The following is a 56,441-nucleotide window of genomic DNA, read 5'->3' on the forward strand; positions in this document are numbered from 1 at the left end:
ATCCAGAACTTCTACCTCGCCACCATAGGTTGGAACGAACTGACCCGCGGACGGGTCGCCCGCGCGCACGCCACTGCAGACAAGATGATTGCGCTGGGCAAAAAGACCAACGACCCAAGGGCTTTGGGCTATGGCACAGCGATGAAAGCCCTGATCGCCATGGTCGCCGATGACCACGAAAAGGCGCTGGCCATCGCGGAAGAGGCGCACAAGGCTTCAAAAGTCGAGTTCGAACGCGCCATCGCCGAGGCCGCCCGCGTATCCGCCATGGTGCCTACGGAAACACCCGGCGCGATCGAAATCATTGAGGCCCATATTGCCAATTGCAATGAACACGGCTGGACCCTGTTCACCATGGGCCCGGCAACGATGCTCGGGGTAGCCTACGCTCTGAAGGGACGCATCGCTGACGGGCTACGGCAGATCGAGCGTGCCGTTCAAAAACGCACGGACGAAGGCACTAAAGTGTCGGCCGATTGGGCGCGTCTGTTCCTATGCGAAATGTATCTTGCCATCCTGACCGGTGAGGGTGGTGCGTCAGCTGGCGTCTTTCTTCGGAACTTCCGCTCAATCCTTTGGGTGCTGTTCTTTGGCGAAAAGAAACTGGTTGCGATGCTGGACGAGGTCCGCAGCAACCCTCAATTCGACGACAAAGGACACTATATCGCCCGCTGTGACATGATCCTTGGGTTGCTCTACAAAGCCCGCAAGAAGAAGCAACTGGCCGTACAACACTTGAGCAAAGCCCGCGTCATCGTTGAAACCGCGGGCCAATCCCCGATGCTGTCCCGGATCGACACGGCACTGGCCGAACTGGCCTAACCGTCTATTTCTAAATCTAAAAACTTGAGACAATGGTGGAGATGGAGTCTGCCAATCGGAAAAGAACAAGGAGACATGCCAGATGGCGCCAGGAAACAACATTTTCGCGATTGATTTTGATGCAGTCCTTTCAGCGGTAAAGGAGTCCAATGGTGATTTAATTGACAGGCATAAAGCGTTGATTGAAGCCAAAGATCGGATGCCTGAAAACCTTTCGTCAAAATATGATTTTCAAAAGGCCAAACGATTTGCTGAACATCTGAAAAGCCACGCGGCTCAATGCCGATCAACGCGCCTAAGCGATACGAAGCCATTGAGAGATCTTCTGAAACTGGTTGAAAGTTTCTTCAAGGATATGGAGACCGACGCAAACTCGACGCAACAGTCGGTCAGCAAAGCACTCGGTGAAGCTGCCCACAATTTTGGGCAATCGGAAAAGCCTGCACAAACTCAAGAGCGGCAAACGAAGTCGTTTCTCATCGACTCCAACACAGGCGAGATACTTGGAAGCGCCAGTCCGGCCTCTCAACATGACTCATATTATCTCGAAGAGATTGATTTAAAATGGGAAATCGACAAAGTTGACCCGACCACTTTGGACTTAGAGGCGCTCCGAGAGCATTTTTCAACGGCGGCTCTTTTGACTGCCGCGCGCAAACACTTGAAAGCAAACGGCCCGAATTCTCTGACTGGCGTAACCTACAAAAAGGTCGTGGTGATTTAGACGAAAGACCTCCCGTGGAACGCTGTCGCTGATTCTGGCAAAACCCATCGATCATGAACTTAGACAGTGTATTTACTTCGATATTACTTGCACCTCCATGTTCCGTCGACTTGCGTTGGCCATTCACCTTGCGTTCCATGGTATCCAAGAGTTGCTTCCAGAATACCACGGTCTTCTGCTCTTCCATAGGTATTGAGTCGGTTGTTTGGGCCAACATATACAGTTGGCAAATTCGATTTCGGCAAATCGGCAGAGGTTTCTCCTGCAAGCTACACTAGTTCAACCCCGCACTGCGCTTTAGAGAAGCTATAGAGTGCCGCAAACAATCCAGGAGCTAACGGCCTCAATGAGCTTGCGGAAAATCACATATTTTTCAATGTATTGCGTTTGTTTTTCTTACGCGTGGTGGCGGACGCGAAGTCAGTACAACTATACCCGCAAACTCCTGTTAAGAATAAAATAAATTTAGTTATAGAGAAAAGGGGGCACTATTCATCCCACACAAAGCTCAATATCGAGCAAGGCATAGCATAAGGTGTCATGTTACAGTACGTTGGTTAAACACTATGGCAGACACGCACGTGGATTGCAGCAAACGACTACTTAGATCCCAATGCAGTCACCTGACAAAACAGTGACCCTTTAGTTGGTTGGTAGTCGTAAATTTCCTTGTTGGTAACTGCTTGCGATCAAAATAAAGCGAGAGATCGCCTCTGAATTTCTTCTTTGATTTTGGGCGGCGAAATACCAGAAAAACTACGCACAAGCTCGCACCTCGACCTAAGTTTCCCTTGCTTACTCAAGCTTATCCAAAAATTTGTAGTCTGTTGGCGGATCGTCGCAAATACCTGGCCCGCACTCCAATAGAGCTGAGCCTGCGTTGGCGGCTCCCAAAGCTAAGATCAACATGAACGCGGTTTTGGCCAACTTGCTTCCACCGAACCGTTCCGATGCCCTAACGTCCGCGGCTAGATCATATTGCTTTTCAAAGACAAGCATCACCGCGGTCCCGAGTATTATCAATCCGAAGGCTATGCCGGCCCAAGTGTAAAAATGCAGACCAAGAACCGGAGACCCATAGTGCCCGGTGCCAGGCACTATGTGCAGTAGGATTTGGCGGATCGAAACGCTGATACCGAATATTGCTGCCACAAGGACGATTCCGTAGTTTCTTGCACGCGTGCCCCATAACAGATTTAGCCCTAGCCCAAACCCCACGGCCACGAAACCGACACGCTGCAATAGACATAGCGGACAGGGTAATTCGTAGAGAACTAGTTGAAAATAGAATGCAAGAACCAACACGAGGCAGACAGCCAGGGCACCAAGCGCGTTCATATTTCGGGCAAATTCAGGTGACATGGAACGATCTCACAGTTGGATTGAAAGCGGCGTTGTTGCATGAAATTTAAGCCAATAAACGCTCGCCAAAAGCGTAACTACGAAGAGGGCGTATGAAAGTCGGACGAGTTTATAGTAAGCGAGTCCCAAAGCGCATGTGAACAACGCAAATAGTAATGCAATCATATTGATCCCTTTGACTTTTTAGCCTTGCCGAGACTAGCAGGTACTGAGGACACCGTTTCCTTTTCGAAAATCGGTCTAAGCACCTTATCAAGTCTCAAATGGTCTTCCATCTTGTTTGCGATACTTCGCCCTCCGGGATTTGACTCTAAGCCTCTGGATCCTCCGAAGATATCCCGAGCTGGGCTAGTTCTTCCCAAACACCATCAGGGATGGACCACTCTGCCCATTCCATCGCCTGTTGAACATGCTGAGGCCATGTCACTCCGCAAATCGTCGAAGTGATGTCGTCATTTTTCAAAGAGTGTTGCAACGCGACCGCCCCGACTGGGACATCGTAGTGACCGCATACCTCTTCAACAGCACGTATTGGCGCAAGTACATCATCATCTGCAGGTCGATAGACATAAAATCGATGGATCGCGCTGCCTCGGGCAAGTGCACCTCCGGAATAAGGAGCTGCGTTCAATATCGAAACGCCTCGTGATTTCGCAAGTTCTATCAGAGGTGCCGCGTTGTCGTTTACCAGCGTATGCCGATTGTGTGTCAGGACCACGTCAAAATCCCAACCCTCCAAAATTGGCATCATCAAGTCGATACGTCCCGCTGCGATTCCGACCGCCTTTGCTAGACCTTCCTCCTTGATACGAAACAACTCTTCAATCGCGCCACCTAGTCCTTTGACCTCAGATAGGTCATTTGCATATTCGACATCATGGACGTGGAGTATATCGACGCTGTCGACGCTTAGGGCCGAAAGACTTTCCTCGAATGACCTACGTGCCTGAGATGCATCAAAGGCACCGGTTTCCATATCCCGGTCGACTTTGGTGGAAAGCACCAGCCCTTCCGGCCAACCGCCAAGCTCACGAATGACTTTTCCTATGCGCTCTTCACTTCGCCCCATGGCATAGCAACGGGATGTGTCCAAGAACGCATTTGGCTGCGAAAGAATTGCCCGAATTGTATCAATCGCGCGGTCTTCCTCAACTTCATACCCATAGATTTCCGGAATACTTCCCAACCCTGTCGATCCAAACCCGACGCGAGGAACCCGTATCCCTGTCTTACCAATTTCGCGTAGCTCCGTCATGCCAACCTCCCAATTGGTTCCGGACGTTCATAGATGTTGCGCGAGTAGTTTGTTGAAAACAAGTCAGACGTGTCGGCGAAGTTACTCACTGGCCTAAACGTAGTCGTCCAAGCCTCAAATCCGCGGTGCTTTTTCGTGAATGGCAGAAATGTCCTCAAAGTAGACGTTGAGCAGATTTCACTGAATGACCGCTCCGAGCCCACTCTGACCGATGCTGCGCGATGCCACAATTGCAGCGATGCGCTGAAAGCTGACTTTTCAATTATTAGCGGGCGGCCCAGAACCGACCTGAAGCGCCTGGGCCCATACCTGGGGTCGCAGCGTGTTTCCAAGACGTTCGCTGCAACCCGAAAAATTCGCCTATACACACAGGAAAGGAAAACGAATACGTGGCTCGCCAGATAGATATCGACCTAAAGTTGGATTGGATTGCGCAAGATCCTCAGCTTACAAATTTGTAAACTTCGCCGCATCTTCCAGCAAAGCGCGGCTCCCATGTTGTTCTCATCGGGAGGCAATAAAGCCTTCAAGCAACAAACGATGGAGAGAAAACATGGACAAGAAAAACGCAGCGCTCGGCGCACTGGCAGGCCTGGTTCTTACAGGAGCTGTCGTCGGTTCGGTATCGGCACAAAGCACCGCAGAGGCGACGGGGCTCACTATGCAGCAGGCCATTGAAATCGCGCTTCAGGAAGTGTCCGGTGAGGTCCAGGAAGCGGAACTCGAAAACGAAGACGGGAAGAAAATCTATGAGGTCGAAATCCTGGATGCTGATGGTCAAGAGTTCGAAGTCGAGATTGCCGCCGACACCGGTGCAGTAATTGAGGTTGAGGCTGAAGATGAAGACGATGATGACGACAACGATGACGATGAGGCATAGGTCGCGGCCAAGCTGCGAATGATTGGCCAATTCGGAGGCCGCTCACTAGAGTGGCCTCCGAATGCGTGACGGTAAGGGTTCACATGCGAATTTTGTTTCTGGAAGATGACAGCCAACTTGGGTCTTGGGTCACCAACGGCCTGCGCGAGGAAGGTCATGTCATCGACCATTTCGCGGATGGCAAAGACGCTTTGATGGCGGCTATGACTCAGGAGTACGATCTTCTAATTCTGGACCGCATGGTCCCGGGTCTCGATGGGTTGGCGGTTCTGAAATCCTTGCGTGCGTCGAAGAATAGCACCCCCGCTCTTTTTCTAACGGCTTTGGGTGAGGTCGACGCCCGAGTCGAAGGCTTTGATGCTGGCGGTGACGACTATCTGACGAAACCTTTCGCCTTTGCCGAACTCTCTGCCCGTGTGGGCGCTTTGGGTCGCCGACGTGAAGGCGTGGAGACGAGGCAGGCAGAAGCCACAGTCTTGCGCCATGGGGATTTAAGCCTCGATCTTCTGGCGCGAACCTGCAAACGACAGGATCAACAGATTGAGCTATTGGCCAAGGAGTTCAAACTTCTGGAATACTTGATGCGAAGACCGGGACGATTGGTGACACGCACGATGCTGCTGGAACAGGTCTGGGATATGAGTTTTGACCCGACCACAAGTGTCGTAGAGACCCATATCAGCCGTTTGCGCACCAAAATCGACAAGCCGTTTGATACACCGCTGATCCGAACCCGGCGTGGGGAAGGCTATGTCTTTGGCCGGTAATCTGACCTGGCTTCGCCGCTCCTCGACCTTGCGGTTGGCGCTGATATTGTCAGCCATCTTCGCGCTTTGCATGGCTACCGCTGCCTACATCACGATTACGGTAGGCTCAGATGTGTTTGAACGTCGTATCGATACCACGCTGGATGCGCTGGCAAAGGCCTCGGCCCTTGAGGGTGCGCGCGGCGACCGGTTTGGCGTCATCTTACGTCACCCAGATGATCTCGAAGACCTGCCAATTGCTTTTCAGCGTGTGGTTGCGCGCGGCGGGGGGACGGTGGAGCTGTCCGATGATTTTCGGGAATCCGAAGCTTGGCGCGTTCTTGTAGATACTGACAGTCAAGGCGCGCCGGTCATGGCGGCTGTTCCGCTTGATGACGCGGAGGATGCGTTTGAACTCTTAGGCGGTGTTCTGTGGACCACGATGTTGACAATAATTGTTCTGACATTGGTGGTAGGGTTTGTCACCGGTATCGTCGCCCAGCGACGTCTCAAGCGGATCAACAGCACGCTTTCGGCGTTGGCCTCTGGCGACCTCAGCGCGCGCACGGAGATCACGCGGAACAAGGATGACCTCGACGACATGGCACGTCAGGTGGATTTGACTGCGGTAGAGTTGGAGCGGCTGGTCGCCCAGACCCGCCATCTCAGCGCGAATTTGGCGCATGATCTGCGCACCCCCTTAGCCCGCCTGCGGTCTCGACTTGAAAGCTTGCCTGAAGGAGAGGAACGCGGTGCAGCCCTGGAAGAAGCAGAGCGTTTGTCCGGCATTTTCGATACGATCATGCGGGTCGCTCGGATTGAGGCCGCCCAAGGCACAGATGGTTTCGAAACGGTTGATTTGGCGGACTTGATGACCGATCTATCGGTGACCTTTGGCCCAGTGGTTGAGGACGCAGGCAAAGTGCTGCAATGTGATGCGAGTGACGCTGAAACTGTTTTCGCTGATCGTCAGATGCTTGTTCAGGCAGTTGCAAACCTGATACAGAACGCGATGCGCTATGGCGGGGATAAGATCAATCTGGCAGCACGTGGTCGCACCATCAGTGTCGCCGACAACGGTCCCGGTGTGGCGCTAGAGAAATACGCCGAGATCATCAAGCCCATGGTCCGTCTTGACGCAACACGGCAGAGCGAGGGTACGGGTTTAGGCCTCGCCCTCGTCCGTGCGGTTGCAGATCGCCATGGTGCAGAACTTATCTTGTCGCAAACCGATCCTCACGGGCTGACGGTGACGCTGAAGTTTGCAAATTTGTAAGTTTTGACCCAAGCGCACGTAAAGCCCGAACCACATATCAGTTTCATCAACACAACAAATGAAACTGGAGATTAGGACATGAAAACGTATCTGAACAAGGTGACCTCTGCTGCTGCTGGTGTCGGCCTCTTTCTTGTGGCCTGTGTCGTAGCGAGCCTTGGCCTGTCCTTTATGGTCATCTTGGCGATGTTTGCACTGGCCATTGTCGGCCTAGGAGTCTTGGCTACTCCGCTTTTGGCGTTGCTTCAATTCTCAGAGCGCAAGGAAGTCGAGGCGGTTGCCAAGTAAACCGACTGCCTGCGGATGCGCCTGATTGGGGGCACATAGTGCCGCGTGCTGTTCATTGGGGCTTTCAGGTTGGGCATGCCCGCTTCGGGCTGCCACCCGTCACCGATGAAAGATGAAGGAAACAGCAACTTCGAGCATCGTTGTCCGACGTCGTAAGCGGCACGAAACAGCCGCATCGCCGCCCAAATTTTCAACTTTCTAAGCAAGCATTGATGCGAGGTTATCAAGCGCCTTCTTGTAGCTACATCCAAAAGCGCCCTTTAACCGCACGTCCAAGTTTTTGTAGCATCACTTTATGCGCCTATCGAATGCAGGTGTTCTTGCGACAATTCTGAACGCAATCATTGACGAACCCACGCTGTGATTTCGTCCCTCATAAATTCTACAAAGGCCTTCACGCGAGGATTTCGATACGCTGACGGCAAATGGACACTTTGGATTGGAAACGTTCGGGTATGGATTGCGGCGAACAACTTGAGCAATCGTCCGGTTTAGACGCACATCATTGTCGTTTTAATCGGCCGTTTGTCAAAACTTGCTAAGTGTTTCCAGTATCAAATTCCGTGTAGCGTTGTCGTTGTTGAATATCCTGTCAGCGAGAAATTCAGACGGAAAATCGGGCCACGTTTTGCGCATTTCAGCAATGAGTCGTTGTGCTTCTTCCGTGTTTCCCAACTGATCTTGCGCAACGGCTTGGAATAAGAGCGAAGGAGCACTAACCGGTGCTCCGGCAGCTGGCGCCCCCTGAAAGGCTTCGACAACACTCTCGTAATTCCTAAGCATGAGTTGCGACACGCCCCAGATATTTCTCGCACCAAACCTACCGGATCCTGATCTGGGTCTCTCCGGGTTGCTGACTTCGGCAGCAAGTTCCGGGGCATTGGCAACTATGGCAGTGATACCAACAAGATCGAGAATATGGCCATCCTCCGGCCCCAGTTCGACGGACATTCTGGCGTATTTTAAAGCCTCGTTTGGCTGGCTATTGACAGCCGACACCCAACCATTTGCGCCATTTGCCCACGCATCAGCAGGAGACAATTCAAGGGCCTTTTCAGATAATTCCGAAGCTTGGCCTAAGAGATCGTCTCTTTGCGCTTCATCCGGGGACAGCATGGCCAGGGTCGCCAAAACCTGTGCCGATCCCGCATAGCCATCGGAGAGTGCGGGGTCGAGCTCGGCTGCATGCTGGAACATTCCCAGCGCTATTTGCTGGCGTTTGACGTCAAAAACGGGAAAAAACATACCCCGGGCTTGATCCGCAAGGTTCGCCGCCTGAAGTCTTGTCAAAGATTGCTCACCAAGTGCTGCACGTTCAGCTTGTTCAATGGATTGAGCCGTTGGTGGTACTTCTGTGTTTTTTTGGCTCGTCCAGATGCCAAGCATAGCGACTACTGCGAGGACCCCCAATCCAACTGGCAGCAGCCGCAGCGAACGCCGACGCCCGCCCGGCTCATCGCCGTTCCTTGCATTTGACACGCCGTCTTCAATTGTAGGCTCGTATGAAAACCGCGGCTTGTATCCGCCGGGATCAACAAAAATGCGAACCCCTTCGCCGTCCCATTGATCTTCGTAAAATTCGCGCAATAGCCGACGCAGCCGCCTTGCTTCGACGCGAACGAGGTTTTGGCCGCCACTGCCATCAATGCGCCGCCCATAGACCTCTACGGCAATGGCTTTGCCTCGGATCTGGGGACCACGACCCGCGATAGCTTCCTCGACTACGTATGTAAGAAATTGTTGGAGACGGGGTGAAGCTTGAAGCTCGTCGCTCGATACAACGCGCTCAAGCGCCTCCCGGACAAGATCCGGCGATGGCTGCTCAACATGTTGATCTATCGGCAATTCATTGGCTTTGTTCAAGGCAAACTCACCCCCAACTCACGGTGACTCACTTGGCCTGCTCGGTCAACCACACTCATCTCGATGTGAGAATAGATAGTGGGAGCCGGGAATTATCCAGTGGCTGTGGACCTGACAGAAGAGATTCCAGAGCTGTTCGATGCGCTGTCAGGGCGTATCGAAACGGATGCGTTGCTCAAAGAGGTCGTCGAAGACCTGAAGAAAGCTTCCGAGCTGATGGATGATGTATCGATCACAGCCTCAGAGCGCGCGGAATGGGCCCACATACAATCTGAACTCGTGAACGAACTTCGCCGGATGGTGAAGCGCGATCCTCGCAACATTTCCAATTGAGGGCATGGCCATGACAAAAGAAGACAACGGCAAAGATCTGAAAAACGAACCGAACCAGCAATCTGACGACATCGAAAACCCTTCCCGGCGACACGTTATGCAGGGGCTGGCAGCAGGTGCGGTCGCAACCGGTGTCGTTAGCTACGGTACTGGAGCTGCTCAGGCGCACCCCGGAGATGGACCACTAGGCGAAAGCCTAAAGAACCCTTACGGCGGCAGACCTGCGGGCGGTATCACGCTGCCGGAGTATTTCCGCCCCACAAAATACATGACTGGTTCGAACGCGAACTACTTCCCGCTGTCCGAAGAGCTCGGCCCCGACGAAATGCGGATTTCATTCTGCGGTTCCACCCCATTTCCTCCGAGAGAAGATCAGGCTGGCACCTGTATTATGGTCGAGTTGGGTAACGGAAAGAGGTTCTTCTTCGACTTCGGATCCGGTTGTGTCCGCAACATTATCGGGATGCAGGTTCCGGGTCAGTTGATCAACGACATCTTCATAACGCACCTGCATGTCGATCATTATGCCGACATCCCTTACATCTACCCGTTCCGGGCTTGGTCTGGTGGATACACACCGCTTCGCATTCACGGTCCATCAGGTCGGACACCCGAGCTTGGCACGGCCGGAATGGTTAAAGGCATGCAGCAAATGCTCAAATGGCATCTGGAGGCCTTTGATGTATTCCCGATTGGGGACGGCTATGAGATTGAAGTCAACGAATTCGATTTCCGCCAGGAAGGTGGCATCGTTTATGACGAAGATGGCGTGACTGTTCGGTCCTGGCCTCGTAGCCACGCCAAGGACGGAGCTGTGGGGTATCGGCTGGATTGGAATGGCCTGAGCTTTGTTTGGACCGGCGATGGCCGCCCTGATGAACTGAGCCTTGAATACGGAAAAGGCGTCGATGTGTTTGTGACCGAAATGTCCGGACAGGATATCGGTCAGTTGATGACCTACAAATACGGTTTGCCGCAAGAGCTGTTCAACTACACGATCGATACGCACCATACTTCGCACTATGCGGTCGGTAAGATGATGGCTGAGGCGCGCCCAAGGCTTGCAATGGTAACCCACTATACGCAAGACGAGGATATCGATGCTGAGATGTTGGCGGGAATCCGAGCGCACTATGATGGGTTGTTCGCCTGGGGTTTGGATGTCGCCGTCGTCAACGTCACAAAGGATGCAATCTGGTATCGGAAGGCGACTCTTCCCGGAAAGTCTGGATCTGTCGCCCCCTTCCGCGAATTGGGCAAGATGGAAGCAGAAGGCAAAATCACGTTGCCGGACGAAATCAAGCCGCCAGCGCCTCGATCATCACGTGCCGAACAGCAAGATCAGAAGTACCGAGACATGGAGATCGATCCCAAAGAATACTACCCAGCTGATGTATTCCGGGCTCCTGATCCAGAATGGCCCAGCGATTTCGTCATCAAAGTTGATGACGTCATCCCGAACCGAAAAAAGAAAGCGGAGTAACGACATGATCGAATTTGGGTCGTCATCCGCAATCCCCGTAACGATCCTTACCGGCTTTCTAGGAGCCGGTAAGACAACGCTTCTGAACCGCATCCTCACCGGCAATCACGGATTGCGAGTGGCAGTCCTGGTGAATGACTTTGGATCCATCAACGTCGATGCCGACTTGGTGGTCGGCCTCGAAGATGATGTGATGAGTCTAGCGAATGGCTGCGTGTGCTGCTCGATCCGAGACGACCTGATCGAAACGGTAGAGACCGTTCTCGCCCGGCCTGAGAAACCGGAATACATCGTCCTTGAAGCAAGTGGAGTGTCGGACCCGTCATCAATTGCGATGACATTCACAGATCAGAAGTTTCGGGACATGATCCGCTTGGACAGTCTTATGTGTCTTGTCGACGCGGAACAGCTATTTTCTGCGCCGGAACAAATGGAACTGAAGCTCCGTCAAATCGCGTTCTCGGATATGGTTATTTTGAACAAGGTTGATCTTGTCGATAGGGCCACTGTTCAGAAGGTGCACGATTGGCTCGGGTCTCGCTTTCGTCGTTATCGTTTGGTCGAAGCTGTCAATGCAAACGTCCCTCTGGACATACTTCTTTCAGTCGGCCGCTTTGCCTCAGAACAACTAGAAACAGAAGTACCTGACCATCATGAACATGGCCCCGGCTGCGGCTGTCACCACGCTAATCATTCAGACAGCTTTTCGACAACCATGATGAAAGCGGAACGCCCGATAAGCCTGTCCTCTCTCCGCAGCGCTATTCGGACGCTTCCCGGTGATGTCTATCGTCTCAAGGGTTTTGTCTTCAGTGAGGAAGATCCGGATCATCGTATTCTTGTCCAGGTCGTCGGTAAACGCATGGACATCGCGCGGGATGAAGTGTGGGGTGAGCGCAAACCCGAAACCAGGCTTGTTGCAATTGGTGCACCAGGAGCCCTTTCAGAGCACACTCTTTCAGATACGCTACTTGTGTCTGTATAGTGGCCCAATCGGCCGAACCTGGTCTTGTGCGTCTTTAGTAAGCTCAGATGCTTCGGTTCCTGACCCAATGAATTCAGTGGAGTATCTGATATGCTAATCGTTCTGGCGCTGTATTTTGGCCTGGCATGGTTGGTGTTTTCAAAACTCCGCCTGCTGCCTTGGAACGCGGTTTCAAAGACCTTCATCTATGGCGGTGGTGTCGTGATTGCATTAGTGGTTATCGGCGCGCTGAACCATACGACACCAAGCGGTACGGTTTCGGTCCAAGGCGCGGTGATCAGCATTGCCCCAAATGTTGCAGGACCAGTGACAGAAGTCGCGGCAGAGCCCAATGAGCTGGTATCAAAGGGGGATGTTCTTTTCCGGATAGATGATACGGAATTCGCAGCCGAGGTCGCTCGACTTGAAGCGTCGCTGGCCTCAGCGCAATCTGAGGCGGATCAACTGGGTCACGACCTTGAGGCGGCTGAGGCTGACATTGCCTCACTGTCCGCGCAACTGGATTTTGGCGTGGCGCGTCGCGATGACATTATCCGTCTCACCGAACGGGGAGCGTCCACTGAGTTCCAGCTTCAGGAAGCCGTTTCAACGATAGAGCAACTTGAGGCGGGCTTGCGCGCCGCAAACGCGCGGAAGGCGGGTCTTGAAAGGCGTATTGCCGCCCAAGTGGATGGGGTCGATGTTGGCGTTGCCGAGGTAGAGAATTTGCTGATCCAAGCGCGTTGGGCGTTGGAGCAAACAGTTGTACGAGCACCTGCAGATGGCATGGTTACAGGCCTGACCCTGCGCCCGGGGAACCGGGTTTCGACTCTGCAAGGGGCAATCAATTTTGTTGTACCGGGCGACAGGGTTCTGGTTGCGACACTTCCTTTGAGTAGCCTGCAAAACATATCCGTTGGCGACACTATTCGAGTTGCACTGCGTAGTATGCCTGGAGCGGAGTTTGATACCACGATTTCGGACATACCACCCGCTACCAGCGAAGGGGCGTTGGATGCCAGAAGTGGGCTTCCTTCACTGCGTGAGTTGATTGGCGCGGCGGACTTCATTGTTGTTGCAGAAATCCCGGGTGATCTGAGTGCAAAGGTGACCAAATTGGGTGCATCAGGTACGGGCTTGGTTATCACCGAGGAAGCGGGCGCAATTTCGGTGTTGGCAGAAATTTTATTCTGGGTCACCAAGAAACTGAATTACCTTTGATTTAACTGAATTGCGCAAGGAACGACCTATGTCGCTACCTGCAAAATCATACTTTTGCTTTGAGCTTCACTAACTGAGCCGTTCGCACCTCGCGACACCTATCAAATCAGGTGGGGTCATGATCCTGAGCACCCATCTCTTGCCGGGGCCGCGTGGCTGCTTGTGGTAGCGCATGTCTTCGCTCGCGTCCTTCTTGTGGTCCAATTTGGACAACAGCTCTTTGGACATCGCGATCAAATCTCCGCGTCATCAATAAATTAAATGTAGTGGCGGAGACGAAGGGATTCGAACCCTCGAGACGGTTTCCCGCCTACTCCCTTAGCAGGGGAGCGCCTTCGACCACTCGGCCACGTCTCCGTCGACGCGTATACAACCCTATTCACCATGCCCACAAGGCTAAAAACGATGGGAGATTGAATTTTGTGGGAATGCCGCAGAAAGTGCAAACCAAGCAGAACAAAGCGTGATTGCGCGCACGTAAGAGGCAAGATTTTGGCAACAAATATTCAAGTTTTGTTCTTCGCTTCTGTCTACGCAGCCATATTCCACTGACCAGCATGTCCAGCGGTCAATCAGGTCTCCTTCTCTGTTGGTTGTTCGTAGATGACCCGCACAGGATATCTCAGACTGTTCCTTATTTACCCCATCTGCGACGGATGTGTGTCGACACACTTTCTGCCTTTTAGACCGAGGCAATTAGAGTCTGAGATCTGTCAATCAAATTTCTCAAAAGTTCTGAAAGAACGCGGATAGATTGATGTTCGGGCCATGTGTTCAACAACCAGTCATGGTCATCCAGAGTCATCCCAAACATGCGCGCGTCAATCCCCAGTTCCTGCGCATAGTCAGCTTTCAGGCTTTGAATGATACTAGGAACCTGTTCAATGCTGGGACCGTCGACACGAACGACCAGACAACGGCTCACCAATGGTCGAGGAAGCTTGCTCAAGTCGTTTGCTGTGAACAGCCAACAGATGTGGGACGCATTCACGTTTGTGGCCAGAAAGCGTTCGTAGAACGTCTGAGCTTCTGTATTTTCGAGGAGCCCGAGAAGTTCTGCCCAAACACTTCCATTGTGGCTTGGCAACGCTTTGTCCAACTCGTCGATCATGATGAGCGGGTTGAGCGCTCCTGCACTGCAAACCGCCTTTGTAATGACACTGGGCATTGCAGTTGACCAGCCGGCGCTTACACCAAAAATGTTTGCGTCAGCATGACCCGCAACGCTTCTGATAGTCACGTCAATATTCAAGGCCTCTGCGATCTCACGGCACAATCTGGTTTTTCCAACGCCGGGTTCGCCGGCGAGGATGATAGGCCGCATTTGCAACCGATCATTTCCAAACTGCCAGTGCCGATAGAGCTGATCATACACCAAGCCAATTGCTGCTTCGGCGTTGGGAAACCGAGTCTTCAAGCTTGTGAGGTTTTCCAAGTTTTGCCTGGTCAGGATGTAGAAATGTTTGGGACGAAAGGCATCCAGCACTCCACCTTCTTTAGCTGCTCTCTCGATGGTTTTGGGCAGTTCTGAGAGGGGTTGCAGCGCATACCTAGCTTCCTGTTTCCTCCGTTTCTTTGCAGCCCTCTCAAGACCTCTCAGATGCAGTTTCTCCGCTGCGATCATGAGGGCCTCTTCGTCATTCTTTGGCGAGCGGTCTGTGATGGCCGATTGAAGCACCGAAATCGGGAGAAATTTCAAGCAAGCCTTCCCCGCATTCCGGAAAGCTTCGACATCATTGAATGCTGCAATCCAGTTTGCCATGTACTTCGAACCAGGCTCGCTCCGAAAACTTGCCCATTCGTCGTGATACTTGGCGGATTCCTCGAAAGCCCAGGGTGCTTCTTTGCGAGCGGACTTGAGGCAAGCCGCTTGCAGTTCCCAAAGCTCGGAACTAGCCAGAATGGCGCTCTTTAACTCTGCAAGATCATTGAATTCTAGGGCTGAAAGCCAATTCAAAAGTTGGCTCTTTGCAAGGTTTCCAGCATTTGCCCATTCGTCTAGGGTCTCGCTCACGACCGGACAGATTTCGTTTGCTTGCGTGTCGTTGGATGAGGGTTTGGCGGGTGGCTTTTTGTCGGTAAATCGCATTCTAATCTCGTCAAGGCAAAGTTTATTGGCTTGAGAGAGCGGCTAAATTCAGCGGTATATGACTTGTCGGAATGTGGAACAGTCGCCAAGCATTCAACAGCTTCTCTCAAGAGGGCAGATGTGAGAGAGCCCGTATAACGCTGGAGGAGGGGCCAAGAATGCTGTTCATAGATTAAATCTAATCTTCCTTGCCGGCATTCTCAATACAGCCTGGAAGAAATACGTAACATTCATGTATTTAGGAGCTCTGACAGTAGATCTCTTTGCTGCCGTATCCCGAAGATTACGTTCAGGACATCCTGCCGGGCATCACATGGCGCCGAGTGGAAGTAAGCCCAGTTTTTGCACTCTATAGCGGATAAATGGTCCACTTTTGCCTTCATCCTGGATCTCACCGAACTTTCGTGACAGCATCCCACATGATGGGCGTTTGGTGATGAGTGACACTCAAAGGGCTGTGCCCTGAATGCCAGCCAGTCGGCAAACGTTCTCGGATCAATTTGCCAGTGTCCCAGGTCATTTTTGTAGGCGCGAACGGAACCCCTCTTGATCGCCTTCAATATCGGGTTCTTGGTTGTTCCACTTTCTAGCTTGGCTTCTGTCATCGTCAGGTAGGTCATCTGCTTCTCCTTTTAATTGTCCTTGGAAATAATCAGGAAAATGAGCGGGAGAACGCATAGAGCAATAGGGTCGATGGGCCAAACGTGTTAGTTTCCGGCGACGAAGTTGCAAGAACTGACGGCCCATAAGAGACATTCGTCGCAATCCTCGACGCCGCAGTGCAGCTTCACTGAACCGGCCGTTCGCTGCGAGTGCAGAATCTAGCGACGGCTGAACTCACAGTCTGCGGACATTGCTGCCCTTGACAGGAAGAGCCTAAATGTCGGCTAACCGCGGTCTCTCTAGGCTGGGCGTATTCCATTCAATGGCGAACATCTGCTTTTCTTACCTTTCTCGATTTTGCAGATGACAAAGCTCCGTCGCTGCTGGTATCTGGATAAAGGCGTGCGCATCACAAATTGGAGAACCGTCAATGAACTGCGCAGGTTGGCTCATTGGCTGAGAATGGGCACTGGCACCCCAAGACTTATCCGGTCACGCAATTGCTCATTCGGAGTTGAGAATGTCAGGTTTCGCACAGACAACCCCATCGGTTCTTGGAAACGCGAACGCACCTTGGGTGTTGGACGGTAGAGCGGTCGCCGAAAACCTCGGCGTGAACCCTGAGACGGGATTGAATCCGGACGAGGTGGCCAAGCGGCTTTCAACACACGGTACAAACCGCTTGGAAGAGACTGCAACAGTTCCGCCATGGAAGATGCTCCTGCGGCAATTCGCAAGCCCGCTGCTGATCATCCTGATAGCAGGTGCTCTTGTCTCGGCCTATACGGGGCATTGGGTTGATGCGATTGCGATATTCGCGATCGCCGTCTTTAACGCCTTCATCTCCTTCTGGCAGGAATATAAGGCCGAGCAGTCCTTGGCAGCCCTGCGGGAGATGTCTGCACCGCAGGCCTTCGTGCGCCGCGGCGGCGAGATCGTCGAGGTACCGGCGGCGGATCTCGTGCCGGGCGATATTCTGCGAGTAAAAGCCGGTGACATTCTGGCCGCCGACATTCGCTTTGTCACCGCCAGCCGGATGCAGGTCGACGAAGCCGCGTTGACGGGAGAATCCGAACCGGTCGACAAACATGCCGATCCGATCGAGGACGAAGACGTCGTTTTGGCCGATCGTCTGAATATGGGCTTCATGAGCACGCAGGTCACTGGCGGCGCTGGTGAAGGCATTGTCGTGGGCACCGGAATGGAGACCGAGGTCGGTCACATCGCTGCCCTCATGTCCTCTGCGAAAGAGCCAAAAACCCCGCTGCAACTCAAGATCGAGGGCCTTTCCAAGGTGCTGATCATGGCGGCCCTGATCGTGGTCGCCATCGTGATCGGCATTGGCGTGGTCAATGGAATGGATGCGGCTGAGATGCTGAACACGGCAATCTCGCTGTCGGTCGCGGCGATCCCGGAGGGCCTGCCGACAGTAGTCACCATCGTTCTGACGCTGGGATCACAAAACATGATTGCCAGCAACGCCTTGGCGCGACGGCTTTCCTCTGTAGAAACGCTCGGCGCGACCTCGGTGATCTGTTCAGACAAGACCGGCACGCTCACGCAGAACCAAATGCAGGTGATGCAATGCTGGGCCGGTGGCAAGGACTGGGAAGTGACCGGCGAGGGGTTCGATCCGCATGGCGAGTTCCGTTCCGAAGACGGCAGCGTGGCCGAGATCGAGGCCGAAACGGATCTTCGGCAGATGCTGGCCGTCTCCGCCTATTGCAACGATGCGCGTATGGTCGAGGCTGACGGGCGCCCGGCGATCCAGGGCAACCCGACTGAGGGCGCTCTGGTCGTGGCCGCGGCCAAGGTCGGGATTTCCCGCGAGAAGTTGACAGAAGCGCGGGTCGAGGCGCTTCGGCAATTCCCCTTCGATTCAACGCGCAAGATGATGTCTGTCTTCGCTCGATTGCCGGATGGGCGCACTGTACTCGGCGCCAAGGGGGCGCCTGATGTGATCCTGTCAAGGGCGAGCCATGTCCGCATGGCCGGGGAAACGCTTGAGATCTCCCCGGCTTTGCGGGAAGAGATCGAGGCGGTGATCGACAGTTTCGGCGAGAAGGCGCTCCGGACCCTCGCCGTGGCTTATCGGGAGGTGGCAGAAGAGGATCTGGACCATGCCGATCCCGAGCAGCGGATCGTACTGCTTGGCATTCACGGCATCATGGACCCGCCGCGCAGCGAAGTACCCATCGCCGTTTCGGAGGCAACCGGGGCCGGCATCCGAACGGTGATGATCACCGGCGACCACGCCGTGACCGCCCAAGCGATTGCGGAACAGATCGGCATTCGCACCAGCGACGCGCAGACGGTTCATACCGGGGTCGAGCTCGACCAGATGAGCGATCAGGATTTGAAAGAGATGGTGCAGCACGCGGCCGTCTTTGCCCGGGTGACCCCGGAGCACAAGCTGCGCATCGTCAATGCCATGCAGGAGAATGGCGAGGTGGCGGCAATGACCGGGGATGGCGTCAACGACGCGCCCGCTCTGCGAGCGGCGGATATTGGTGTCGCCATGGGCATCACCGGCACGCAGGTCGCCAAGGACAGCGCTGCCCTCGTGCTGCTCGATGACAATTTCTCCACCATCGTGACGGCAGTCCGCGAAGGCCGGCGCATCTTCGACAATCTTTTGAAATTCATTCGGCAGGCGCTCACCGCCAACGTGGCCGAGGTCTCAACGATCCTGTTCGCCTTCCTACTGATGGGGGCAGACCCGCTCCTGCCGATCACACCGCTGATGATCCTCTGGGTGAATCTTGTATCGGATGGGCTACCGGCTCTGACACTCGGCTTCGAGAAAGCGGAACCCGACCTGATGCAGCGCCCACCGCGCCCGCGCGACGATAATCTGTTCGGCGGCGGAATGAAGGAGCGGATCCTGATCCGGGGAACGCTGCTCGGCCTGCTGACCTTTTATGTCTTCCAGGAGTTTCTCGAACGAGGCGCCTCCTTGGAACACGCCCAGACAGCAGCGTTCATGACACTGATCTTTGCCCAGATCTGGCATATTTTCGACGCCCGAACGACCTCCACGCTCTACCGCAAGTCGCCGCTCGGCAACCGCACCTTGCTTGGAGCGGTGAGCATTTCCATATTGCTGTCTCTTCTCGCCATTTATACCGGCGCTGGACATTTCGTGCTTGGAACAGTTTCCCTGCCTCTGTCGCATTTGCTCGGAGTGTTCTTCATCGCCGCACTGCCCACGCTTCTGTTGTCTGCACTGAAGGAAATGTTCGGACTGAAATGGCTCTGACGCTACCTTTGCTTAGAACGGCACTGAAGGTGCTAGAATGGACATCCTGAAGCACCCATTCGTTGTCAACTTCTTGGCAGAGGGTCTGCATTGTGCCTGGCCAGCATTCCGCCCACAAGGATGTCAGAGGAAGTTAAATTTTATGGCCTGATAACCCATACGCACGATCTAGTGACGCGCGGCGCGCAGTGTCGACCCCGGTGTCCCATAGAAGGCATTACAATCAACAAAGCCTATTCTTCGGGCCTAGTGAAACTGTGTTTCGCCCGCCTCTAGCGATACTGTCGTACCTTTTTCACCGCGAACGGCTGCAGGAACATCGGCTAGGGCGCAAATGATCGCACGACCGCCCGAGGATCGCACAAAGTCTTGTGCCGCCTGAACCTTGGGGCCCATTGACCCGGCGGGGAAGTCGTACTCATCCAATGAATCCGGAGTGATCGATCTAATTCCTGTTTGTTCAGGCGTTCCCCAGTTCAGGAACACGGCTTCTGCATCTGTAGCGATGACAAAGAAATCTGCGCCAAGGTTCTGCGCCAGAAGGCACGAGGCGAAATCCTTGTCGATGACGGCTTCGACCCCGACCAGTTTCCTTTCAGCGCCTGCCTCGTACATCGTCGGGATGCCGCCTCCGCCAGCAGCGATCACGGTCGCGCCCTTTTCCAGGATCCAACGGATCGGTTCGACCTGAAAGATACGTTTCGGGCGCGGCGAGGGCACCACGCGCCGCCAGTACTCGCCATCCGGTTTCACCGTCCAGCCCTTGTCAGCCGCCTCTTTCTTGGCGTCCGCTTCGGAATAAACCTGCCCGATGAACTTGGTTGGGTTGTCGAAGGCCGGGTCGCTTGGGTCTACCTCGATCATGGTCAACAGGGTGGCGATATGATGCTCGAAAGGCAGAATGTTACCAAGCTCCTGCTCGATCATGTAGCCGATCATGCCCATCGTTTCGCCGACCAAAACGTCCAGCGGGTACTCCTCGACATCCGTATACATAATCTCTTGCAGGGCCAGCATCCCGACCTGCGGGCCATTGCCATGAGTGATGACGGTTTCGTGCGCTTCGCAGAGCGGGGCGAGGGCTTCGGCGGCAATCTTCGCGTTCTTGCGCTGATTGTCCGCTGTCATCGCCTCCCCCCGTTTGAGAAGCGCGTTGCCGCCAAGTGCTACAACAACGCGTCCCATGGTTCAGGCTCCCAATGTCGCGACGAGGATCGCCTTGATCGTGTGCATCCGGTTTTCGGCTTGCTCGAACGCGATGTTCATATCGCTTTCGAAGACCTCCTCGGTCACTTCCATCTCGGTGATGCCAAATTGTTCGTGAATGTCCTGACCGACCTTGGTCTCCAGATTGTGGAAGGCGGGCAGGCAGTGCATGAACTTGACAGCCGGATTTCCGGTTTTCTTCATCAGATCCATGTTGACCTGATAAGGGCTCAGCAGCTTGATCCGCTCAGCCCAGACCTCTTTTGGCTCACCCATCGACACCCAGACATCGGTATGAATGAAATCCGCGCCCTCTACGGCCGAGGTATCGTCGGTGATGGTCACACGTGCGCCGGTCTTTTCAGCCCGCTCCATCGCCAATGCGCGCACATCGTCATGGGGCTGGGTTTCTTTCGGCGAGATCATCCGGACGTCGCAGCCCATGATCGCGCCCAACATCAGCAGCGAGTTGCCCATGTTCGACCGACAGTCGCCCGAGTAGGCATAGACAATGTCCTTGCGGGGCTTGTCAGCGTGCTCGATCATGGTCTGCATATCGGCAAGCATTTGGGTCGGATGCCAGTCATCCGTCAGGCCGTTATAGACCGGAACACCGGCATACTCTGACAGCGTTTCAACCATGTCCTGACCCGCGCCGCGGAATTCGATCCCGTCGAACATGCGGCCCAATACGCGGGCTGTGTCCTTCATCGACTCCTTGTGCCCGATTTGCGAGCCCGATGGATCGAGATACGTAATGTTCGCACCCTGATCGTAGGCGGCCACTTCAAAGGCGCAACGGGTGCGCGTCGAAGTTTTTTCGAAGATAAGGCAGATGTTCTTGCCGGTCAGCGACGGCTGTTCGGCGCGGGCATATTTCGCGCGTTTCAGATCGCGGGCCAGATCCAGCAGGTACAGCATTTCACGCTGGCTGAAATCGGCGATTTTCAGATAGCTACGGCCTTTGAGATTGAATGCCATTTTGTCTCTCCCTAACAAAAATCAGTGGGCGCAGGGGACTGCACCCATGGTAAATTCAATAGGCGGGGTCGCGGTCGATCGGGCAGGTCATGCAGTGGCCACCACCGCGACCGCGTCCCAATTCCTGACCCGAGATTTCGATCACCTCGACGCCGGCTGCGCGCATCTTGCCGTTCGTAAACGTGTTGCGCGCATAGCCAACGACCACACCGGGCGAGAGGGCCACGACGTTATTGCCGTCATCCCACTGTTCGCGCTCGGCCTGGAACTCGTTGCCGCCGGTCGAAATGACCTCAAGCGAGTTCAATCCCAGGGCTTCTTTGTAGACGTCGAACAGGTGTCCTTTTTCCACGTGAATATCCAAGTCCCCGCGGTCACCCGGGCGGATCGAGATACAGGTGATCTGGTCCGCAACTTCCGAGAATGCAGTGACTTTGTCATGGTCAAGGCAAGTGAAGACGGTATCCAGATGCATGGCCGCGCGGCTTTTTGGCATCGCACAGGCGACGACACGTTCAGCACCGCCTTTCCTGAACAGCGCTTCGGCAACCTGGGCGACGGCCTGCCTGGTTGTGCGTTCGCCCATTCCTATGAAGACAGTACCGTTGCCCACCGGTTGAACGTCGCCACCCTCGACCGACGCCAGGCCGAAATCGTCGTCGCTGTCGCCCCACCAGAACTCGAACTCGGCGTCCTTGAACATCTTATGGTGGCGATACACCGTACGCATGATCAGGGTTTCCGGTTTACGAGCAGGCCAGAACATCGGGTTCGTCGTCACGCCATCGAAAATCCAGCAGGAGGGGTCGCGCTGGAACTGCGCATTGGGGATGGCGGGAAGGATAAAGTCGCCCAGAGAAACCAGATCACCGAACTGTTCGTCGATCATACCCTTGGGCAGGTCTGCGAAGATGATGCCGCCAAGCATATGGCGAGCAAGCAGCTTGGCGTCCATCTCGTCCAACCAAGCACGCATTTCTACGGAAAAGCCCAAGCCGACCATGTTGGGCGTGATCAGACGGTCCAGAAGGAAGGCGCGCGCTGCGGGGTCGTCTGCGATGGCTTGAGCCAGCAGATCCTGAATGTCGTAGACCTCGACCCCGCGTTCTCGCATCAGGGAACAGAATTCTGCGTGGTCCTTGCGGGCCTGCTCGACCCAGATCACGTCATCGAACAAAAGCTCTTCGCAATTTCGTGGTGTCAGACGATCATGCGCCAGTGAAGGGCGCGAGACGATCACCTTGTTGAGCTTTCCGATCTCGGAATGAACGCCGAGCTTCATGGCAACTCTCCTTTCGAACTATCCGTTTTTTGAATGTCTTCAACGTCATTGGCCTGGCTCCAGCGGACCCAGACATGGATGGGAACGCCCAAAAGCAGCAAGACAGAGCCAACCAAAACGGTTTCCGCACCCGAACCGACAAAGGCCCACACGGAATAAATGAACCCAAGGGCGCCCAGAACAACGACCTTCACCAATTCTGGGCCATGCAGGACTTGCCCACCTTTTAGCCGGATCATGATCTCGGCCACGGAACAGATGGCATAGGGCAACAGGCTTGCGACAACAGCAAGTAGAATAACAAAGTTGAATGCGGCGACCAGCCCTTGAGCATAGTTCATTATGATCAGAACGGAGGCCAGGGCGTTCGACAATATCAGAGCGTTAGCAGGCGTTCCGAATTTGGATTTCCGGCCTAGGGCTGCAGGAAAAACGCGGTCCAAAGCAGCGCCATAGGGGACCTGGCCACTGAGCAGTGTGAAACCGTTCAGAGTTCCGAAGGTAGATATCACCGCACCTACGGCCACGAGTATACCACCAACGGTGCCAAACATAACTTCGCCGACCGCTGCCAGCGGTGCGGCAGAAATAGCCAGCAACTCGGCAGGAATGACGCCCATCGAAACGGCGGTCACCGCTATATAGACGCTGGCCGCGATAATCACGCCGATGACCGTGGCGCGCGGGATGGTCTTTTCCGGCTCGATAACGTCGCCAGATGGAACGGTCGCAGACTCGAGGCCCAAATAGGCCCAGAGCGTCAGGGCTGCCGCAGCCGAGATCGCCGTAAAGGCCGTCGTACCGCTTTGGTTAACCGGGATGAAGTTCTCTGTTTCGATCCAGAAGATACCCAACGTGCCAATCAGGATCAGAGGCGCGAGTTTGAGCACGGTGGTCACGATCTGAACCAAACCGGCCCCTTCAACGCCTCGGATATTTACCAAAGTAAGCGTCCAAATCGCGACCAACGCGGTCGATAGGCCGTACATTGGCACTTCGATGATAATTGGAAACAGGAACCCCAGATAACCCACCAACGCGACAGCAACAGCTGCGTTCCCGGTCCAAAGCGCGATCCAATACCCCCAGGCAATAATGAAGCCTGCAAAGTCTCCGAATGCTTCTTGCGAATAGGCGTAGGGGCCACCGGGTTTCGAAACGACGCGTGACAGCCTTCCGAAAATGATCGCGAGAACAAGCGCCCCTGCCGAAGTCAGAATCCACCCACCAATTGCGATTGGCCCAAACGGTGCAAGTGACGCTGGTAGAAGGAACACTCCCGACCCGATCATGTTTCCAACAACCAAAGCGATACAGGCCGTCAGCCCTAGGGCACCCGATGTCGAAGTCGTCTCTGGAGCGGAGCGATCGGTCATTGCGACGGCTCAGTTCGATGTTGTGTCTGAAGTCTCGGTTGCCGGCCCGTCGATCCCCGGATCAGTTATGGCCCCAACGGTAAGTGCGGCGCAGATGATCACGGCTAGAATTACGAGCAGCGGGAAAACAAAGCGCAGCCACCGGTCATATGACACACGACCAATGGCTAGCCCTCCCATGACGACGGCAAATGTCGGGTTGAACAGGTTCACCCATCCGTTTGCTGACTGATACGCTGTAACCACCAGGTCACGACCGACGCCCGCAAAGTCTGCCAGTGGTGCCATGATCGGCATCGAAAGCGTGGCCAGCCCTGACGAGGACGGCACCAGGAATGACATCAAGATCTGAATGCCAAACATCGCGTTGATAAAAGCAAACTCGCTCAGCCCCGAGACAAACCCCTCGGCTCCGGCGAGGATTGTGTCGGTGATTTTGCCCGCGTCCATAATGACGACAACACCGCGCGCGACGCCAATGATCAGGGCAACGCCCAGCAAATCGCGCGCGCCATCAACGAAGGTTTCCACAAAGGTCCCTTCGTCCATTCTGGACCCTTCATCCGTTTTCCCGACCCACCAAACGATGATGGACATCACCAGGAAGAGACCGGACATCTCGGCCATCCACCACCCCAGCGCGACAACACCATAGATCATGATGGCGAAGGTAATCCCGAAAAGAACCAGAATGATCGAACGCGTCTTGGTCATCTCGGGGAACGTATCATCGCCTTCCGAACCCTTTAGGAAATGCGCCCGGTTTTCCTCGGCCTGATCGGCCACTACGGACAATGACGGGTCGGCTTTCACGCGTGATGCGTATCGCATGACGAATGCGATGCCCGCAGCAAGACAAAGGACAAGGATAATGAACCTAAGAACGATCCCGTTCGTGAACGGAATACCCGCACCTTGCGAGGCAACAACTGTCGCAAATGCGTTGAAGGTTGAGCCCAGGGTCCCAATGCCTGCGCCCAGCATGATCACCGCAACCCCGGTCAAGGAGTCGTACCCTGCCCGAATAAAAACCGGAATGATCAGAGCGTAGAACGCGAGGGATTCTTCGGCCATGCCATAGCTTGTCCCGCCAAAGGCAAAGGCGATCATCAGGATTGGGATCATCAGGATTTCCCGCCCTGCCAACCTGTGCAGCAACCAACCGATGCCGGCGTCGATAGCTCCTGTCTTGGTGACAACCATCAGGAAACCGCCGATGACTAAAACAAACAAAGCGACATCAATCGCCGCGCTGGATGAACTTCCCAGAAGACCAGGATCGTACATACCTGCAATCGGGGCAAGGATAACTGCCGTAAGTCCTTGGGGGTTCGGCTCGACTTCGTGGTAGGTGCCCGGGACAGGCGCTTCGCTGCCCAGAGCTTCGTTCATCTGACGGTCGTACTCACCGGCCGGAATAACCCACGTAAGGGCGGCCACGACGGCAATCAGTATGAACAGAATGGTAAAGGCGGTAGGAAATTTGAACTTGGACATATGAAACTCGCGCTGGGTGAAGCTGAGAAACTGGGCAGTCAAATATTTGAATATTTATGTCTCAACTTAGTACCAACGCGGTGACTTGTCACTTTCGTAAAACGTGAGGTTGTCGAACACATTGAACAATGTCTGCCATGGGCTCTTCGCGGCCATCGGAGCCAGTGCAGCATATGGACTTCCACATTGGCTTGCGCAGTTAAGGGGCGGCCCATTCCTGCCGTCCGTTTTGGATGTCGGATGCTGCGGTGTGACGCGTCAGAGCGGACCTTCGCCGCCGGTGCAAAACCTTGCGCAGGCTAATCTACAGTTCGCAGGACAAAGCAGACACTCACGTGGAATGACGCTTTGAGAATGTGCGCCGTAGCCGCCTCGCGATGAGACGTACTTGCATGAAACGACTTCACACGTGCGGCTCGCCCTGTGACGGATCAACTCTCTTCGTTCGGCCTAGTTCGGAACAATCTTCACGCCGTTTATACTGACTTCAGGCGTTTCTTCGGGCACCAAAGCGACCTTCAATTTCTTTCCAGTTGACCGATCGATGATCGATATCGCGCTTCCCTGTTCCGCAAAGTGCGCGTCCCCCCAAGCCATCAAAGCAAGTAGGGGCAGACCAAAGCTCACACCGATGTCTGTAAGCGCATATCCGTATCTGGTTCGAGAATTGCCTTCTCGGTAGGGAATACGCTTGAGCATCTTGGCGTCGACCAGACGCTTGAGGCGGTCCGTCAGGACAGATCGCGGTATGCCGATATCCGCGCGGAAGTCATCATACCTCATCACACCGTAAAATGCCTCGCGCATAATCAGAATTGTCCATCGATCTGACATGATGTCGGTCGCCAGAGCCGCCCCGCATTTTTCTATGGGGACGGGGGATTGTCGACGATACATGCTATCTGGGTTTGACATTCGGTTTCAGCTCCTATATTTGCATCCTGAGTTCACAATAGGGTTTCAGCTTATGTCTGCAATATCGTTGATTCTTACTGCGAAGATCGTGGTGACAGTTGTTCTGGTGTCGGGGCCGTTCTTGCTGTTGCCGCGGCACCGGCTTGAGACCATGACCGGCGTCTCCGCTGCGTCCGCGACCCTTTTCCGGCTTTACGGAATGGCCGCTACAGCCTTGCTCGTTGGCTACGGCGCAGGGCTTTGGCAAAGCGCGGATGGGGTGTTTCCCTGGGCGGCAGTCCTGATGGGTATCGTGTCCAATGTTGGTGCTGCGGGAATTCTCGCCTTTGCTCCGGCCGCATCGTCTCGGGCTTTTGCCGCCATTTTTGGGACGATTGGTCTTCTTCTTATCTGGGCAGCACTGAGTCCAACGGCTGCCATTCAACAGGTTCTCTCCGGATAGCGAAGATAGAGCTTCTATCGAGCAAACCGCGTCCAAAACCAGATGGTTCAAACCTGCGGTCACTGGCCGCCGTCCTCCCTTCTCCAGACCAAAGAAAGACTACACCTATGCGATCTGTCGACACTCACATCCAACTCTCGGCCCTTTGGCTGTTCATTCTGCTCAACATCATCTTTCGCGATCTCCACCAGTTCGTGATGCCCGGGTTCCTCGAAACCATCATGACAGGCCAATTCAACGGCATGGAGATCACGCCGGAATTGATGTTGATCGGTGGCATCGTTGTCTCGGTGCCAATTTCAATGGTGCCGCTGTCACTGCTCTTGAAACGTCGCTTTGCCCGACCACTCACGTTCGTCGCAGCACTGATCACGTCGGCCACCATGATCCCACCCGCGCCCATTGATTTGGATGACGCCTACCACCTGGCACTTCAACTCATCGCGATGTCGGCAATCGTTTTCATGGCTTGGCAATGGAAGCCGACACTGAACACCGGTGCTGCGCACCACGCATAACCCCAACCAAGAATGGAAAATCCATGACTGACACGAATCCTCCGCTCACGCACGAGAAAAACCAATCGGAGATATTCGGCCACCTCGGCCACACCCATGCATTGATGGCCAATCGTGGCCTAGATCATGCCCTGTCGGTGCTGATCGAGCTTCGGGCGTCTCAAATCAATCAATGCGCCTACTGTGTGGCCATGCATCTCAACCAAGCACGCAAAGCAGGTGTTGCACAAATAAAGCTGGATACGCTCGTTGTCTGGCGCGAGGTGGACCATTTCTCGCCGGCCGAACAAGCGGTCCTCGCCTGGACCGAAGCGCTGACATACCTCGATCGGGACAGGGATCTGTCGGACCTCCGGCGGGAATTGCGAAAGCACTACTCCGATGAGGAGATCTCGGTCATCACAGCTGACATCGGCATGATCAATCTTTGGAACCGAGTTCAGAAGTCAAGGCACTGACGGAAGCTTGCCCGGCAACCGTTACCAAGTAGGTGAGACCCGGTAATCTGGGCTTCACCCTCAACCCGACCGGAAATGTGCTGTGCATGATCTGGGAAGGCCGCAAATTGACGCCAAAGGAGGCGACCGTGACCAACGACATCACATTCGCAAGGCTCACCGAAGTTGAGCTGGCCGAGATTGTAGATCACATGTCCGACCCTCGGGTCGCTGAGCATATGCCGCTTTTGACGTCTGCGTGGGATACAAAGGTCGCGGCCGGGTTTGTGGCCAAAAAAGAGCAATGCTGGGCGCGTGACGAGCTTGGCCACTGGGCTATTATGGCATACGGCCAATATGTCGGATGGGGTGGTTTTCAGAAGGAAGGCGAGGAGTGGGACTTCGGGTTGGTCCTGAAACCTAGCGCGTTCGGTCTTGGACGGCACATTGCAATGAAGGCAATTGATTTCGCGATGGCGGACGACCGCATTCCATTTGTGACCTTTCTGTTGCCACCGTCCCGCAAAAACCTGGGAGCGCTCGGCAGACTGGGTGCAAAGCCGGTTGGCCAAATCGAGTACGATGGCGAGAAGTTCCTCAAATTCCGTCTTGAGACAGTATGACAGCATTGTCCGATCTGTAGCTAACCGACGGCTTCAGAATATGTTGTAGGTTCGGCCCATTCCGGCCATTCGCCGACCGATCAAGATGCTGCGCTCGCAGCCCGTATTCCGGTCATTCGCTGCATGTGCAAAACCTAACTTCTGGCTAGCTCACATATCGCGGACACAATCGATGGCTTTCGGCCTATGTTAGCCGCCACTTGCCGAGACCCTAACTCTGTGCTTGCTCGAGCTCACACATCGATGAACAACCTCCGGACAGGGGCACGACTTCGTGCGACGCTGGTCTTCTCTAAGATCGGCGACGGCAAGACCTATAGGTTCGAAACCGATATTCCGCTGGTTGGGAAGACGTGCCCAGGCTGTACTAACAATATGCAACTCCGGTGGGTAAGATCCTCGCGCTCACATTGCAGGCTGAGCGGTCTCGTCCTCTGCCATTCCTTTAAAGACGTGCTCCGTTTCCAGATCCATCGGGAAGTAGAGTTCGATCTTCAACGAGCCGAGCGCAACATCTTCGGGCGTTCCGAATTGGGCGATTGTCGCGAACAGGGACAGCTTTTGATCGCCCTGAACGACGATCGTCGGAATAACCGGTGTTCGGGCGGGGTCAATCGGTTTCGGGGCCTTCTCAAGTTGCGCAATGACGGGACCAAACTCCGGGATGCCGCCTTCAGCTGCGCTCTCAGTTCGGAGGCGCTTCGCGGCGTGATGGGCGACCTCGGGCCAGTTCTCCACCACGGACGGAAGCGCGTCCGACACCATGAGGTCCAGCAGGCTGTCGCCGACGCCGATTCCGAAGGATGAGAAAAGTGCCAGTGCGGCAGGGTTGGCCATGCGGATCGTCCAGAGGCGATCAACGGCGAGGCCGGGCATAGGCATGTGATTGGCAAGCGTCGTTTCAATCGCGGCGCGAACCGGGTCCATCTCTTCGGCGGTCCAATCCGCAGACCGATATCGCGCGGCAAAACCGGCGGCCGTCAGCATTTCGTTCCGGGCCTCAAGTGGAACTTCCAGCGTTTCACCAAGCCGCACGACCATTTCGCGACTTGGCCGCGCACGGCCGGTTTCGAGAAACGACAGATGGCGAGAGGAAATGCCCGCCTCGTTTGCCAGGTCGAGTTGCGAGAAGCGCCGTAGGTTTCGCCAATGGCGCAATGTGTTGGGGAAGGTTTGCATGTCCGGAAGGTATACGCCGCATCCTGAGCTGTCACTTACCTCCAAAGTAATTGCTGAGGTCCCTCGTGCTTCATAGCAATGGGGCGAAATACATATGGAGATTGCAAGACATGTTCGGCCACGCAGCACATAAGTTCTGGATGAAATTCTCGGGCGTCGCGCTCATAGGGTTCGGGATATTGGGTTTTTTCGGCACGATGCCGGCGACCAACGAGCCGTTGCGATGGGGCCTCGACTTGCTGTCGTGGCCGCTGGACGGCTTCCCGTCTTACGAGTCGCGCGAGATATGGTTCTTGTCCGCGCTGTCCGGTGGCTTCCTCACGGGCTGGGGCGTGACGATGTTCTGTGTGTCGCTCTGGCTCTACGACCTCGACGGCGAGCGCAGCCGCAAGACCGTCTTTGCGGGGCTGCTCGGCTGGTTCCTTGTAGACAGCTCCGGGTCGATCACCTCGGGCAATTGGGAGAACGCGGTCTGGAACATCCTCGTTCTGGTGATACTGGTCGGTCCGATGTGGCGACCGGCTCAAAGCACCGCTTGACGAGAAAGGATACCACCATGGCACAATTTCGCCTGCTTCTCATTGCGATCACGGTTGTGATCATCGTGTTCACAATCGCCGCTGTTGCGAACGACGGATGGAACCTCTTGCCGCACTTCTTCGGCCCGATCTTCGCGCTCACGTGGCAAGGTCAGTTCAACATGGACTTCACGACCTACTTGATCTTATCGGGTGTCTGGATGGCCTGGCGCGGTGGCTTCACCGGCGGCAGTATTGGATTGGGTCTCCTCGCACCACCGTTAGGCATTCTCTTCTTAGCGCCTTACCTGATTTACTTGATTGGAAAATCCGGCGGAGATCCCAAGAGACTCCTCCTGGGTATTCACGTCGATTGAGTTGTGTGAATATGTGCTGCCATTGCCTGCCCGTTTTTTAGACATAACGAAGCTCGCGATACTGATCGTTCATCATCAGTCCTCTTTGCTTGCGGAATGGAAATTCCGCACCAATCATATGCCATGCCGCGCTTGATCTGCGCGGCACGGTCTATTCTCCCGCGCACATCCACGCGATCGCTTTCAAAGAACTTCACCGCCATAGATCTCAGCAAGGTTCTCGGCGCTGCCTTCCATGAACATTGGCATCATTTTCGACATCATCCAGCCCTGCATACTCTTGGTTTCGAAGTAGCGCCGCATATGCATGATTGAGCCACCTTCGGCTGGCGTTACGATCACGACCCCTCGGTGGCCTTCAAATGCATCAGGTGCCCAAAGTGGCTTCGCGATCATGGAAGACTCTGGATCAAGGTACACGATTTCGTCTGTTTCGCCTTCTTTGTAAGATACAAGAGAGCCGACACCAAAGTCTCCAGCATCTCTGGCTGAATTGTCGATCACAACATTTTCCGGTGGGGGGGACACCCACTTGCCGTAGTCTTCGAACGCCGCGACAATCACCATCGCTTCAGTCGGTGTCATTGGCAGGAACACCTTGACCTCAGCGCCGAGCGGTTTGTCGGTGAAGTCTCGAACATCCAATTCTCCAAACACGTGAGTTTCGGGCGAAAGGCCAACGCTCGTGTCGCTTCTCAGAGCCGGGCTGAAACTGAGAAAGCCAAATGCCCCAACGATGGCGATCACGACGAGGCCGCCAACTATTTTGAGTATCTTCTTCATTTCGTTCTCCATCCTGAGCGTGGCGGCGACCCGCCACACCCGGCTTTAGATTTCATTGGATTATGCAGGCACGGCACCAGCTGCCGACGGCGAGCTATGCTTGACGCCTTTGCTGTCGATCTTTCCGCCGGTCTTGAGGTGATGCTCAAGGCTCTCCAGCATCAGCGACACGCGCTTTTTCATCATGGGCTTCATCATGAGATTTCCCATGATTGCGCCGAGGAACCCCATGCCGATTTCAATGTCCATTTCGACGATGACGTCGGTGTTCTTGCCACTTGGGCTAAGGCGGATGACGGACTTGCCGCCCTTCATGGGTTTGGGGGTCTCGCTGAGCGACATGTGGATGGCGCGACCCTCCTCTATCTTCGTGATTGTCTCGACGATGGACGTCTTGTCGACGAATTCGCAGCGGCGCTTGGCGCCGACACCCTCGTTGTTCGGGCTCAGCAGCGGGGACCGCACGACCCATGGCTGAAAGCGCCAGATGCCGCCCCAGTCGTTGAAAGCTGCCCAGACGTCTTCGGCCGATGCGTTCACGCGTTTTGTCATTTTTGCTTGCATTGTTCTGTTCCTTCTAGGTTTGAGGGTGAGGTGCGCGCGTTACGCGCTTACGCGGTACTTTCCGCGAGCTTGCTGCGGGACAGGGCATAGGCCGCCATCGGGGCATCGACCTCGGTTCCGACCAAGTGGTTGGTGTAATTAGAGAAGGTTTTGCACGCGATGGCGAGGATCACCCCGAAAACGTGCTGATTGGTGAAACCGGCAGTCAGAAAGCGGTCGACATCGTCTTTCTCGACCGCCCCGCGCAAGAGCGTCATCTTGCGGGTGAACTCGGACAAGGCACCAAGACGGATGTCAGCAGGTCTGTCACCTGTCCGCAGCGCCTCAAGCGCGTCCTTCGGTACGTCCGACATCATGTCCGCCAGCATGGAGTGAGCAGCGACACAGTAGTGGCAGCCGTTCGCCTGACTGATTGTCAGGAACACCGTCTCCTGCTCGGCAGGCGTGAACCCTGCGGTTTCACGGAATGCCGCATAGCTGCCACTGTAATGCTCCAGAAGTGCCGGCATGTTCGCCATGGCCGCGTACATATTCGGGACAAAGCCAAGCTGGGCGCGCGCGCCCAAAAGGATATCCGCTGCGGCACCTTTGGCAGTGTCGGGCGTCTTGAGTTCAACTGAGATGAGTGGTGACTTGGGCATGCCAGAAAATCCTTTGGATCTTGATGGAGCGAATGTGGCGTCGCGGCTTCACCCGTGCCATGTTCAATTTCGCACCGGCCAGTTCCAATAATGATGCGTGCCGGTCTGATATTGGTCCGTTAAAGTAACTGTGTTTGCCACGAAAGCAGGAGTGGTCCGATGCGGTATTTCAGATCGTTTGCAGTTGTGATTGCTCTGTTATCAGGAGGCTCCGCGCAGGCGGATGACGGCTGGACGGATCTGGATTTGTCGAGCGCGCGGCTGATCGCGGCGCAAACGGCAGCGCCAGCCGATGGTTCGCTTCAGGTGGGTGTCGACATTCGACTCAACGACGGCTGGAAAACCTATTGGAGAAGCCCAGGCGACGCGGGCTATCCGGTCACGGTCGATTGGTCGGGTTCAGACAACGCCGAACCAAACCAAATGCAATGGCCCGCACCGCATCGGTTTTCTCTCTTCGACCTAGATACCTTTGGCTACGGTGATCGCGTCGTCTTTCCGGTTAGTATAAATGTCCCGGACCCGACACAGCCCGTTCAATTGAACGCGGTGGTAGACTATCTGCTCTGCAAGGAAATTTGCGTCCCGCAGGTCGCCACGGTGTCGCTCACGCTCGAACCGGGCATGCCAACCGCTGGCCCGGATGCGCAGTTGATCGATCTCTACCAGTCTCAGGTTCCGGGCGATGGCTCGCAATCCGGTTTGTCTCTGGACGACGTCACACTCACGGACACTGGCAACGGGATCGCAGTGCTTGTTACCTCCGTTTTCCCCCTGACCTCTCCCGACGTAATCGTGGAGGGACCGGAGGATGTCCTGTTTTCCCGCCCTGCCATCGATCTGCGAGAGGATGGGTTAGGCTTCACCGCAACACTTGACGCCGAAACGTTTGAAGGTGCGCCTGCCGACCTCACGGGGAAAGACCTGACACTCACCATTGTGGATGGCACGCGGGGCCTCGAAGCTCACTTGGACACCGCAGCGCTCGTCCAGGCAACGGCCAGCATCTCAGTCTCCGCGTTTCTGGGCTTCGTCGCGATCGCCTTTGTCGGCGGTATGATCCTGAACCTGATGCCGTGCGTCTTGCCCGTACTTTCAATCAAGTTGCTCTCGGTGGTCTCTCATGGCGGCCACAGCTCGGCCCGGGTCCGCCTGTCGTTCCTGGCGTCTGCAATGGGCATCCTCGCGTCTTTCTGGGTCCTCGCGCTTGGCGCTGTCGCCCTGCGGTCGGTCGGCGTTGCGGTGGGCTGGGGCATTCAGTTCCAGAATCCCTATTTCCTTGTCTTCATGGCCATCATCGTCACGGTATTCGCTTACAATCTACTGGGCATGTTCGAAATTCCGCTGCCACAATGGATGTCCGGGGCCGCGCAGATTGGCAACTCCGACACGTTAAAGGGTCACTTCCTGACCGGCGTCTTCGCAACGCTGCTCGCCACACCGTGTTCCGCACCTTTCGTCGGGACGGCCATCGGGTTCGCGCTGTCATCGGGCACGTTCGAAATACTCACAATCTTTACCGCGCTCGGTGTCGGCCTTGCCGCGCCCTTCCTGCTGGTCGCTGTGTTCCCCCAGCTTGCGACGTCGATGCCCAAGCCTGGCAAGTGGATGCTGACAATGAAGAAGGCGCTTGGGCTTGCCTTAGCCGCAACGACCGTGTGGCTCCTCTTCGTCATCGCTGGCGTTTCCGGGCAAACCCTTGCAATCGTCGTGTCGGTGGGCCTTGTCGTGATGGGTGCAGCGCTTTGGACAGGCCGATCGGGCGAGGGTCGGGGCGGCGCAATCGGGGCAACACTTGCCATTGTCGCGCTGGCACTGATGTTCAGCCCCAGTGTCGTCACCGCGCCGCAGGCCGGAGCCTCTTCTGTTGCGACAGCTGATTTCGGCGTGTTCAGCGTCGCTGAGCGCGACCGTCTCGTCTCGGTGGGCGAGGTTGTCTTTGTCGATGTGACAGCGGACTGGTGCATCACGTGCCAGGTCAACAAACGCATTGCCCTCAGCGATAGCGATGTCCGAGCGGCATTGGAAGCGGAGGGGGTCGCGCCCCTGCAGGCCGACTGGACGCAGCGCGACGATAGCATTCTTTTTTACCTGACGAGCCATGGCCGCTACGGCATTCCGTTCAATGTGGTCTACGGGCCCGGCGCACCAGACGGGATTGTGCTGCCTGAGCTTTTGACCGCTGGAGCTGTGCTAGACGCCCTTCGGGAGGCGCGAGGCTAAGCGCCGCGCCCCTCGATGAGGTCAAGCTTGTCGGACACAACATCGTACAGATACTCGCGGAAACTGCGGAGTCGAACGCTGTCTCGCAGGTCTGGATGTGTCAGAACCCATAGGGACGTATGTGGCACTGGTCGTGCGTCGGGCACTCGCTGAAGCCCCGGATCAAGGTCGCCCATCATGCATGGAAGGAAGGCCATACCGAGGCCCCGTTTCGCAAATGCCATCTGGACAAACACGTCGTCGAAACTGCCCATAACCGGCATCGGCTCCAGCCCCGCCGAATGGACCCATTTCGGATATTCAACAACGTCGTCCCATCCCAGCCAGCGCCCATTTCGGTTGGGTCCCGAAAAGGTATGCGCCTCGATGTAATCGGTCGAAGCATAGGCGCAGGACGCCTGGGTCGCCAGGTTGCGCCCAACCAGATAGTCGGGCGGCGAATTACCTTGCGATGTAAAACGCATAGCAATGTCGGCTTCCCGCTTTGATAGATCAAGAAGGTCCTCGGTTATATCGAGTATCAGGTTAACGAGTGGGTTTTGCTCAACGAAGCTGGCGAGGTCGTCGGTCAGAACGCAAACGGCCATTGGTAGCGGAAGAGTAAAGCGCACGTCGCCGGAAAGCTCGCGGTCGCGCCCCGCGACCGACCGTTCAGCCGAATGCATTGTTTCTTCAATCGTTCGGGCAGAACCAAGCAGGTCTTCGCCCGCCGAGGTGATCAGTAGGCCGTCCGGCGTCCGGTCGAACAAGCGGGTCTTCAACGCAAATTCAAGCGCATCCATCCTGCGTGACACAGTGGAGTGCGCGACTTTTAGGCTCTCTGATGCACCGCGGATTGACCCCGCACGCGCGACGGCGAGAAAGACCTTCAAATCGTTCCAATCGACAGACACCGTTGAGATCACCTTTGGCCCAGAGACGATATTTTTCGTGTGTGGATGTCACACTCTTCAATACATAGCGAGCGTTCCATTTTTCGTCCAGTGCGGCCCTCAAACAGAACATGAGGTGCATTTTCGACTAGTGTAGATCTTGTGCGTAGGTACCCAACCAGGAGGATTCCAATGCGCCTGATTTCCAATCTCAAGACAACTGCCGCCGTTCTGGCCGTTGCCACAAGCCTCGCGGCTACCGCACCCGTTGCGGTCGCTCAAGATATGCCACCGCGTGTCGTCGGCGCAGTCATGGTCGATGAACTGACTATGGCGCCGTTGCAATTCGCAATCGAGGTCGAACTCACCGCCTCGCCCGCTGACGTTTTTGCCTTCGTCTCGGACAGCAACAACGTGGATGACATGATCGGCGCGGTGTCCGATATTTCCGTGTCCAGCGACGGCACGTCCCGCGATCTGACCCTGGCAGACGGCACGGTGGTGACCGAAACGATCCTCGTGAACGATGCAGGCAAATTGTCCTTTGCCTACAGCTTGCCCGGCGACAACCCATTGGGCTTGTCCAACCACCTTGCCGTGATGCAGGTACGCCCCGCTGAGGAACGCGACGGCGCAGTCCTGTCCTGGCAGCAGTATTTCGACGGCGAGGCCTCCGAGGAGGTGATGGCGCTTTATACCGACGGTGCAGTAAGCCTCACTGACCGATTTGGCGGCTATTCCAGCGGGATGCACAGCGGGATCGCTGACGTTACGTTGACCCACACCCGGATGTTCAATGTGTCGGCACAGGCCGTCTGGGCTGAAGTTGCCGAGAACTACGCTGGAGCCCACGAATGGTCGAGCGTGATCGAGTCTATCGAGTTCGAAGACACAGATGGAAAAATCGGCGACGTGCGCGCCTGCTTTATCCCCGGTCTTGGTGGCGCGACCCGTGAGATCATCACGCGCTACGACGAAGACAATCTCAGCTACGCGTACACAATCGAGGCAGGCATGCCGCCCTTCGTGACCTCCAACGAGGCCGAATGGAGCGTCAAACCGATTGATGAAAACTCGTCAGAAGTCACGGTGACCATCGATTTCGCGACCGCACCGGGCGTGCCGCCGCAGGCCATCGCGTTCGCGCGGACGAGCTTCTTCATGTTCGCGGGGTTCGGGATCGACGATCTCAAGTACTTCCTTGAGAATGGCACGCCCTACGCCCGTCGGTTCCCGTCTTAAAACTGATCGCCTAGAGGGTCGAACATGCGCAAAACAATTTCTTTTCTGCTAGCAGTCGGCTTGTCGATCCCCTTCGCAGCCGTGGCCCCAAAAGGGGCCGCGGCGCAATCTGACGCGGGCACCATCACGCTCGTTACAGATCAGGGTGAGATCGATGCACGGATCATCCGAGAGGCGGACGCGCCCGGTGCCGCGCTCATCGTTGGCCTCCATGGCTACGGCATGGACACCAGGCAGATTGAAACGCTCGTCAATATCGAACCGATCACAGACCACTCCTTTGTTGCATTGAGTGCGCCCGTGCCCGTAGAGGGCGGAGGCGGCGCCTGGTTCCCTCTCGACGATAGCTCAGGCTCAGTCGCGGTGGATCCCGGCGACGTGCGACTGGGCAGCGACCGGGTTGCGGACGCGACCCTCGCGCTTGTCGGCGAGACCGGAGCGGACCCGGCAAAAGTCTACATCGTCGGGTTCAGCCAAGGTGCGTCCATGGCGCTTGGTCTTGCTTTGACCCATCCCGACCTTGCGGCGGGGTACATCGCCTTCGCGGGTGGGTTGCCGCCCGAAGTCCGCGCCGAGGATTGGACAGTCGAAGACGGCGCTCCAGTTCTACTGGGCTACGGCACGCGTGATACGCGGTTTAGCACTGAGGAACTGGATGCAACAATCGCGGCGCTTTCGGATGCTGGATTATCCGTTCAACTGGAAACCTTCCCGGTCCCCCATGTCGTCAGCGGGGCCGGACGCCGCACCATTGCCGCCTGGATAGAAGACCGGATCGCGGGTGTGCCAGTGGCACAAACCCGACCGCTTCCCATTGCGGTTACGGCTGCGCCGGACGCTGGCGGTGAGCCGGATAACGTGATTGCCGAAGCTTTAGCCATGGCTGAGGCGCGCGGCGGCTATTTCGGAAACCCCGAAGGCGATCTGGTGATCTACAAGTTCTTCGACTTCAACTGCTCGATCTGCCGCATCGCGCACCGTCAGATGGACCGGTTCCTATCGCAGATGCCCGACAACACGCGGGTCGTCGCAGTGGATGTTCCGTTGATTGGTCCCGGATCGCGTGAAGCCGCGGCCTTGACCTTCTCGATCGCAAAACCGGAAGACTACAACCGCGCCTACCACGCGCTCATGGATGGCCGGGGCCAAATGACCGGCGCCCGCGCGCTCCGCGAGCTTGAAGATCTCGGGATCGCTGCCGGGATCGCAGATACCGAGGCTGCAATTGACGCATACCAGAACGACATGCGGGTCAACACAGCGGCGATGCGCGCGCTTGGTCTCGTGGGAACGCCGGGATTCTTCGTCCGCCTGCCAGATGGCCGCGAACAGATGTTCACCGGCTGGGACGCGCAGGCAATTGCGTCCTTCGTTGGCGTAACGCTGAATTGACACCAGACAGTTCCCGAAAGCTCCACAACTGATCGAAGTTGCCCAAGTGGTTCGCGGGCGTATGGGGCACAGAAGTGACCGGTTTGGACTCTATCGCTACCATCGGCCCTAACCAGCCGTTCATCGCGAGATACGTTGCCGCATTGCAGCTTCCCCAAAGCGGACGTTGATCGATTGCGCAGCATTTCCAACATTAGCGTACACTCATCGGACAAAACGAACTCGTGCAAGCGCAGCTTCAATTACTGCCACGCGACCTCACTTGCTCCGGCTCCGGCGCGTGGGCATCTATCAATCGTCGCGCTCCCGACTCCGTGCGACGTCCGACAAACCTCGGGCGAGCAGGTCGAATACGATCCGGATACGACGGCTGGTCTGTAACTCCCGATGGGTGACCAGCCAGATTGGAAACTCAAGCGAAGGGAAATCCGGCCAGACCTTCTCTATGCCAGGTTCAGCCTCGCCCAACGTTTCGGGCTGCATCGAGACGCCGTAGCCCGCTTTCACCAATTCCCATGCGACGACACCGCTCTCGCTCGACATCACGAAACTCTCGGCGCGAACGGGCACGCCCATGTTGTGCAGTGGGGCCATTAGCCGCTTGGGGTCGGCGTTGCCGACGAAATCGAGGGTGGCCAGATCGCGCGGCGTACGCGGGCGGCCCGCGCGATCGAGATAGCCGGTCGCGGCATAGAGATTGGCGCGAAAGTCGGCTAAGTGCCGTGCAATGAGGTCCGGCTGGTCCGGCCGGACGTGGCGTATCGCGATGTCCGCCTCGCGCTGCGTCAAATTCTGCATCTCACTCGACGCAAGAATGCGGACGCGGATGCCCGGCGCCGTCTGTCTCAACGGCTTGAGCACGCCCGGCAGGATCGCCGCCGACAAGAGGTCCGTACCCGTGACCGTGACCTCTCCGGTGACATCCTGAGATTTGCCGTCGGCCACCATCGAGATGAGCGTCGCAGCCTCGCCCATCGTGCGCATGTGATCAATCAGGTCGCGCCCTGCTTCCGTCAAGGTAAGACCACGGACGCTACGTTCTACCAGCGTGACGCCAAGTGCCTCCTCCAACGCACCGATCTGCCGTCCTATCGTCGGCTGCGTTGTCTTCAGCACGCGCGCCGCGCCGCTGAACGAGCCTTCCTCCGCTGTCGCGAGGAAGGCGCGTACTTGGTTCCAATCGAAGGAGATGGCCTGCCAGTTCATTCATGAGCGTATAGCAGGTGGACGGATTTAGGCAATCGACCTTTCATGAGCGCATGGATGATACCGACTGCGAAACGAGATCGGCCTGGTCTCGGCAATTGAAAGCGACACGATGCATTCCGCAGTTTCTTACGACTGGCGCATCCGCGTTGCTTCAAACCTGACGTGCAACACGCAAAGGAAACCGACATGACTGCCCAAGCCTTCTGGGACCGGCATGCGCCCAAGTACGCAAGAAAGCCCATCGCCGATGTCAGCGCCTACGAAGAAAAGCTGGAATGCGTCGCTGCGCTTCTTCGATCGACCGATCGCGTTCTTGAAATCGGCTGCGGGACAGGCGGCACGGCGAGCAAGATCGCGCCTGTCGTCGCTCATGTGACCGCAACCGACCTCTCTGTCGAGATGATCCGGATCGCCCGGTCACGATCAGGCGGAGATGCCGCGGGAACACCAGAGTTCCTTCAGGCGGAGGCGGCGCAAGAAATTCCTGGCCAACCATTCGAGGTCATTTGCGCGTTCAACCTGCTTCACCTGGTGGATGACATACCCACCGTGCTGGATGCAGCATTCCACCAAATGAAACCCGGCGGTCACCTCATATCAAAGACGGTTTGTCTGAAGGACGCGCCGCGTTGGATGCGAGCCATGGTTCGCCTGCTCATGGCCGTGCGGATCGCGCCTAATGTGATCATCTTGAGTCGCGCTGAATTGACCCGGCACTTGATCCAGGCCGGGTTCGAAATCGAGCAGACACGGTACTTCGGAAAGAACCGACTGAGCCCCTTTATCGTCGCGCGCAAGCCCACCTGAGGCAGACCGACACCCTTGTTCTGAGAGACCGAAGCATGCACTTTATCAGCCGTCGCGAATGGGCGTTCCTTGCCCTCGTGTTCCTCTACTCTTTCATTCCGGCAGTCGTCGGGCTGGTCCGGCTTCCGGAACTTCTCGGCGCTCCGGCGATCATCCCGCCGAACCCGCGTGCGGTGATCGATCCCCTCCCGATCACGTTGCATATCCTCGGTAGTTCAGTTTTCTGCCTTGTGGGGGCTGTGCAGTTCCTGCCGAGCCTGAGGCGCTACCGCGCCGCCCTGCACAGGACCCTCGGGCGGATCGTGGCGGCAGCGGGATGCGTCAGCGCACTCACCGGTCTCTGGATGACCGTGGCCTTTGCATTTCCCGGCGCCCTGCAGGGACCACTGCTTTACGCGGCAAGGGTCACGCTCAGCCTCGCGATGGTCGCCCTTATCGCATGGGCGATCGTCGCGATCCGGTCGCGAAACGTCGCCGCGCACCGTGCAGCGATGCTGCGCGCCTATGCCATCGGCCAAGGGGCCTCGACGCAGACCGCGCTCTTTCTGGTCGCGATGGCCCTCTTTGAAACCGAACCGCTGGGGTTTTCACGAGACCTCCTGATGGTTGGGGCGTGGGCCTTCAACCTTGCGATTGCGGAACTCCTAATCCGCCGCGCCTTTGCGGCGCGCACATCCGGTGCCGTGATCTGAACCCGACCGTGCTCCCGGCCTGATACCGGCAAACTCCAGAAACAAAGAAAGAAGAAACCGAAATGAGACGGCTCGATCGCCATATTCTTCTGTCGGCTCTGTGGCTGTTCATACTGCTCAACATCATCTTTCGCGACATTCACCAGTTTGTCCTCGCGTCCCATATCGAGATGCTGCTGACAGGCCATTACAACGGCATCGAGATCACTGAAGGGCTGATGCTTTTGGGCGGTTTCCTCGTCCAAGTGCCGATTGCGATGGTGCTCTTTTCGCTCCTGCTAACCCGCAGGATCGGCCGCCCTGTCACCTTTCTTGCAGCTATCGTCATGGCGGGTACGCTCCTTTCCTCGCCCCCCACCGACATGGATGACACCTTTCACCTCGTCATCGAGATCGTGGCCCTAGTGGCAATTCTCTGGACCGCATGGATGTGGCCCGAGCACGAACACACCGCGCCGCAATCCGACGCAAGTTCTTCGTAAAAAACGTGTGCGCACCGCGGACACTATGAATGAGCAATTGGACCAAAGAGATGTTGGCAGAAACGCCTATAAGCGATGCGGTTGATCTTTATGACAAACTCGCACCTCGTTATGACAAACTTCATCATCGCTGGCTGCGTCATGCAGGCGGTGAGGCGCAGGCCGCTCTGGAAGGCCTGGTGCGTGCACTTGCGACGCCGAATTCGAAGTTTTTGGATGCTGGCTGCGGCACCGGCAATCTGGCACGTGCATTGATTGCCGAGGGTATGCCCCCGAATTTGATAACCCTTCTCGACCCGTCCGCGGCCATGCTTGCGCGCTGCGCCGACATTCCTGTGCCAAAGATACAAGGACGGTTGGAGTCCTTGCCGTTTGAGGATGGCACCTTCGATCTTGTGACCTGTGCTTGGGCTTTGGAAACCGTCCCCGATCCCTATCTGGCTTTGACTGAGCTTTGCAGGGTTGTTCGAGCCGGCGGCGCACTTTGTCTCGCGTTTTGCGCGGATGAGCCTGCCCGTGGCCTTGCCGACGGCCTGATGCGCCAGGCGCTTTTGCTTCGCGGGACCGGCCGATTTATGTCCCGCTCCCGATTGATGCAGGCATTCGAGCGTTTCGAAAATTTTGAAGTGCGGGCAATTCCGAGCCATGGTCCGGCCTCGACCTTACTTGCAAGGCGGTCTGGCGCAGCAACCCAGGTGTCTTTGTAGCCGAGCTTAAAGTTGAAAATGACGCCCACAGAATTACAGAGATCAAGCATGATCGGATATGTTACCCTCGGAACCAACAACTTCGAGGCCGCGCTGAAATTCTACGACACCTTGTTTTCGAGCGTGGGCGCAAACCGCCTTTGGAAACACGGCGATATGGCCGCATGGGGCCGCTCAAGGGCCGAGCCTGCGTTATGCCTTGCTTGTCCATTCAATGGGGCACCGGCAAGCGTTGGAAACGGGGTGATGGTCGCTTTGAAAATGACCAACAGAAAAGCCGTCGATACGCTTCACGCCAAGTGCCTCGAACTTGGCGGAACAGATGAGGGACCCCCCGGCACACGCGGAGATCATGGTTTCTACGGAGGGTATTTCCGGGATCTGGATGGCAACAAACTGAATGCGTATGTCCCAGCGTGACAGCAGGCAAAGAGTTGGCTGTTGAAATATCGCGTCCAGCGGACAATGAGCGACGAGCACATCGAAAGACGCCGCAATGAGATCTGAAATAAAATTCGTCCGATTGTCGGAAATCGACCCAGCCGAAATCTTAGCGCACATGTCCGACCCTCGTGTCGCCGAGCATATGCCGCTTCTGAGATTTACTTGGAATGCCGAGACAGTGGCGCGGTTTGTCGCCAAAAAGGAAGAGTGTTGGCACCGTGACGGACTTGGACATTGGGCATTCTTGTCCGATGACCGATATGTCGGCTGGGGTGGATTTCAAAAAGAAGGAACCGAGTGGGATTTCGGACTGGTCTTGCGGCCCGACACGTTTGGCCTCGGGCCGCGCATCTCGCGAAAGGCGATCGACTTTGCAATTTCCGATGAACGCATCCCGTATGTGACCTTCCTTTTACCACCGTCACGCACGAACCTGCGGGCACTCGACAGACTTGGTGCTTGGCGGGTTGGCGAAGTCGACTATGACGGGGCGACCTTCCTCAAATTTCAACTTGCGACAGAATGACAGAATTGTCCGATTTCTGGCACATCGCCAGCTTCAGAGTGTGTCGTAACTCGCGACCCAGACCGGACATTCATCGCAGCCATTGGCGCCGCGGTGCGGTATCCCAAGAGCGGACCTTCATTCATAGCGTAGCATTATCGGGTCGTTATCTTGCAAGATCAGATTCATTTAACTCTAGCCGGTGCTCTTTACCGCCTACAGCAAGTGGGCGGGCGTCCATCGGAAGAGGCTTTTCTCATATTCAGTGATTGATTTCGAAAGCCATTTCACGAACAGCTTTGCCGCTGGTCGAACCGGACCGGGCAGCGTGACAAGGTAATAGCCGATCTGCGGTATTGGATCATCAAACAGTGCCACGAGTTGTCCGGACTTCAACTCGTCAGAGACAAAGGCCGGTACCGTCGCTCCGATCCCGTCACCTCGGCGGATGCCATCCAGCAGCATGTTGCCCGGCATGCGGACAACTCTCCGGTCGGCGTCGGGCGGAATTCCGACCTTTTCCAACCACAGGTCAAACTCGACTGACGCTTGTTCCTGAAGAAGAGTGAAATCAAGCAATTCTGCCGGATTCGTGAGCACCCGGTTTCCGATTAGTTCGCGGGACGCGACGACCGTCAGACAGCCTGGTAGCAGCATCTGCGAGACAAGCCCATTCCAGCGACCTGTTCCGTATCGGATGGCCATATCAATTCCGCCCGGCTTGAGGTCGACAGCCTGGATCGTTGAATCGATCCTCAATTCGATATTGGGGAATTCGTCAATAAACGTCGACAGACGCGGCATGAGGAACGCGCTTGAAAACATCGGAGTCGCGCTGACCACCAACGGTCGAACCGCCTCCGCACTCGATACGCTCTCGGTCACGGAGGCCATTTCAGCGAAGGCTTCAAGCAGGCCAGCCGACAGGAATTCACCTTGCGATGTCAGAGAAATGCCGTGCCGGGTGCGGGTGATAAGCCGGGTGCCGAGATGTTGTTCGAGCCCGCGGATTTGCTGGCTGACTGCAGAATGGGTCACGTTCAGTGCCTCTGCCGCCCGGGTCAGATTTCGAAACTTGGCAGCGGCGGCGAAGGCTCTGAGAGATGTCAACGAGGGAAGCGTGCGCCAATCCATAAGTTAGATCATCTAACAATATAGAAAAATTTACAACTATGTGATCCCCCGATGCCGGCGCATGCTGGAGCAGGAATTTATTGGCGGGCACAGGAGACTAACATCATGAAACTTGCTGTATTGGGACTGGGAAACATGGGGGCAGCGCTGGCGCATTGCCTGCTCAAGGCAGGCCACGATGTCAGCGTTTGGAACCGCACGTCGGAAAAGGCAGAGGTTTTTGCTGAGGCTGGCGCCACGATCTGCTCTTCACCGGATGATGCCATTGCGGCGTCTGATTTTGTCATCATCTGTATCAAGAGCCACAAGGAAACTGTTGAACTGGTCAACGGGCTGAGTGTTTCGCTAAAGGGTAAGACCATCTGCGACATGAGCACGGGCGATACTTCGGATGCCGATAGACTGGTCGCAATCCTGGAGAAACAGGGGACTGGCTACATGCTGGGCATGATCAATGCCTACCCTTCCGGCATTGGCGGTGACGAAACCACAATCCTCACGGTGGGCAGTGCCGGAACCTGGGACTGTTATGGCAACATCATCAGTGAATTGGGTGGAAAGTCCGCCCATGTTGGAGAGAAACCAGCGGCACTTGCCGCGCTCTTTGCCGGCCTCTTCGCGGTTCGGCAGGGGTTCATGTTTGGAATGATCTACGGTGCACTTGTCTGCCAGAAAGCGGGCATCCCGATGCAGGTTTATGCAGACCAACTCCCTGCCACGATCAAATTGGTCAATGACTACCATGATCTCTTTGCCAGAACTGTTCCGACCGAAGACTACGACAATGCCGAAGCCTCGTTGAAAGTCTACGCATTGGCGCAAGAGGATGCGCTGAAGACTTTCCAGTCTGTAAATGCTCCAGCCGAGTTCATCCGGTTGATGCATGACCGCACCAAGTCGGCTTGGGACGATGGTTATGGTGACAGACAACTGACCTCACTGGTTCAGCATATGACGGATGCCTGATGTGATGGGGCTCTGAGCAGGCATTTGCCGCATCATTCGACCCCCATGATATTCTTTCCTGTCAACGTCGGGTTGTCGTTGTGGGAGGGCGTGGCGGATCGGAGGATCAATCATGGAAATACCAAACTTGCCTGCCATTCGTGCGCTCAGACCCGCCTGGAACAAAGGCCGCATTGTCGGCCAGAAACGTCCGCTCAAACCGAAGCATGTTTGGGCGATCCGCGTTCGACTTGAATTGGCGAAAAACCATCGGGACCTCGCGCTATTCAATCTGGCCATCGACAGCAAGTTGCGAGGCTGCGACCTGGTCAAAATGAAAGTTGTGGACGTCATGGCGACTGGTCAGATCAAAGAACGAGCATCCGTCCTTCAGAGCAAAACCAATAAGCCAGTTCGTTTCGAGATCATGGAGGGAACGCGGACATCGCTAGAACGCTGGATGGAAGATCCGCTGATGGTCGGGTCCGAATTTCTCTGGCCAGGACGGTTTCATGAGCGGCTTCACATCTCGACACGGCAATATGCACGGATTGTCAGGGATTGGGTTACGTCCATTGGACTAGAGGCTACTGCATACGGCACGCATTCGATGCGCCGGACGAAGGTCACCCAGATATACAAGAAAACCGGCAATTTGAGAGCAGTTCAGCTTCTACTTGGCCACACCAAGATGGACAGTACCGTCCAGTATCTGGGCGTCGAATTGGAAGATGCGCTAGCCATCGCAGAAGCCATCGAAATCTAAAGGGCTGGGCCGCCCGATAAGGGCGGCCCAAACCGGACATCAAAATGTACAATCACATGCTGCGTTGCAGCTGATCAAGAGCCGACGTTCGTACTAATCTCAGATTTTGGTCAACCTGAAATTCGGCTAATCCTACAAATCGTGCTCGAGATCTCTCGACTATTTAATGCAGCTACGCTGCTCCAGGATTGGACTTCAGCGGCCACTCTCAATTCCCACTGTATGTGTTGCACTCATCTGTTTACTCCTGAAGCCGAGCGTCACAAACGTAGTCGCTTAGGCCGGAGAAAAGGTAGATTTATATTCAGATTGGATTGAGTGTTAGGGTGCAGTCACAACAATGCACCCGCACCTTCAAGCAAAGGTGCTCTTGGATTTTGGGGGATCGAGTGATCGAATTTTACAAATCTATCTTGAGAACAACGGGACATCGTCAGGTGGTCAACATCTTGCTGTCTCTGGCCATTGCCGCTCTGGCGGCGTTTCCACTGAACTACCAGAAGGAAATCGTGAACGGTCTGACCGAAAAGAACATAAGCCCCGGAGGCTTACTGTGGCTTGGTGCTGCTATGGGCGCGGTGATAACCCTGAGCCTCGCGCTGAAATGGGTGCTGGGGTATCTTTCGAGCGTCCTTGGCGAGGACATGATCCGCAAGCTGCGCAAGCGTATTTGCAATCTGTCTCGCGAAAACCCAGGGGGTTCCGAGAAAGTTGCCTATGGTGCCAAAGCAACAATGGTGTCGGCCGAAGCGGAACAAGTAGGAAAGTTCTCCGGTAGCGCCTTGTCTGAACCCATCGTACAAGCCGGAACCCTCGTTGTGATTGTTGGATATATTGCAGCCAATCAACCCTCTCTGGGGCTGATTGCAATCGGTATGATTATCCCTCAGGTGTTTATCGTTCTTCTCGTCCAGACGCGTGTAAACTCCCTTGTGTCAGACAGAGTTCACACATTACGCAAAGCCACAAACTGGCTTGTTGACCCTGATCGCTCGGCCACGGAGATCACTCCTAAATTTGACGAGATCTACGATACCCGCTCCCGGATATTCGTCTGGAAGCTGTCTTCGAAATTTGTACTCAGCGCCATTAACGGAGCCGGGACGGTGGGTGTTCTTGTCGTGGGCGGTTGGCAGGTCCTGGAAGGCAATACGGATGTCGGCACAGTCGTCGCCGCCACCGTAGGTTTGACACGTCTTCAGGGCCCAACGCGGCAGCTGATTGCCTTTTATCGACAGGTCAGTGCAACGGCTGTGAAGTTTGAACTGCTGCGGGAAGCAGGCGTGGATATGGCTGACGCGACCACCTGAAATTTGCACGCATGAATAGACGCCCTATCGTTTGAAGGGGGTAAAATAATGACGAATGAAGCCGGATTTGTGTTCGCTCTGATCGCCGTCGCGGGTGTGCTGATGGCAAGCAACCGTGTTCGCTATGACTTCGTTGCCTTGATAGTTGTTCTTGCGCTTGCCCTCAGCGGCACGCTGACGATTGGGGAGAGCCTATCGGGCTTTGGGAACAGCGTTGTGATCCTTGTCGCCTGCCTTCTTGTGCTGGGCGAAATGTTGGATAGAACCGGCGTTGCTCGCGCAGTTGGGGACGCCATCATGCGGCACGGTGGTCGTGGTGAAACTGGATTGCTGGTGCTCATAATGATCAGCACGGCGCTTCTGGGGAGCGTTATGAGCTCTACAGCCGTCGTCGCAATTTTCATACCGGTCATTCTGCGAATTGCTCAAGAAACGGCAAACGACAAGGCTCGTTTTTTGATGCCAATGTCCTATGCCGCGTTGATAAGTGGCATGCTGACCCTGATCGCCACGCCTCCGAACCTTGTCGTAAGTGATGAGTTGGTGGCGCAGGGATACCAACCTTTCGGTTTGTTTTCCTTTTTTCTGATCGGTGCGTCGGTTCTGGTTGTTGCAGTCCTGTTTGTTTTGTTTTGGGGTCGCTACCGGTTGAAGACCAAGTCTACCCCTGATGAGCAAGAGTTCGCAATTTCCGGAACGACGCTTGCAGGTATGTGGGAAACCTTTGGATTGGATGTACATTCCGCGACTTTCAGGGTCACTGGCAAGGTACTCTCAGAGGACGTTGACAAGCTGACGGGAAGTGGCACGGCAATACTCGTTCGACTGAGGCCTGGCGCCAAAGGAAAGTACCTTGCAGCCATGTTTCGTGAAGGTATGGAACTGCTACCGGGTGACATAGTTTTCATTCGAGGAGCCCAAGACGCACTGGCGGAGTTATCAACCAATGCGTTGTTTGCCAAAACTTTGGGTTTTCAGAAATCAAGCGCTGTTTGGATCGATCAGTTGGGTCTCGCGGATGTATTGATCCACCCCGAAGCTGCTGTGATTGGTCGACAAATGCATGATGCACCCGGGTTCGAAACCAAAGGGATTGAGATAGTTGGCCTGGTGAGAAACAGCGAGCCCGTCGAAAACCCCAATACTACAGTTTTGCAATCAGGCGATCGCCTTATGCTTGCCGGATCATGGGAAGACTTGGATCGTGCGGTTGAAAGGCATGATATGTTGGTGCTTCTGTCGTTCCCAAATGAGCGGACATCCGTCCCACCAGCAGCTAAGGGTTTTTGGGCTGCGATTGCCATCATGGTCACGATGGTTGCCCTGACGGTTTCAGAACTCGTCTCAATAACTACTGCAGTACTGATGGCCGCGGTAGCGGCAGTCTTGCTTCGCACTCTGTCCGCCGAAGACGCCTATCGCGCCGTAAAGCTTCCAAGCCTCGTTCTTATCGCCGGGATGTTGCCACTTGCTGACGCGCTGCAGGCTACGGGCGGATCGGACATAATCGTTGACCAACTGCTTTACCTTGTCGGAGAAGCCAGTCCGCGCGCAGTCATGGCGGCGATCTTTGTTTTAACGGCCCTATTGGGCTTAGTCCTATCCAATACTGCCTCTGCGGTACTTGTTGCGCCGATTGCTATTTCAGCCGCCGAAGCACTTGGGATTTCGCCATACCCAGTTGCGCTGTGTGTTCTGATCGCTGCATCCGCGTCTTTTTCGACTCCGATCTCAACACCTGTAGTCACATTGGTCGTTGCACCCGGGGGGTATAGTTTTGCTGACTTCCTCAAACTCGGTGTGCCGCTCACAATACTGACCGGCACTGTCGCGGTGATCATCGCTCCAATGCTGTTCCCTTATTAAAGGTTTCAGGCATCCTCTCCTCCCAAAGAACGAGAGATCAGGAAAACGATACGCAAAGAAATCGCTACAACAAGCAACTCAGCGGTTAGCGTCAAAAGTAGGGTCATGATGCTGACTGCATCGACCGCCGAAATCGTGTAGGGGCTGACACCAGTTTCAGCTGCGGATATCTGCAAGCCGACTTGAGGGTTGGCCAGCATTGTGACCAGAAGCGCAAATGCGGCTCCGAACAGTGACACGATTGTCAGAACAGCGCCGATCGTTCCGACCCAAACGCCGATCCACACGCGACTTTGAAGCCGGGCGGCTGACGGGTCATCTCCAGTCTCTTTCAGCTTTCGTCCCAAAGACAAATAATGCCAACACCAAAATGTGGTGAAAGCGGGCAGGATCAAACCCAAGAAGGACAACACGTTGCCCACGCCTGCGCCACCTCCGACAACGCCAAGGACAACGCTGCCCAGTACAACGACAATGATCAAAAAAACCAGCTGAACCCAGAAACCGATCTGGCCAAGCTTGACGAGCGCATCTGCGACGCGCCCGGTGTTTTCCCCATGCCAATTCGCGGATTCGCCTACCATATTGCAGTGCTCCCAACCTAAACCCTATGATTTCAAGAAGGTCGTCCACACTTTGGCTTGGCAACCGATCTCTATCAAAAATCACTGGCTATGCGCAGCGGCGAGCGCTTCGCGGAGTTTGTCTTCTTGTTCCTGCGATAGGGACGTCTGAAGTATCTTCGGGTCGTATTGTTCTATCTCGGCGATCACTTTGTCCGGTGTGGCCTTGGCGACAAGCAGAAACAGAGCCGATGAATTTGGCTGGATGGTCTCGCCCAGTTCTTTGATGAAATCATCATTGATGCCGTAGTCGGAAAGGGATCCGCCAAGCGCGCCCATTGCCGCCCCAGCCAAACCGCCCACGGCCATGCCCGCGAGTGGGTTGAGAACAAGAATACCAGCCAACATACCCACTATTGCACCGGTGCTCAGGCCGGTACTGGCGCCAATTCGGGTCATGTTCACTGACTGCTTAATGTGTATGTCTCCCTCTTCGGGCCGCACAACCACGCAGGCATCCAGCAGGTCGATCAATTCCTGTTTTTTGAGTTGTCGTAGTTTTGTCAAAACAGCATCTGCACTGTCGACACCATCAAATGAAAGAACAACAAGATCAGCCATCAAAGTCTCCTCGGGTGTTTTGGATTACATCGTCAAAATCGTATTGGAGTGTAAAAGTGGGTAACGCGGGTCCGAAAGGACCCGCGCAAAACATCATTCGATAACGACCTGACCAGTCACTGCCTGCAACGGCTCGGCCTCTGCTACCTCAGTTGGACCGGTACTTGTGCCAGGCAAAACTTCGAACAGAGGATCGAACTCAACCATGGCGCCAGCGAGTTTGATCAGAACGCTGACGTCACCATCAGCCGTCGCGCGACCGTCGGCCAGCAAATCCTCAAAATCAGCCTCTCCGGTCATAACAAGTTCCAGATCGGATCGGTTCAAGGTCAGAGTCAGATCTGGCTCATCGAAGGCGAAACCTTCGACATTTGTGAGTGTTGCCTTGGCCAGTTCGATCGCAAACATCTCACCATTGTCGGGCGTGCTGAGGTTCATCGTAAACTCGATGCCTTCGGCCTTGCGGCTGTCCATCTTGATCGCAAGGAAATCAAGGAAGAGCTCAGTCGACATCGCGCGTATCACCTCTGGGCTGGACGTGTCGGCCGTTTCACCGGTGGGGATGCCTGAGCGAAGTTCATAGGCACCGGACAGGAAGCTATTCCGCAGGCCCGGGTTCTCTTGCTGGTAGCCAAGCTGTTCGTAAACGTCGGCTAACAAATCTTTTACTTCCTGATCTGATGGATCCGACAGGAACAGTTTGTTCAGAATCTCGGACGCTTCGAAATATTGCCCTGCATTGTGCAGTTCCAAACCCTTGGCCATAATTGGATCTTTGCCGCCCATCATCTCGACGTAGAGCGGAGCGGAAGCTTCTGGTTCTAACGGTATCAGGGTCGCGGGATTGCAATCCCAGAATCCAAGGAACCGCTGAACAACGCCGCGCGAATTGTGCTGAGGTGAGCCGTGATAGCCACGTGTATGCCATGTCTGCTGCAAACCCTGTGACGGTTCATAGTGGTGATGTATCTGGTTAATCGTCACGCCCTGATTGGCCAGATGCAGGGTCTGGTTATTCATATGGGCATAAAGGTCGCGCTGATCTCTCAGAACCTGCTGCACGCGGTCATTGCCCCAGCGCGGCCAATGGTGCGAAGCGAACATGACGTCTGCCTCTTGCCCGAACAGGAACAGGGCACGAGAGATGTATTTTGACCATCGAAGGGCATCACGTACCGGCGCGCCGCGCAATGTATAAATGTTGTGCAACGTGGCCGTCACGTTTTCTGCCATCCACAGGGCCTTCATGTCTGGGATGTAAGTATTCATCTCAGACGGCGCTTCAGTGTTAGGTGTGTTCTGGAAGATCATCCGCACGCCGTCGACTTCGAACTCTTCGATGTCGTCCTCGACAATCCGGGTTGGCGCGATCAGGCCAGTGGCACCTGCTGAAACGCGCTTGCCGAGACCCTGATTGACGAACCCATGCGGGGCCACGGGCAACAACAGACCATATTGGTAAAATAGCCGGCGGTTCATTGCGTTGCCCGCGAACACGTTTTCGGAAATTGTGTGTTCCATGAAATCGCGCGGAGCAATGATTTCGACATTCCCGGAATCGACGTCCTCCTGCGAAACGATGCCGCGAACTCCTGCCCAGTGATCGCCATGGGAATGTGAATAGATCACGGCTGTAATCGGCAACCCTTCGCCTTTGTGTTCCGAGAACAATTCCCATGCGGCTCGCGCCGTTTCGGCCGAAACCAGTGGGTCAATGGCGATCCAACCCGTTTTGCCGCGCACGAATGAGATGTCGGACAAATCAAACCCGCGCACCTGATAGATGCCGGGTATTACCTCGTACAGACCATAGTTCTGATTCAGCTTGCTGATACGCATCAATGACGGGTGGATACTGTCGTACTCGTCTTGCTCGTCGATGAAATCAAATGCACCCCGGTCCCAGGCAACATTCCCCGCATCCGCCATGATCTGTGGCTCCGGCATCTGGGCAATGAAACCCTTGGCAACTTCGTCAAAGTCCTGAGTGTCTGAGAAAGGCAGTGTTTCTTTCGCTTCGGCCAGGATTTTGAGCGTGTGCTCGGACGGTGCTTTTCCTTTAGGGTGAAAGTGGCCTTCTAATGGCGCGGCTGTCGATGTGGTTTGTGCTGCTGCTTCTTCCGACAAAAAAGTAGGACTTACCGCAAACGCGGCCCCAATTGCTGGAACAGTTTTCATGAAGTCGCGCCGATTAGGTGCCATCGTATTTCCCCCCTATTGATAAAATTGTCTGAAAAGCAGTGCCTCACATCCTAACATTTAAATGTCATTGTGGAACGATTAAGATTTAGGCAGTCTTGCGCGGCTCATTATCCAGCATGGCTCGCGGATGTATTGAATACCTGAGTGTTTTCTGAAGATTGGGCCGTCTTCAGTGAGCACGGCAACAAAGGACGCGATCTAAAAATAGGTGGATCACAGATCAGGGGGAAACACGATGGCAGCTACCTGCAATGCCTCTCTGTCGAGGCGAGATTTTATCAATCTGGCCGCTGCTGCTTCTCTTTGTTGCATCTCAAGTTGTGCCCCGTTCGACCGCAGTAGTTCGATCGGCGACATAAATTCTGAGCTCACAGCCGCGTTGGAACGGATACCTTCTTATGATGGCTCAGATCTGGTTCAGGTCGCCCGGGAGATTGAGGCGAATTCAACACTGATGATCCAGGCGCACGCGGCCTTTATTGAAGAATTCTACCGGTTGTCCGCCAACCGCTCTGTAAAACGTTCCAAGTTGGTAGCTGTTTCAGACAGATATGACTCCGAACGCCGTTCGCAACGCGATAACCTGCTGGTATTGCAGGGGCAATTGCAGGCAGCAGTCCCGGAAGACTACTGGCCGGAAGTTGCTGAAATTTTGTACGAAAAGGCAGACTTAGTCGCTTTGGGAACCAGCTTGGAGTTATGATATGCCAGTAATTGCGACGATAACGGCGGTCACTTTCTTTTTGGACGGATCGTCTGATTTAGCACCATCATTTCTGGAGCCCAATACGCTGAGTCCCGCCTTGGATAAGGCTATTTCGCCCGCAGACAGCGATGTCCGGACCGCGGCCTTGAAAATTGTGAGCGACTTGGAAGTTGCCGTTGATCGGTTCCGTGCCGCGGTCGAAGGTTCTGCGGACAATGCCATTCTCGGTTCCACGGACAAATCAGCATCGGCATCGTCCACAAGAGCCATTTTTAGTGAACTGGATCGGGAAAGAGATCGGGCGATAAGCGCGGTAATCGACTCACGTGATCAACTCGTTTCGCTTTTGGATCAGGAGACCTGGTCGCGAGTATTCGATGGGTAATGTCTATTGATAAAGGGGGCAATGTCCACCCTGTCGTAGCTGCAACGCTATCCATAAAGTCGGCGAATACGTTTGTTTGGTGAATTGGAAGATGATGCATCCCATGAGGCGTGCTCAAAGTGCTTGCAGACGATGCCGCTACTTTTTGTCTTTTTCCTTTTTTTGGTCATTTGAGGGCGCTCGCCAAAATGAGGCCGCGCCCCAAATCACCAGAACAACCGTAACTATGCCACCCACAATAAATTCCATATCAAGATGATAGCCACACGAGCTTGTTGGCGCAACTTTTCAACACCGCGAAATAGACAAAGGGACGTTCAGCCTTCCCTTTCAATTTCGGACAAACCCTCTGCATTGTCCATTTTGGGTCAAGTTTTTAAGGGCGTTGCGGATACCAAAAAAGAACTACCTCTCAGACCGCTCGCTTGGACGTTCGGGTGTAAGGCTAAGTTTGGCTGCCTACAGGTAAGGGGAAAGTAGCCGGGCGAAACCGTTGCGCAATTTGGTCAAAAGCGGGAGATCATTGATCTCTTCGAGGCTGATTTCTCGAGCGCCAAGTGCTTTTGAGTCAAGTATGGCATGGAGTTCTTCCGACAGCTCTCGATGATAGCATTCAACATTGAACTCAAAATTCAATCGCAGGCTTCTGGGATCCCAATTTGTGCTTCCAACAAGAGCCCAAACGTCGTCCACGAGCATGAGTTTCGTGTGATCGAACGGTGGCTTGGTGAAGAAAACCCGGCAACCATGTTCCAAAATTTGCCCAATCTGCCCCATAGCTGCCCACTCGACAACCTTAACGTTGTTGTTGGATGGCAGGTAGATTTCGACCTTGATGCCACGGAGCGCCGCCACTGAAAGCGCTTCTATCAGCCGAGAATCTGGCAGGAAATAAGGGCTGACAATACGCACCCGTTCCCGCGCGGCCGACAGCGCTGCGAAAATGAGTTTGCTGAGCGTCTCGAAATCCTCGTCTGGTCCGTGCGAAATCCCCCGCGACCAGACTGTGCCATGGCGGGTAAGCTCTGGAAACCATGCCGGGCCGCTCAACTGCTCACCTGTAGTGAAGGCCCAGTCCGTGACAAACACTTGTTTGAAATGGCTTACAACCGGTCCCTCGAATTTGAAATGCAGGCATTGTGTCGGCGCCTCGGGATCGAGGTTCAGGCAATGCGCTTCACGAATATTGGTGCCGCCTGTGAAGCCAATGTAGCCATCCACAACAAGGATTTTTCTGTGATTTCTGAGGTTTGAAAAGCGGCGTGAGGAGAACCCGCTCGTAGGAAGAAAACTCGCGGCTTCAATGCCCACCTCTTCCAAACGAGTAACCATATTTTCTTTGCTGTAGCGCGCGCCAACGCAGTCGATAAGAACGCGCACTACCACGCCGCGATCCTTGGCGCGGACGAGCGCATTCAAGAAATCTTCTCCTGCTCGGTCGCTGTCAAAAATATAGCTCAACAATCCAACCGATAATTTGGCACTATCTATGGCAGCGATCATCTCCGGAAAGGCCTCATCACCATCTCGCAGGCAATCGACCGTGTTTCCCGGCAAGAGTGGCTTTGCGCTAAGAGCTTCCCCGGCACGGGCTAATCCGGCCAAGTGAGGTAGTTGGATATTAGCCTCTTCAAACAACACTCTCTCACTTTCCGAGAGAGAGAAACCTGGAATTCGGCGCATGGTGTCTGACAGGCCCATCCGTGTGCCAGCCCGGTTGATCCGATTGACGCCCAGTATGATGTACGCCAACGAGCCAACAAACGGCGCAAGCCAAGCAAGAGCTGACCAGCCAATCACCGCGCGCGTATCGCGCTTTCTCAGAACGGCATGCACAGTGACTCCGAAGGCTAAAGACACCTGCGCAAGCGCGACGAGAAATGCCCACAGGTAGACGAGGCTCAAAATACGATCCCCCAAATGCAGCTATACCACTTGAAGCCTCACACTATCTCTTTTGACTAACAAGGGTGCAGAAAGTTTGTTTTTGACATGCTTGGATCCAGCCGTTCTACCACTGGCGTCACGCTTGGCGCACCTCATAGGCCGTCTCCGAGCCTTACCAACGCCTGCTTAGCTCCATTCTGCGGACCTCGATGAACGGTGCAGCGAAGGTCTGCTTCCCGCCCATGTTTAGCGATCTAGGTCACGTGTCGGCGAGCGAATAAATGAACCACCGACGCTCATTTCGATTCTTCCCAGCAACCGCTTAATTTGTTTCAGAGTGGCCAAGAATTATTGAACCTTAACCAGACGATAGTAACTGGCTCTGGAAATGTTCAGCTGATCGATGATCTGCGCGACGGGGACGCCAGCTTCCTTAAGCGCCAATACCTTCTCTTTCTGTCTCTGGGCCGTTGGAGCACGGCCCTTGTATTTTCCATCTGCCTTGGCCCTCGCAATGCCTTCCCTCTGGCGTTCCAGCATGATTTCTCGCTCGAACTGAGCAACTGAGCCCAGAACATTCAGCATGAGCTTTCCTGTCGCAGTCGAGCTGTCCACACCCATGTCTACGATAACCAAGTCAGCGCCATTGGCTTCCACCACTTGCAAAAGCCTCCCCAGGTGCGTCACCGAACGCGCAAAACGGCACAGCTTGGTTACCACCAGCTTGTCGCCGTCACGAAGGCTTCGCAACGCTGCTTGCAATTCAGGACGATCTGAAAGGCTCGATACCTTTTCTGAAAAGATGAAATCCGATTGGACTCCATACTTCGTCAAAGCCTCAATCTGCGCTTCCAGTCCATAGCCCTGCTCCAAGGTGGATGTTCTTGCATACCCAATCAGCAACTGTCTTACTCCAATCTTAGGTCCTATTGAGATGTCGCTGTCTCAATGTCACGACAATGTATGCGAGACTG

Annotated in this window: 56 protein-coding genes and 1 tRNA gene (1 of these 57 cut by a window edge); 32 read left to right on the forward strand and 25 right to left on the reverse strand. The window is 55.3% G+C overall.

Annotation, left to right across the window (positions count from 1 at the left end):
• Together ACR0C3_RS10785 and ACR0C3_RS10790 are read left to right on the forward strand one after the other, a co-directional pair.
• Window positions 1-822, forward strand: partial view of an ATP-binding protein gene (locus ACR0C3_RS10785; RefSeq protein ID WP_480758427.1) — the end only. Its footprint begins 2,364 nt before the window's first position; only the last 822 of its 3,186 coding nucleotides appear in the window; its start codon lies off the left edge, out of view; its stop codon occupies window positions 820-822.
• Between the two features lie 82 nt (window positions 823-904).
• Complete coding sequence (locus ACR0C3_RS10790; RefSeq protein WP_480758429.1) at window positions 905-1,546, forward strand: hypothetical protein; 642 nt, start codon at window positions 905-907, stop codon at window positions 1,544-1,546.
• A gap of 795 nt (window positions 1,547-2,341) precedes the next feature.
• Here ACR0C3_RS10790 and ACR0C3_RS10795 read toward each other — a convergent pair.
• From ACR0C3_RS10795 to ACR0C3_RS10805, 3 genes are all read right to left on the reverse strand, one after another.
• The gene (locus ACR0C3_RS10795) at window positions 2,342-2,908 is read right to left on the reverse strand and encodes a disulfide bond formation protein B (protein WP_480566102.1); all 567 of its coding nucleotides are present in this window, start codon (window positions 2,906-2,908) and stop codon (window positions 2,342-2,344) included.
• 9 nt (window positions 2,909-2,917) lie between these two features.
• Window positions 2,918-3,073 carry a DUF5993 family protein gene (locus ACR0C3_RS10800; RefSeq protein WP_425084400.1) on the reverse strand — a complete coding sequence of 52 codons (156 nt, stop codon included), beginning with the start codon at window positions 3,071-3,073 and terminating at the stop codon, window positions 2,918-2,920.
• Window positions 3,074-3,218: 145 nt separating this feature from the next.
• A complete protein-coding gene (locus ACR0C3_RS10805; RefSeq protein WP_480758430.1) occupies window positions 3,219-4,163 on the reverse strand; it encodes an aldo/keto reductase in 945 nt (314 codons plus the stop codon).
• A gap of 553 nt (window positions 4,164-4,716) precedes the next feature.
• On the opposite strand from ACR0C3_RS10805, the gene ACR0C3_RS10810 reads away from it, so the two are divergent.
• From ACR0C3_RS10810 to ACR0C3_RS10825, 4 genes are all read left to right on the forward strand, one after another.
• Window positions 4,717-5,043, forward strand: coding sequence for a PepSY domain-containing protein (locus ACR0C3_RS10810; protein WP_480758431.1), 327 nt, complete (start codon window positions 4,717-4,719; stop codon window positions 5,041-5,043).
• Between the two features lie 83 nt (window positions 5,044-5,126).
• Entirely contained in the window at window positions 5,127-5,810 is a 684-nt protein-coding gene (locus ACR0C3_RS10815; protein ID WP_480758433.1) for a winged helix-turn-helix domain-containing protein, read from the forward strand.
• Window positions 5,794-7,065, forward strand: coding sequence for a sensor histidine kinase (locus ACR0C3_RS10820; protein ID WP_480758434.1), 1,272 nt, complete (start codon window positions 5,794-5,796; stop codon window positions 7,063-7,065). The genes ACR0C3_RS10815 and ACR0C3_RS10820 overlap by 17 nt, the downstream gene beginning before the upstream one ends.
• A gap of 78 nt (window positions 7,066-7,143) precedes the next feature.
• Complete coding sequence (locus ACR0C3_RS10825) at window positions 7,144-7,353, forward strand: hypothetical protein (protein ID WP_480758436.1); 210 nt, start codon at window positions 7,144-7,146, stop codon at window positions 7,351-7,353.
• 528 nt (window positions 7,354-7,881) lie between these two features.
• On the opposite strand, the gene ACR0C3_RS10830 is transcribed toward ACR0C3_RS10825, so the two are convergent.
• A complete protein-coding gene (locus ACR0C3_RS10830) occupies window positions 7,882-9,216 on the reverse strand; it encodes a hypothetical protein (protein ID WP_480758437.1) in 1,335 nt (444 codons plus the stop codon).
• Window positions 9,217-9,315: 99 nt separating this feature from the next.
• Here ACR0C3_RS10830 and ACR0C3_RS10835 point away from each other — a divergent pair, with 99 nt between their 5' ends.
• The 4 genes from ACR0C3_RS10835 (at window position 9,316) to ACR0C3_RS10850 (ending at window position 13,217) form a co-directional block, all read left to right on the forward strand.
• Entirely contained in the window at window positions 9,316-9,549 is a 234-nt protein-coding gene (locus ACR0C3_RS10835) for a hypothetical protein (RefSeq protein ID WP_480758438.1), read from the forward strand.
• A 10-nt stretch (window positions 9,550-9,559) separates the two neighbouring features.
• The gene (gntH, locus tag ACR0C3_RS10840) at window positions 9,560-11,032 is read left to right on the forward strand and encodes a guanitoxin biosynthesis MBL fold metallo-hydrolase GntH (protein WP_480758440.1); all 1,473 of its coding nucleotides are present in this window, start codon (window positions 9,560-9,562) and stop codon (window positions 11,030-11,032) included.
• A 4-nt stretch (window positions 11,033-11,036) separates the two neighbouring features.
• Window positions 11,037-12,017 carry a CobW family GTP-binding protein gene (locus tag ACR0C3_RS10845; RefSeq protein WP_480758442.1) on the forward strand — a complete coding sequence of 327 codons (981 nt, stop codon included), beginning with the start codon at window positions 11,037-11,039 and terminating at the stop codon, window positions 12,015-12,017.
• Window positions 12,018-12,107: 90 nt separating this feature from the next.
• Window positions 12,108-13,217 (forward strand): HlyD family secretion protein, encoded by a 1,110-nt coding sequence (locus tag ACR0C3_RS10850; RefSeq protein WP_480758443.1) that lies wholly within the window; start codon window positions 12,108-12,110, stop codon window positions 13,215-13,217.
• Window positions 13,218-13,484: 267 nt separating this feature from the next.
• Here ACR0C3_RS10850 and ACR0C3_RS10855 read toward each other — a convergent pair.
• From ACR0C3_RS10855 to ACR0C3_RS10865, 3 genes are all read right to left on the reverse strand, one after another.
• Window positions 13,485-13,574 (reverse strand) — tRNA-Ser (locus ACR0C3_RS10855).
• Window positions 13,575-13,899: 325 nt separating this feature from the next.
• Window positions 13,900-15,306 carry an AAA family ATPase gene (locus ACR0C3_RS10860; RefSeq protein ID WP_480431037.1) on the reverse strand — a complete coding sequence of 469 codons (1,407 nt, stop codon included), beginning with the start codon at window positions 15,304-15,306 and terminating at the stop codon, window positions 13,900-13,902.
• Between the two features lie 230 nt (window positions 15,307-15,536).
• The gene (locus ACR0C3_RS10865) at window positions 15,537-15,926 is read right to left on the reverse strand and encodes a hypothetical protein (RefSeq protein WP_170558232.1); all 390 of its coding nucleotides are present in this window, start codon (window positions 15,924-15,926) and stop codon (window positions 15,537-15,539) included.
• 560 nt (window positions 15,927-16,486) lie between these two features.
• Between ACR0C3_RS10865 and ACR0C3_RS10870 the strand changes: the two genes are divergently transcribed.
• Complete coding sequence (locus ACR0C3_RS10870) at window positions 16,487-19,168, forward strand: cation-translocating P-type ATPase (protein WP_480758444.1); 2,682 nt, start codon at window positions 16,487-16,489, stop codon at window positions 19,166-19,168.
• 246 nt (window positions 19,169-19,414) lie between these two features.
• On the opposite strand, the gene arcC is transcribed toward ACR0C3_RS10870, so the two are convergent.
• From arcC to ACR0C3_RS10900, 6 genes are all read right to left on the reverse strand, one after another.
• The gene (gene arcC / locus ACR0C3_RS10875; RefSeq protein WP_170555729.1) at window positions 19,415-20,353 is read right to left on the reverse strand and encodes a carbamate kinase; all 939 of its coding nucleotides are present in this window, start codon (window positions 20,351-20,353) and stop codon (window positions 19,415-19,417) included.
• Window positions 20,354-20,356: 3 nt separating this feature from the next.
• Entirely contained in the window at window positions 20,357-21,355 is a 999-nt protein-coding gene (gene argF, locus ACR0C3_RS10880) for an ornithine carbamoyltransferase (protein ID WP_480758446.1), read from the reverse strand.
• 55 nt (window positions 21,356-21,410) lie between these two features.
• Complete coding sequence (locus ACR0C3_RS10885; RefSeq protein WP_170719940.1) at window positions 21,411-22,637, reverse strand: arginine deiminase; 1,227 nt, start codon at window positions 22,635-22,637, stop codon at window positions 21,411-21,413.
• Entirely contained in the window at window positions 22,634-24,013 is a 1,380-nt protein-coding gene (locus ACR0C3_RS10890; RefSeq protein WP_480758447.1) for an amino acid permease, read from the reverse strand. Before ACR0C3_RS10890 ends, ACR0C3_RS10885 begins: the two co-directional genes overlap by 4 nt.
• A gap of 9 nt (window positions 24,014-24,022) precedes the next feature.
• Window positions 24,023-25,552: a YfcC family protein gene (locus tag ACR0C3_RS10895; RefSeq protein WP_480758449.1), complete on the reverse strand. Its 1,530-nt coding sequence runs from the start codon at window positions 25,550-25,552 to the stop codon at window positions 24,023-24,025.
• A gap of 408 nt (window positions 25,553-25,960) precedes the next feature.
• Entirely contained in the window at window positions 25,961-26,344 is a 384-nt protein-coding gene (locus ACR0C3_RS10900; protein WP_480669607.1) for a winged helix-turn-helix transcriptional regulator, read from the reverse strand.
• Between the two features lie 133 nt (window positions 26,345-26,477).
• Between ACR0C3_RS10900 and ACR0C3_RS10905 the strand changes: the two genes are divergently transcribed.
• The 4 genes from ACR0C3_RS10905 to ACR0C3_RS10920 all read left to right on the forward strand — a co-directional run bounded on the left by ACR0C3_RS10905 (window position 26,478) and on the right by ACR0C3_RS10920 (window position 28,445).
• Window positions 26,478-26,867: a hypothetical protein gene (locus ACR0C3_RS10905; RefSeq protein WP_170662858.1), complete on the forward strand. Its 390-nt coding sequence runs from the start codon at window positions 26,478-26,480 to the stop codon at window positions 26,865-26,867.
• Between the two features lie 107 nt (window positions 26,868-26,974).
• A complete protein-coding gene (locus ACR0C3_RS10910) occupies window positions 26,975-27,385 on the forward strand; it encodes a DUF6326 family protein (RefSeq protein ID WP_170662856.1) in 411 nt (136 codons plus the stop codon).
• Between the two features lie 23 nt (window positions 27,386-27,408).
• A complete protein-coding gene (locus ACR0C3_RS10915; RefSeq protein ID WP_170662855.1) occupies window positions 27,409-27,843 on the forward strand; it encodes a carboxymuconolactone decarboxylase family protein in 435 nt (144 codons plus the stop codon).
• Between the two features lie 86 nt (window positions 27,844-27,929).
• Entirely contained in the window at window positions 27,930-28,445 is a 516-nt protein-coding gene (locus tag ACR0C3_RS10920) for a GNAT family N-acetyltransferase (RefSeq protein WP_170662944.1), read from the forward strand.
• A 405-nt stretch (window positions 28,446-28,850) separates the two neighbouring features.
• On the opposite strand, the gene ACR0C3_RS10925 is transcribed toward ACR0C3_RS10920, so the two are convergent.
• Window positions 28,851-29,624: a helix-turn-helix domain-containing protein gene (locus tag ACR0C3_RS10925; protein ID WP_480758451.1), complete on the reverse strand. Its 774-nt coding sequence runs from the start codon at window positions 29,622-29,624 to the stop codon at window positions 28,851-28,853.
• 65 nt (window positions 29,625-29,689) lie between these two features.
• Between ACR0C3_RS10925 and ACR0C3_RS10930 the strand changes: the two genes are divergently transcribed.
• Window positions 29,690-30,163, forward strand: a complete 474-nt coding sequence (locus ACR0C3_RS10930; RefSeq protein ID WP_480758452.1) for a hypothetical protein — start codon at window positions 29,690-29,692, stop codon at window positions 30,161-30,163.
• A gap of 17 nt (window positions 30,164-30,180) precedes the next feature.
• Window positions 30,181-30,519 (forward strand): hypothetical protein, encoded by a 339-nt coding sequence (locus ACR0C3_RS10935; RefSeq protein WP_480758453.1) that lies wholly within the window; start codon window positions 30,181-30,183, stop codon window positions 30,517-30,519.
• A gap of 183 nt (window positions 30,520-30,702) precedes the next feature.
• Here ACR0C3_RS10935 and ACR0C3_RS10940 read toward each other — a convergent pair whose 3' ends face one another.
• From ACR0C3_RS10940 to ACR0C3_RS10950, 3 genes are read right to left on the reverse strand one after another with little or no spacing between them, the layout of a single operon-like run.
• Window positions 30,703-31,314 (reverse strand): hypothetical protein, encoded by a 612-nt coding sequence (locus ACR0C3_RS10940; RefSeq protein ID WP_480758455.1) that lies wholly within the window; start codon window positions 31,312-31,314, stop codon window positions 30,703-30,705.
• Between the two features lie 48 nt (window positions 31,315-31,362).
• The gene (locus ACR0C3_RS10945; protein ID WP_480758456.1) at window positions 31,363-31,854 is read right to left on the reverse strand and encodes an SRPBCC family protein; all 492 of its coding nucleotides are present in this window, start codon (window positions 31,852-31,854) and stop codon (window positions 31,363-31,365) included.
• Between the two features lie 59 nt (window positions 31,855-31,913).
• Complete coding sequence (locus ACR0C3_RS10950; RefSeq protein WP_480758457.1) at window positions 31,914-32,507, reverse strand: carboxymuconolactone decarboxylase family protein; 594 nt, start codon at window positions 32,505-32,507, stop codon at window positions 31,914-31,916.
• A gap of 159 nt (window positions 32,508-32,666) precedes the next feature.
• On the opposite strand from ACR0C3_RS10950, the gene ACR0C3_RS10955 reads away from it, so the two are divergent.
• A complete protein-coding gene (locus tag ACR0C3_RS10955; RefSeq protein WP_480758459.1) occupies window positions 32,667-34,730 on the forward strand; it encodes a protein-disulfide reductase DsbD family protein in 2,064 nt (687 codons plus the stop codon).
• Here the strand turns inward: ACR0C3_RS10955 and ACR0C3_RS10960 are convergent.
• On the reverse strand, window positions 34,727-35,623 hold the full coding sequence (locus ACR0C3_RS10960; RefSeq protein WP_480758460.1) for a LysR family transcriptional regulator: 897 nt from the start codon (window positions 35,621-35,623) through the stop codon (window positions 34,727-34,729). The two genes, ACR0C3_RS10955 and ACR0C3_RS10960, sit on opposite strands and share 4 nt — an antisense overlap.
• A 171-nt stretch (window positions 35,624-35,794) precedes the next feature.
• On the opposite strand from ACR0C3_RS10960, the gene ACR0C3_RS10965 reads away from it, so the two are divergent.
• Window positions 35,795-36,844: an SRPBCC family protein gene (locus tag ACR0C3_RS10965; protein WP_480758461.1), complete on the forward strand. Its 1,050-nt coding sequence runs from the start codon at window positions 35,795-35,797 to the stop codon at window positions 36,842-36,844.
• Window positions 36,845-36,868: 24 nt separating this feature from the next.
• Window positions 36,869-38,236, forward strand: coding sequence for a DsbA family protein (locus tag ACR0C3_RS10970; protein ID WP_480758463.1), 1,368 nt, complete (start codon window positions 36,869-36,871; stop codon window positions 38,234-38,236).
• 291 nt (window positions 38,237-38,527) lie between these two features.
• Here the strand turns inward: ACR0C3_RS10970 and ACR0C3_RS10975 are convergent, their stop codons facing one another.
• Entirely contained in the window at window positions 38,528-39,442 is a 915-nt protein-coding gene (locus ACR0C3_RS10975) for a LysR family transcriptional regulator (RefSeq protein ID WP_480758464.1), read from the reverse strand.
• 189 nt (window positions 39,443-39,631) lie between these two features.
• Here ACR0C3_RS10975 and ACR0C3_RS10980 point away from each other — a divergent pair, with 189 nt between their 5' ends.
• The 6 genes from ACR0C3_RS10980 to ACR0C3_RS11005 all read left to right on the forward strand — a co-directional run bounded on the left by ACR0C3_RS10980 (window position 39,632) and on the right by ACR0C3_RS11005 (window position 43,103).
• Window positions 39,632-40,252: a class I SAM-dependent DNA methyltransferase gene (locus ACR0C3_RS10980; RefSeq protein ID WP_480758465.1), complete on the forward strand. Its 621-nt coding sequence runs from the start codon at window positions 39,632-39,634 to the stop codon at window positions 40,250-40,252.
• 35 nt (window positions 40,253-40,287) lie between these two features.
• Entirely contained in the window at window positions 40,288-40,944 is a 657-nt protein-coding gene (locus ACR0C3_RS10985; RefSeq protein WP_170621329.1) for a DUF2306 domain-containing protein, read from the forward strand.
• A 62-nt stretch (window positions 40,945-41,006) separates the two neighbouring features.
• Complete coding sequence (locus tag ACR0C3_RS10990; RefSeq protein ID WP_170621330.1) at window positions 41,007-41,426, forward strand: DUF6326 family protein; 420 nt, start codon at window positions 41,007-41,009, stop codon at window positions 41,424-41,426.
• A 29-nt stretch (window positions 41,427-41,455) separates the two neighbouring features.
• Complete coding sequence (locus ACR0C3_RS10995; RefSeq protein WP_480758466.1) at window positions 41,456-42,133, forward strand: methyltransferase domain-containing protein; 678 nt, start codon at window positions 41,456-41,458, stop codon at window positions 42,131-42,133.
• A gap of 48 nt (window positions 42,134-42,181) precedes the next feature.
• Window positions 42,182-42,553, forward strand: a complete 372-nt coding sequence (locus ACR0C3_RS11000; protein ID WP_170621331.1) for a VOC family protein — start codon at window positions 42,182-42,184, stop codon at window positions 42,551-42,553.
• 76 nt (window positions 42,554-42,629) lie between these two features.
• Window positions 42,630-43,103 carry a GNAT family N-acetyltransferase gene (locus tag ACR0C3_RS11005; RefSeq protein WP_480758467.1) on the forward strand — a complete coding sequence of 158 codons (474 nt, stop codon included), beginning with the start codon at window positions 42,630-42,632 and terminating at the stop codon, window positions 43,101-43,103.
• 195 nt (window positions 43,104-43,298) lie between these two features.
• On the opposite strand, the gene ACR0C3_RS11010 is transcribed toward ACR0C3_RS11005, so the two are convergent.
• Window positions 43,299-44,192: a LysR family transcriptional regulator gene (locus tag ACR0C3_RS11010; RefSeq protein ID WP_480758468.1), complete on the reverse strand. Its 894-nt coding sequence runs from the start codon at window positions 44,190-44,192 to the stop codon at window positions 43,299-43,301.
• A 75-nt stretch (window positions 44,193-44,267) separates the two neighbouring features.
• Here ACR0C3_RS11010 and ACR0C3_RS11015 point away from each other — a divergent pair, with 75 nt between their 5' ends.
• The 4 genes from ACR0C3_RS11015 to ACR0C3_RS11030 all read left to right on the forward strand — a co-directional run bounded on the left by ACR0C3_RS11015 (window position 44,268) and on the right by ACR0C3_RS11030 (window position 49,103).
• A complete protein-coding gene (locus ACR0C3_RS11015; RefSeq protein WP_480758470.1) occupies window positions 44,268-45,182 on the forward strand; it encodes an NAD(P)-dependent oxidoreductase in 915 nt (304 codons plus the stop codon).
• A gap of 112 nt (window positions 45,183-45,294) precedes the next feature.
• Entirely contained in the window at window positions 45,295-45,927 is a 633-nt protein-coding gene (locus ACR0C3_RS11020; RefSeq protein WP_170621334.1) for a tyrosine-type recombinase/integrase, read from the forward strand.
• Window positions 45,928-46,253: 326 nt separating this feature from the next.
• Window positions 46,254-47,237: an ABC transporter ATP-binding protein gene (locus tag ACR0C3_RS11025; RefSeq protein WP_480758471.1), complete on the forward strand. Its 984-nt coding sequence runs from the start codon at window positions 46,254-46,256 to the stop codon at window positions 47,235-47,237.
• Window positions 47,238-47,285: 48 nt separating this feature from the next.
• Window positions 47,286-49,103, forward strand: coding sequence for an SLC13 family permease (locus ACR0C3_RS11030; protein ID WP_170644142.1), 1,818 nt, complete (start codon window positions 47,286-47,288; stop codon window positions 49,101-49,103).
• A gap of 5 nt (window positions 49,104-49,108) precedes the next feature.
• On the opposite strand, the gene ACR0C3_RS11035 is transcribed toward ACR0C3_RS11030, so the two are convergent.
• From ACR0C3_RS11035 to ACR0C3_RS11045, 3 genes are all read right to left on the reverse strand, one after another.
• Window positions 49,109-49,687 (reverse strand): DUF3611 family protein, encoded by a 579-nt coding sequence (locus tag ACR0C3_RS11035; RefSeq protein WP_170644144.1) that lies wholly within the window; start codon window positions 49,685-49,687, stop codon window positions 49,109-49,111.
• An 81-nt stretch (window positions 49,688-49,768) separates the two neighbouring features.
• Window positions 49,769-50,287 carry a DUF1269 domain-containing protein gene (locus tag ACR0C3_RS11040; protein WP_058284048.1) on the reverse strand — a complete coding sequence of 173 codons (519 nt, stop codon included), beginning with the start codon at window positions 50,285-50,287 and terminating at the stop codon, window positions 49,769-49,771.
• Between the two features lie 93 nt (window positions 50,288-50,380).
• The gene (locus ACR0C3_RS11045; protein ID WP_425085755.1) at window positions 50,381-52,465 is read right to left on the reverse strand and encodes an alkyl/aryl-sulfatase; all 2,085 of its coding nucleotides are present in this window, start codon (window positions 52,463-52,465) and stop codon (window positions 50,381-50,383) included.
• Window positions 52,466-52,724: 259 nt separating this feature from the next.
• Between ACR0C3_RS11045 and ACR0C3_RS11050 the strand changes: the two genes are divergently transcribed.
• Complete coding sequence (locus tag ACR0C3_RS11050) at window positions 52,725-53,192, forward strand: hypothetical protein (protein WP_480758473.1); 468 nt, start codon at window positions 52,725-52,727, stop codon at window positions 53,190-53,192.
• Between the two features lies 1 nt (window position 53,193).
• A complete protein-coding gene (locus ACR0C3_RS11055; RefSeq protein ID WP_480758475.1) occupies window positions 53,194-53,580 on the forward strand; it encodes a hypothetical protein in 387 nt (128 codons plus the stop codon).
• A 459-nt stretch (window positions 53,581-54,039) separates the two neighbouring features.
• On the opposite strand, the gene ACR0C3_RS11060 is transcribed toward ACR0C3_RS11055, so the two are convergent.
• Together ACR0C3_RS11060 and ACR0C3_RS11065 are read right to left on the reverse strand one after the other, a co-directional pair.
• Window positions 54,040-55,485, reverse strand: a complete 1,446-nt coding sequence (locus ACR0C3_RS11060) for a phospholipase D-like domain-containing protein (RefSeq protein WP_170723119.1) — start codon at window positions 55,483-55,485, stop codon at window positions 54,040-54,042.
• A 330-nt stretch (window positions 55,486-55,815) separates the two neighbouring features.
• On the reverse strand, window positions 55,816-56,370 hold the full coding sequence (locus ACR0C3_RS11065; protein ID WP_480758477.1) for a recombinase family protein: 555 nt from the start codon (window positions 56,368-56,370) through the stop codon (window positions 55,816-55,818).
• Between the last annotated feature and the right edge of the window lie 71 nt (window positions 56,371-56,441).

Source organism: Ruegeria sp. CK3, from assembly GCF_056536565.1.

What these genes read in the sequence shown, in the direction of transcription:
- ACR0C3_RS10790 (WP_480758429.1), top strand. Translation starts at nt 905, where the DNA reads ATGGCGCCAGGAAACAACATTTTCGCGATTGATTTTGATGCAGTCCTT.
- ACR0C3_RS10795 (WP_480566102.1), bottom strand. Translation starts at nt 2,908, where the DNA reads ATGTCACCTGAATTTGCCCGAAATATGAACGCGCTTGGTGCCCTGGCT.
- ACR0C3_RS10800 (WP_425084400.1), bottom strand. Translation starts at nt 3,073, where the DNA reads ATGATTGCATTACTATTTGCGTTGTTCACATGCGCTTTGGGACTCGCT.
- ACR0C3_RS10805 (WP_480758430.1), bottom strand. Translation starts at nt 4,163, where the DNA reads ATGACGGAGCTACGCGAAATTGGTAAGACAGGGATACGGGTTCCTCGC.
- ACR0C3_RS10810 (WP_480758431.1), top strand. Translation starts at nt 4,717, where the DNA reads ATGGACAAGAAAAACGCAGCGCTCGGCGCACTGGCAGGCCTGGTTCTT.
- ACR0C3_RS10815 (WP_480758433.1), top strand. Translation starts at nt 5,127, where the DNA reads ATGCGAATTTTGTTTCTGGAAGATGACAGCCAACTTGGGTCTTGGGTC.
- ACR0C3_RS10820 (WP_480758434.1), top strand. Translation starts at nt 5,794, where the DNA reads ATGTCTTTGGCCGGTAATCTGACCTGGCTTCGCCGCTCCTCGACCTTG.
- ACR0C3_RS10825 (WP_480758436.1), top strand. Translation starts at nt 7,144, where the DNA reads ATGAAAACGTATCTGAACAAGGTGACCTCTGCTGCTGCTGGTGTCGGC.
- gntH (WP_480758440.1), top strand. Translation starts at nt 9,560, where the DNA reads ATGACAAAAGAAGACAACGGCAAAGATCTGAAAAACGAACCGAACCAG.
- ACR0C3_RS10845 (WP_480758442.1), top strand. Translation starts at nt 11,037, where the DNA reads ATGATCGAATTTGGGTCGTCATCCGCAATCCCCGTAACGATCCTTACC.
- ACR0C3_RS10850 (WP_480758443.1), top strand. Translation starts at nt 12,108, where the DNA reads ATGCTAATCGTTCTGGCGCTGTATTTTGGCCTGGCATGGTTGGTGTTT.
- ACR0C3_RS10860 (WP_480431037.1), bottom strand. Translation starts at nt 15,306, where the DNA reads ATGCGATTTACCGACAAAAAGCCACCCGCCAAACCCTCATCCAACGAC.
- ACR0C3_RS10865 (WP_170558232.1), bottom strand. Translation starts at nt 15,926, where the DNA reads ATGACCTACCTGACGATGACAGAAGCCAAGCTAGAAAGTGGAACAACC.
- arcC (WP_170555729.1), bottom strand. Translation starts at nt 20,353, where the DNA reads ATGGGACGCGTTGTTGTAGCACTTGGCGGCAACGCGCTTCTCAAACGG.
- argF (WP_480758446.1), bottom strand. Translation starts at nt 21,355, where the DNA reads ATGGCATTCAATCTCAAAGGCCGTAGCTATCTGAAAATCGCCGATTTC.
- ACR0C3_RS10885 (WP_170719940.1), bottom strand. Translation starts at nt 22,637, where the DNA reads ATGAAGCTCGGCGTTCATTCCGAGATCGGAAAGCTCAACAAGGTGATC.
- ACR0C3_RS10890 (WP_480758447.1), bottom strand. Translation starts at nt 24,013, where the DNA reads ATGACCGATCGCTCCGCTCCAGAGACGACTTCGACATCGGGTGCCCTA.
- ACR0C3_RS10900 (WP_480669607.1), bottom strand. Translation starts at nt 26,344, where the DNA reads ATGTCAGATCGATGGACAATTCTGATTATGCGCGAGGCATTTTACGGT.
- ACR0C3_RS10905 (WP_170662858.1), top strand. Translation starts at nt 26,478, where the DNA reads ATGTCTGCAATATCGTTGATTCTTACTGCGAAGATCGTGGTGACAGTT.
- ACR0C3_RS10910 (WP_170662856.1), top strand. Translation starts at nt 26,975, where the DNA reads ATGCGATCTGTCGACACTCACATCCAACTCTCGGCCCTTTGGCTGTTC.
- ACR0C3_RS10915 (WP_170662855.1), top strand. Translation starts at nt 27,409, where the DNA reads ATGACTGACACGAATCCTCCGCTCACGCACGAGAAAAACCAATCGGAG.
- ACR0C3_RS10920 (WP_170662944.1), top strand. Translation starts at nt 27,930, where the DNA reads ATGATCTGGGAAGGCCGCAAATTGACGCCAAAGGAGGCGACCGTGACC.
- ACR0C3_RS10925 (WP_480758451.1), bottom strand. Translation starts at nt 29,624, where the DNA reads ATGCAAACCTTCCCCAACACATTGCGCCATTGGCGAAACCTACGGCGC.
- ACR0C3_RS10935 (WP_480758453.1), top strand. Translation starts at nt 30,181, where the DNA reads ATGGCACAATTTCGCCTGCTTCTCATTGCGATCACGGTTGTGATCATC.
- ACR0C3_RS10940 (WP_480758455.1), bottom strand. Translation starts at nt 31,314, where the DNA reads ATGGAGAACGAAATGAAGAAGATACTCAAAATAGTTGGCGGCCTCGTC.
- ACR0C3_RS10945 (WP_480758456.1), bottom strand. Translation starts at nt 31,854, where the DNA reads ATGACAAAACGCGTGAACGCATCGGCCGAAGACGTCTGGGCAGCTTTC.
- ACR0C3_RS10950 (WP_480758457.1), bottom strand. Translation starts at nt 32,507, where the DNA reads ATGCCCAAGTCACCACTCATCTCAGTTGAACTCAAGACGCCCGACACT.
- ACR0C3_RS10955 (WP_480758459.1), top strand. Translation starts at nt 32,667, where the DNA reads ATGCGGTATTTCAGATCGTTTGCAGTTGTGATTGCTCTGTTATCAGGA.
- ACR0C3_RS10965 (WP_480758461.1), top strand. Translation starts at nt 35,795, where the DNA reads ATGCGCCTGATTTCCAATCTCAAGACAACTGCCGCCGTTCTGGCCGTT.
- ACR0C3_RS10970 (WP_480758463.1), top strand. Translation starts at nt 36,869, where the DNA reads ATGCGCAAAACAATTTCTTTTCTGCTAGCAGTCGGCTTGTCGATCCCC.
- ACR0C3_RS10975 (WP_480758464.1), bottom strand. Translation starts at nt 39,442, where the DNA reads ATGAACTGGCAGGCCATCTCCTTCGATTGGAACCAAGTACGCGCCTTC.
- ACR0C3_RS10980 (WP_480758465.1), top strand. Translation starts at nt 39,632, where the DNA reads ATGACTGCCCAAGCCTTCTGGGACCGGCATGCGCCCAAGTACGCAAGA.
- ACR0C3_RS10985 (WP_170621329.1), top strand. Translation starts at nt 40,288, where the DNA reads ATGCACTTTATCAGCCGTCGCGAATGGGCGTTCCTTGCCCTCGTGTTC.
- ACR0C3_RS10990 (WP_170621330.1), top strand. Translation starts at nt 41,007, where the DNA reads ATGAGACGGCTCGATCGCCATATTCTTCTGTCGGCTCTGTGGCTGTTC.
- ACR0C3_RS10995 (WP_480758466.1), top strand. Translation starts at nt 41,456, where the DNA reads ATGAGCAATTGGACCAAAGAGATGTTGGCAGAAACGCCTATAAGCGAT.
- ACR0C3_RS11000 (WP_170621331.1), top strand. Translation starts at nt 42,182, where the DNA reads ATGATCGGATATGTTACCCTCGGAACCAACAACTTCGAGGCCGCGCTG.
- ACR0C3_RS11005 (WP_480758467.1), top strand. Translation starts at nt 42,630, where the DNA reads ATGAGATCTGAAATAAAATTCGTCCGATTGTCGGAAATCGACCCAGCC.
- ACR0C3_RS11015 (WP_480758470.1), top strand. Translation starts at nt 44,268, where the DNA reads ATGCCGGCGCATGCTGGAGCAGGAATTTATTGGCGGGCACAGGAGACT.
- ACR0C3_RS11020 (WP_170621334.1), top strand. Translation starts at nt 45,295, where the DNA reads ATGGAAATACCAAACTTGCCTGCCATTCGTGCGCTCAGACCCGCCTGG.
- ACR0C3_RS11030 (WP_170644142.1), top strand. Translation starts at nt 47,286, where the DNA reads ATGACGAATGAAGCCGGATTTGTGTTCGCTCTGATCGCCGTCGCGGGT.
- ACR0C3_RS11035 (WP_170644144.1), bottom strand. Translation starts at nt 49,687, where the DNA reads ATGGTAGGCGAATCCGCGAATTGGCATGGGGAAAACACCGGGCGCGTC.
- ACR0C3_RS11040 (WP_058284048.1), bottom strand. Translation starts at nt 50,287, where the DNA reads ATGGCTGATCTTGTTGTTCTTTCATTTGATGGTGTCGACAGTGCAGAT.
- ACR0C3_RS11045 (WP_425085755.1), bottom strand. Translation starts at nt 52,465, where the DNA reads ATGAAAACTGTTCCAGCAATTGGGGCCGCGTTTGCGGTAAGTCCTACT.
- ACR0C3_RS11050 (WP_480758473.1), top strand. Translation starts at nt 52,725, where the DNA reads ATGGCAGCTACCTGCAATGCCTCTCTGTCGAGGCGAGATTTTATCAAT.
- ACR0C3_RS11055 (WP_480758475.1), top strand. Translation starts at nt 53,194, where the DNA reads ATGCCAGTAATTGCGACGATAACGGCGGTCACTTTCTTTTTGGACGGA.